Origin of the sequence: Desulfovibrio fairfieldensis, assembly GCF_001553605.1 — a bacterium.
Classification (GTDB): Bacteria; Desulfobacterota; Desulfovibrionia; order Desulfovibrionales; family Desulfovibrionaceae; genus Desulfovibrio; species Desulfovibrio fairfieldensis.
Genome location: NZ_CP014229.1, coordinates 622,672 through 680,342, shown reverse-complemented (window position 1 = coordinate 680,342; position 57,671 = coordinate 622,672). Strand labels below are relative to the sequence as shown.

The 57,671-nt window shown below is 62.0% G+C and carries 48 protein-coding genes and 1 other RNA gene (2 of these 49 only partly in view); 27 read left to right on the top strand and 22 right to left on the bottom strand.

Going from position 1 to position 57,671, the window contains the following annotated elements; all coding sequences use genetic code 11:
• Positions 1-999 carry the 3' portion of a GTPase HflX gene (gene hflX, locus AXF13_RS02920; protein WP_062251578.1) on the top strand. It extends 651 nt beyond the left edge of the window, so the window shows 999 of its 1,650 coding nt (coding positions 652-1,650); the start codon falls outside the window, past its left edge; the stop codon is at positions 997-999.
• A 626-nt stretch (positions 1,000-1,625) separates the two neighbouring features.
• Here the strand turns inward: hflX and AXF13_RS02915 are convergent.
• Positions 1,626-2,312 (bottom strand): hypothetical protein, encoded by a 687-nt coding sequence (locus AXF13_RS02915; RefSeq protein ID WP_008686112.1) that lies wholly within the window; start codon positions 2,310-2,312, stop codon positions 1,626-1,628.
• 522 nt (positions 2,313-2,834) lie between these two features.
• Here AXF13_RS02915 and rfbF point away from each other — a divergent pair.
• From rfbF to AXF13_RS02895, 4 genes are all read left to right on the top strand, one after another.
• Positions 2,835-3,599, top strand: coding sequence for a glucose-1-phosphate cytidylyltransferase (rfbF, locus tag AXF13_RS02910; protein ID WP_008686113.1), 765 nt, complete (start codon positions 2,835-2,837; stop codon positions 3,597-3,599).
• A gap of 234 nt (positions 3,600-3,833) precedes the next feature.
• Positions 3,834-4,946, top strand: coding sequence for a CDP-glucose 4,6-dehydratase (gene rfbG / locus AXF13_RS02905; RefSeq protein WP_062251577.1), 1,113 nt, complete (start codon positions 3,834-3,836; stop codon positions 4,944-4,946).
• A complete protein-coding gene (locus AXF13_RS02900; RefSeq protein WP_062251576.1) occupies positions 4,946-5,464 on the top strand; it encodes a dTDP-4-dehydrorhamnose 3,5-epimerase family protein in 519 nt (172 codons plus the stop codon). Before rfbG ends, AXF13_RS02900 begins: the two co-directional genes overlap by 1 nt.
• Positions 5,465-5,466: 2 nt before the next feature.
• Positions 5,467-6,441 carry a prenyltransferase gene (locus AXF13_RS02895; protein WP_062251575.1) on the top strand — a complete coding sequence of 325 codons (975 nt, stop codon included), beginning with the start codon at positions 5,467-5,469 and terminating at the stop codon, positions 6,439-6,441.
• 4 nt (positions 6,442-6,445) lie between these two features.
• Here the strand turns inward: AXF13_RS02895 and AXF13_RS02890 are convergent, their stop codons facing one another.
• The 18 genes from AXF13_RS02890 to AXF13_RS02805 form a co-directional block, all read right to left on the bottom strand.
• Positions 6,446-6,943 (bottom strand): methylated-DNA--[protein]-cysteine S-methyltransferase, encoded by a 498-nt coding sequence (locus AXF13_RS02890; protein ID WP_062254686.1) that lies wholly within the window; start codon positions 6,941-6,943, stop codon positions 6,446-6,448.
• Positions 6,944-6,998: 55 nt separating this feature from the next.
• Positions 6,999-7,298, bottom strand: coding sequence for an MGMT family protein (locus tag AXF13_RS02885; protein WP_062251574.1), 300 nt, complete (start codon positions 7,296-7,298; stop codon positions 6,999-7,001).
• Between the two features lie 13 nt (positions 7,299-7,311).
• Positions 7,312-8,016, bottom strand: coding sequence for a methylated-DNA--[protein]-cysteine S-methyltransferase (locus AXF13_RS02880; RefSeq protein WP_223299961.1), 705 nt, complete (start codon positions 8,014-8,016; stop codon positions 7,312-7,314).
• Between the two features lie 300 nt (positions 8,017-8,316).
• Positions 8,317-9,798: a DNA-3-methyladenine glycosylase 2 family protein gene (locus tag AXF13_RS02875; protein ID WP_062251572.1), complete on the bottom strand. Its 1,482-nt coding sequence runs from the start codon at positions 9,796-9,798 to the stop codon at positions 8,317-8,319.
• Between the two features lie 313 nt (positions 9,799-10,111).
• Positions 10,112-11,032: a DMT family transporter gene (locus tag AXF13_RS02870; RefSeq protein ID WP_008686121.1), complete on the bottom strand. Its 921-nt coding sequence runs from the start codon at positions 11,030-11,032 to the stop codon at positions 10,112-10,114.
• Between the two features lie 15 nt (positions 11,033-11,047).
• Positions 11,048-11,881, bottom strand: a complete 834-nt coding sequence (locus AXF13_RS02865; protein ID WP_062251571.1) for an AraC family transcriptional regulator — start codon at positions 11,879-11,881, stop codon at positions 11,048-11,050.
• A gap of 89 nt (positions 11,882-11,970) precedes the next feature.
• Entirely contained in the window at positions 11,971-12,711 is a 741-nt protein-coding gene (locus AXF13_RS02860) for a CatA-like O-acetyltransferase (protein WP_062251570.1), read from the bottom strand.
• A gap of 2 nt (positions 12,712-12,713) precedes the next feature.
• The gene (locus AXF13_RS02855; protein WP_062251569.1) at positions 12,714-13,625 is read right to left on the bottom strand and encodes a D-alanine--D-alanine ligase family protein; all 912 of its coding nucleotides are present in this window, start codon (positions 13,623-13,625) and stop codon (positions 12,714-12,716) included.
• The gene (locus tag AXF13_RS02850; protein ID WP_062251568.1) at positions 13,588-14,256 is read right to left on the bottom strand and encodes an HD domain-containing protein; all 669 of its coding nucleotides are present in this window, start codon (positions 14,254-14,256) and stop codon (positions 13,588-13,590) included. Before AXF13_RS02850 ends, AXF13_RS02855 begins: the two co-directional genes overlap by 38 nt.
• Before the next feature lie 779 nt (positions 14,257-15,035).
• Positions 15,036-16,661, bottom strand: coding sequence for a class I adenylate-forming enzyme family protein (locus AXF13_RS02845; protein WP_083521929.1), 1,626 nt, complete (start codon positions 16,659-16,661; stop codon positions 15,036-15,038).
• Positions 16,662-16,671: 10 nt separating this feature from the next.
• On the bottom strand, positions 16,672-17,922 hold the full coding sequence (locus tag AXF13_RS02840) for a beta-ketoacyl-[acyl-carrier-protein] synthase family protein (protein ID WP_062251567.1): 1,251 nt from the start codon (positions 17,920-17,922) through the stop codon (positions 16,672-16,674).
• Positions 17,923-17,926: 4 nt separating this feature from the next.
• Positions 17,927-19,123, bottom strand: a complete 1,197-nt coding sequence (locus AXF13_RS02835; protein ID WP_062251566.1) for a lytic murein transglycosylase — start codon at positions 19,121-19,123, stop codon at positions 17,927-17,929.
• Positions 19,124-19,125: 2 nt separating this feature from the next.
• Positions 19,126-19,818 (bottom strand): LexA family transcriptional regulator, encoded by a 693-nt coding sequence (locus tag AXF13_RS02830; RefSeq protein WP_062254682.1) that lies wholly within the window; start codon positions 19,816-19,818, stop codon positions 19,126-19,128.
• Between the two features lie 32 nt (positions 19,819-19,850).
• Positions 19,851-20,699 carry a protease modulator HflC gene (gene hflC / locus AXF13_RS02825; protein WP_062251565.1) on the bottom strand — a complete coding sequence of 283 codons (849 nt, stop codon included), beginning with the start codon at positions 20,697-20,699 and terminating at the stop codon, positions 19,851-19,853.
• A complete protein-coding gene (gene hflK, locus AXF13_RS02820; RefSeq protein WP_062251564.1) occupies positions 20,699-21,865 on the bottom strand; it encodes an FtsH protease activity modulator HflK in 1,167 nt (388 codons plus the stop codon). The genes hflC and hflK overlap by 1 nt, the downstream gene beginning before the upstream one ends.
• Positions 21,866-22,097: 232 nt before the next feature.
• On the bottom strand, positions 22,098-22,358 hold the full coding sequence (locus tag AXF13_RS02815; protein ID WP_062251563.1) for a hypothetical protein: 261 nt from the start codon (positions 22,356-22,358) through the stop codon (positions 22,098-22,100).
• Positions 22,359-22,681: 323 nt separating this feature from the next.
• Positions 22,682-24,340: a ribonuclease J gene (locus AXF13_RS02810; protein ID WP_009303875.1), complete on the bottom strand. Its 1,659-nt coding sequence runs from the start codon at positions 24,338-24,340 to the stop codon at positions 22,682-22,684.
• 183 nt (positions 24,341-24,523) lie between these two features.
• Positions 24,524-25,975 carry a TolC family protein gene (locus AXF13_RS02805; protein WP_062251562.1) on the bottom strand — a complete coding sequence of 484 codons (1,452 nt, stop codon included), beginning with the start codon at positions 25,973-25,975 and terminating at the stop codon, positions 24,524-24,526.
• Positions 25,976-26,340: 365 nt separating this feature from the next.
• Between AXF13_RS02805 and AXF13_RS02800 the strand changes: the two genes are divergently transcribed.
• Positions 26,341-30,987 (top strand): EAL domain-containing protein, encoded by a 4,647-nt coding sequence (locus AXF13_RS02800; RefSeq protein WP_062251561.1) that lies wholly within the window; start codon positions 26,341-26,343, stop codon positions 30,985-30,987.
• A 132-nt stretch (positions 30,988-31,119) separates the two neighbouring features.
• Here the strand turns inward: AXF13_RS02800 and AXF13_RS02795 are convergent, their stop codons facing one another.
• Positions 31,120-32,883 carry a DEAD/DEAH box helicase gene (locus tag AXF13_RS02795; protein WP_062251560.1) on the bottom strand — a complete coding sequence of 588 codons (1,764 nt, stop codon included), beginning with the start codon at positions 32,881-32,883 and terminating at the stop codon, positions 31,120-31,122.
• Positions 32,884-33,169: 286 nt separating this feature from the next.
• On the opposite strand from AXF13_RS02795, the gene AXF13_RS02790 reads away from it, so the two are divergent.
• The 14 genes from AXF13_RS02790 to ffs all read left to right on the top strand — a co-directional run bounded on the left by AXF13_RS02790 (position 33,170) and on the right by ffs (position 47,771).
• Positions 33,170-33,937 carry a sulfite exporter TauE/SafE family protein gene (locus AXF13_RS02790; RefSeq protein ID WP_062251559.1) on the top strand — a complete coding sequence of 256 codons (768 nt, stop codon included), beginning with the start codon at positions 33,170-33,172 and terminating at the stop codon, positions 33,935-33,937.
• Positions 33,938-34,117: 180 nt separating this feature from the next.
• Positions 34,118-35,272 (top strand): sulfotransferase family protein, encoded by a 1,155-nt coding sequence (locus AXF13_RS02785; protein WP_062251558.1) that lies wholly within the window; start codon positions 34,118-34,120, stop codon positions 35,270-35,272.
• 89 nt (positions 35,273-35,361) lie between these two features.
• Complete coding sequence (locus AXF13_RS02780; protein ID WP_062251557.1) at positions 35,362-36,843, top strand: SLC13 family permease; 1,482 nt, start codon at positions 35,362-35,364, stop codon at positions 36,841-36,843.
• A 162-nt stretch (positions 36,844-37,005) separates the two neighbouring features.
• The gene (locus AXF13_RS02775; protein ID WP_062251556.1) at positions 37,006-38,952 is read left to right on the top strand and encodes a sigma 54-interacting transcriptional regulator; all 1,947 of its coding nucleotides are present in this window, start codon (positions 37,006-37,008) and stop codon (positions 38,950-38,952) included.
• 217 nt (positions 38,953-39,169) lie between these two features.
• Positions 39,170-39,865 (top strand): MotA/TolQ/ExbB proton channel family protein, encoded by a 696-nt coding sequence (locus AXF13_RS02770; protein WP_008686141.1) that lies wholly within the window; start codon positions 39,170-39,172, stop codon positions 39,863-39,865.
• 2 nt (positions 39,866-39,867) lie between these two features.
• Positions 39,868-40,323, top strand: a complete 456-nt coding sequence (locus AXF13_RS02765; protein WP_062251555.1) for an ExbD/TolR family protein — start codon at positions 39,868-39,870, stop codon at positions 40,321-40,323.
• A 6-nt stretch (positions 40,324-40,329) separates the two neighbouring features.
• Positions 40,330-41,292 carry a cell envelope integrity protein TolA gene (gene tolA, locus AXF13_RS02760; RefSeq protein ID WP_062251554.1) on the top strand — a complete coding sequence of 321 codons (963 nt, stop codon included), beginning with the start codon at positions 40,330-40,332 and terminating at the stop codon, positions 41,290-41,292.
• A 26-nt stretch (positions 41,293-41,318) separates the two neighbouring features.
• A complete protein-coding gene (locus tag AXF13_RS02755; RefSeq protein ID WP_062251553.1) occupies positions 41,319-41,726 on the top strand; it encodes an energy transducer TonB in 408 nt (135 codons plus the stop codon).
• A 19-nt stretch (positions 41,727-41,745) separates the two neighbouring features.
• Entirely contained in the window at positions 41,746-42,927 is a 1,182-nt protein-coding gene (locus tag AXF13_RS02750) for a TonB family protein (RefSeq protein ID WP_062251552.1), read from the top strand.
• A 31-nt stretch (positions 42,928-42,958) separates the two neighbouring features.
• Positions 42,959-44,287 carry a PD40 domain-containing protein gene (locus AXF13_RS02745; protein ID WP_062251551.1) on the top strand — a complete coding sequence of 443 codons (1,329 nt, stop codon included), beginning with the start codon at positions 42,959-42,961 and terminating at the stop codon, positions 44,285-44,287.
• A 214-nt stretch (positions 44,288-44,501) separates the two neighbouring features.
• Positions 44,502-44,969, top strand: a complete 468-nt coding sequence (pal, locus tag AXF13_RS02740; protein ID WP_008686147.1) for a peptidoglycan-associated lipoprotein Pal — start codon at positions 44,502-44,504, stop codon at positions 44,967-44,969.
• Positions 44,970-45,639: 670 nt separating this feature from the next.
• Positions 45,640-46,611, top strand: coding sequence for a D-2-hydroxyacid dehydrogenase (locus AXF13_RS02735; protein WP_062251550.1), 972 nt, complete (start codon positions 45,640-45,642; stop codon positions 46,609-46,611).
• Positions 46,612-46,793: 182 nt separating this feature from the next.
• A complete protein-coding gene (locus AXF13_RS02730) occupies positions 46,794-47,609 on the top strand; it encodes an amidohydrolase family protein (protein WP_062251549.1) in 816 nt (271 codons plus the stop codon).
• A gap of 76 nt (positions 47,610-47,685) precedes the next feature.
• An RNA gene (gene ffs, locus AXF13_RS02725) (signal recognition particle sRNA small type) lies at positions 47,686-47,771 on the top strand.
• Positions 47,772-47,891: 120 nt separating this feature from the next.
• Here ffs and AXF13_RS02720 read toward each other — a convergent pair.
• Positions 47,892-48,680: an FCD domain-containing protein gene (locus tag AXF13_RS02720; protein WP_269465403.1), complete on the bottom strand. Its 789-nt coding sequence runs from the start codon at positions 48,678-48,680 to the stop codon at positions 47,892-47,894.
• Positions 48,681-49,143: 463 nt separating this feature from the next.
• Here AXF13_RS02720 and AXF13_RS02715 point away from each other — a divergent pair, with 463 nt between their 5' ends.
• From AXF13_RS02715 to citF, 7 genes are all read left to right on the top strand, one after another.
• Entirely contained in the window at positions 49,144-50,037 is an 894-nt protein-coding gene (locus tag AXF13_RS02715; protein WP_062251548.1) for an HpcH/HpaI aldolase/citrate lyase family protein, read from the top strand.
• Positions 50,038-50,164: 127 nt separating this feature from the next.
• On the top strand, positions 50,165-51,424 hold the full coding sequence (locus AXF13_RS02710; protein WP_020990721.1) for an NAD(P)-dependent malic enzyme: 1,260 nt from the start codon (positions 50,165-50,167) through the stop codon (positions 51,422-51,424).
• Between the two features lie 43 nt (positions 51,425-51,467).
• A complete protein-coding gene (locus AXF13_RS02705; protein WP_009303898.1) occupies positions 51,468-52,859 on the top strand; it encodes an FAD-binding oxidoreductase in 1,392 nt (463 codons plus the stop codon).
• Positions 52,860-52,956: 97 nt separating this feature from the next.
• Entirely contained in the window at positions 52,957-54,249 is a 1,293-nt protein-coding gene (locus AXF13_RS02700) for a (Fe-S)-binding protein (protein WP_008686156.1), read from the top strand.
• Positions 54,250-54,745: 496 nt separating this feature from the next.
• On the top strand, positions 54,746-55,015 hold the full coding sequence (gene citD, locus AXF13_RS02695; RefSeq protein WP_008686157.1) for a citrate lyase acyl carrier protein: 270 nt from the start codon (positions 54,746-54,748) through the stop codon (positions 55,013-55,015).
• Positions 55,016-55,028: 13 nt separating this feature from the next.
• Positions 55,029-55,721 (top strand): HpcH/HpaI aldolase/citrate lyase family protein, encoded by a 693-nt coding sequence (locus tag AXF13_RS02690; RefSeq protein WP_062251547.1) that lies wholly within the window; start codon positions 55,029-55,031, stop codon positions 55,719-55,721.
• 97 nt (positions 55,722-55,818) lie between these two features.
• Entirely contained in the window at positions 55,819-57,378 is a 1,560-nt protein-coding gene (citF, locus tag AXF13_RS02685; protein ID WP_008686159.1) for a citrate lyase subunit alpha, read from the top strand.
• Between the two features lie 161 nt (positions 57,379-57,539).
• On the opposite strand, the gene AXF13_RS02680 is transcribed toward citF, so the two are convergent.
• On the bottom strand, positions 57,540-57,671 hold the 3' portion of the coding sequence (locus AXF13_RS02680) for a cytochrome c3 family protein (protein ID WP_062251546.1). 294 nt of this gene lie beyond the right edge of the window; 132 of the gene's 426 nt are visible here — the last part of the coding sequence; its start codon lies off the right edge, out of view; it ends in the stop codon at positions 57,540-57,542.

Genomic DNA, 57,671 nt, shown 5'->3' with positions numbered 1-57,671 from the left:
ATGGCCCAGCGCGTGGCCCAAGTCAATCCCCGACTGATTCTGGGCAAGGGCAAGGTGGCGGAACTGGAAGTGCTGGCCCTGCAAGGCCGCGCGGGCATGCTGGTTTTTGACGGCGAACTTTCGCCCGCCCAGTTGCACAACCTGGCCGACATCACCGAGCGCAAGGTTATTGACCGTACCCAGCTTATTCTGGATATTTTCGCCCAGCACGCCGTGACCAGGGCGGGCAAACTCCAGGTGGAGCTGGCGCAGCTGCGCTACACCCAACCGCGCCTGGTGGGCAAAAACCGGGCCATGGACCGGCTCATGGGCGGTATCGGCGGACGCGGCCCCGGCGAAACCAAGCTGGAGACGGACCGGCGCAAAAGCCGCGAGCGCATGGCCCGCATCCGCAAGGAACTGGACCAGTTGCGGCGGCAGCGCGCCTTTACCCGCGCCCGGCGCTCGCGCCAGGGCATCCCCCTGGCCGCCCTGGTGGGCTATACCAACGCGGGCAAGTCCACGCTGCTGAACCGGCTGACCCGCTCGGACGTGCTGGTGGAAAACAAGCTCTTCGCCACCCTGGACCCCACCACGCGGCGGCTGCGCTTCCCGGCGGAACGGGAAATCATTCTGGCCGACACCGTGGGCTTTATCCGCAATCTGCCCAAGGAACTCATGGACGCCTTCCGCGCCACCCTGGAAGAGCTGGAGGCCGCCGATCTGCTGGTGCATGTGGCCGACGCCTCCCACCCGGACCTGCTGCAACAGATTTCGGCGGTGGAGACCATTCTGGCCGAAATGGAGCTGGACCGCGTGCCGCGCCTGCTGGTGCTCAACAAATGGGACCAGCTTGCGGCTCCGGCCCGGGCCGAGTTGGCCGACGCCTTTCCCCTGGCCCTGCCTGTTTCGGCCAAAAGCGGCGACGGCCTCAACTCTCTGCTGGAACAGTTGGAAACAGACCTGCTGACCCGGAACAGGCCGCCGGTCATTCCAGATATGCCCTTCTCGCTGAACTAGGGGCTGTTTCTAAATTAGGATTTTCATTCTCTGCCAAGGGCGCTAGCCGTTGGCGCGTCGGCGGCTTGCTTGAGCCGTTCACGGCGAAGCCGTGTTACGGATCAAGCTCCTTCGTCGCAACGGCTAAAGCAAAGCGAGTTCTGGGCGGAGGGAGTATATTCAACATATTCGACCTTCGCGCGGGGCGAGCCTGACACAGGCAGAGGACGAAAGGACAATTTAGAAACAGCCCCTAGAGCAGATTCCCTCTGAAACGCTACACGTTTCAAAGGATTCATTCCGGCAAAAACGCGGTTATCGCTGCTGTCGATCCCCGTATGGTTCCGTTGTCGCCAACGGGGACAGCCCTTCGGGCTGACTTCGGTCGCTTCGCCGGAATCCACGCCGTCTCGCGGTGCGCCTCACCGTGTTCGGCTCACAGCTTTTCAAGTGTGAAATGCTGTAGAGTTCGCAAATGGACGCGCAAAAAAACGGGGAAAAGAGTCTCCCCTTCTCCCCGCTTCTCTAGAGTATTTCGCGGTGCGGATTTCCACGGAAAATCCGCACAGAGCGTTGAGATATTTTCAATATCAAAAGGCTCTAAAGCAGATTAACTTTCAAATGCTCTAACATTCATCGAACCGGAATTAAATATTCATCGCGCCGCCATCCGCAGGCTTGTCCGCACCGCCGCCGGGATTGGCGTTCTTGTCTCCCTTATTTCCCGCATCCGGTCTGGCTGCGGGCGCGCCGCTCACCGGCGGCGCGGAAACGTCCGTCGCGTAGGCTTTGGCCGTACTTTCCAGAATGGCCTGGCCCACCACCAGCCAACGGTCGCCCTTCTTGCGCAGGGCCAGCCAGCTGGTCATTTTGGCGGGCGTGGTCACCTTGGCCACCGCCGCCGTATCGCTCAATTCGGTCACCTGCGCCTGTTTCAGGGATTCAGGCACCCAGGGGCAGTCCGGAGTCTGGGCCTCGCGGCACTGGGCCATCATTTCGCCTGTGCTCACGCCACGGGTGTACTGGCTCTGCAAACGATTTTCCATATTCAGCACGCTGCCCAGCAGATCGTCCATGCCGCCCAGGCCCAGCATGCGGCCCAGGGAGTCCAGCGAACTCAAAGCCTGATCCTCGCGGGTCAGGTTTTTGATCTGGTTGGCCGCGAAGGTTTTCAGATCCAACTGGGCCAGAAAGGCCGCACTGTCGTTTTTATTCAGGGCTTCCGCCAGCGAGTTCAGAGCTTTCTGAGGGCCGGAGGCAAAACAGGCCGTGAGCAGGGCCGCAAGCAACGCCGCCACCAGAAGAAAAGGGGACGGCCGACGTAGTATATTCATAACAACCTCTTTTACGCGCCGAAACGCAATAGTATCGTTCCAACGGAAATACTATAGCGCGCGAGCCGGAATAATGCAAAGCCCCGCCCCGGTCGGGCCGACAAGGCAATCGCATGAATGTTTCAGCCGTTGGATATTTGTAAAGTAGGTCTTCCTTCCTCATTCCCGCGAACGCAGCCGACACCGTCGGCAAGTGAGCGGGGGACTGGTTTTGCGGGAATTTTGCAAAATTGGCGATTTTTTCGTGCGGGCAAGGCAGCGACGCGTTTTTGCGCGGAACATACTCAAGTATGTGAGCAGCGAAAACGCGCCGATAACGCCGCCCGCGCGGAAAAGGCGGATTTTGTAAAATAACCGTAAAGTTACAGCAAGCCCGACGCAAGAGTATCTTACTTTTTCGCCCTATTCATGCGATTGCCCCGGCCGGGCAGACGGCGGGGCTTTTTTTCCGCGCGGGCTTCTGCTACAGGTAGCCGAGTCCTGCGGGGCTGCATACCCGCCGGCGACTCAGGAGGCCTTTATATGAAAGTGATCATCATGTGCGGCGGCAAGGGCACGCGCCTGCGCGAGGAAACCTCGGTCAAACCCAAGCCCATGGTGGAAATCGGCGGGCGGCCCGTGCTCTGGCACATCATGTCCATTTACGCCCGTTTCGGCTTCAAGGATTTCGTCCTGCCGCTGGGCTACAAGGGCGAAGTCATCAAACAGTATTTTCACGATTACAACATCCGCAACACGGATTTCACCGTGGAACTCAAAAGCGGCACTATCATCTCCCACCCCGGCCATGTCGAGGACTGGCGGGTGACCCTCTGCGACACCGGCCAGGAAACCCTCAAGGGCGGCCGCATCAAACGCGTTGCCAAGTATATCGACAGCGACCGCTTCATGGTCACCTACGGCGACGGCGTGGCGGATATCGACCTGCACAAGCTGTTGGAGTTCCACAAGCAGTCCGGCACCATCGGCACATTCACCGGCGTGCGCATGCCCTCGCGTTTCGGCGCGGTACGCACGGACGCGGCGGGCAAGATTCTCTCCTGGGAGGAAAAGCCCGTGCTCAACGAGCATATCAACTGCGGCTTTTTCGTGTTCGAACGCCGTTTCCTGGACTACTTGAGCGAGGACGAAAACTGCGACCTGGAAAAAGAACCCCTGCAGCAACTGGCCGCCGAAGGGCAGCTTTCCATGTATCCGCATCCCGGCCAGTGGCAGTGCATGGACACCCTGCGCGATTCCATCAAGCTCAATGAACTCTGGGACAGCGGCCGGGCCTTTTGGGTGTAGCAGTCCGGTTCTTTTGCCCTCCGGCGGCGTCAAACTTCGCTTCGGCCTCCAGTCATGTACCATAAGAGTACACTCCTGTCGGCCTCAGCTCGTTTTCCTTGTCGGAGAACAAAACTCCCGACCTGCCGCAGAGTACGCGCCGGGCCGCTTGTCCACCTTACCGGCGCGCAAAAATTACCGCGCCGCAATGAATAAAAAGACAATCCAGCTTTCTCCCACGAGTAAGGAATAGTTATGTTTGCCAATGCCTATCAAGGACGTCGGGTCTTCGTTACCGGGCACACGGGTTTCAAGGGCTCCTGGCTGGCCGCCTGGCTCACGCGGCTGGGCGCGACCGTGGCCGGTTTTTCCGACGGCATCCCCACCGAACCCTCACATTTCGCGGCCATGCATCTGGACGCGCACCTGGAAGATCTGCGCGGCGACATCCGCGACCGGCAGGGCATGGTCGACGCCGTGCGGCGTTTCAAGCCCGAGGTGGTCTTCCACCTGGCGGCCCAGGCCCTGGTGCGCAAATCCTACGAGGACCCCGCAGGCACCTTTGAGGCCAATATGCTCGGCACCATGAACGTGCTGGAAGCCGTGCGGGCCTGCCCTTCGGTGCGGGCCGTGGTCATGATCACCTCGGACAAGTGCTACCGCAACGACGAATGGGTCTGGGGCTACCGTGAAACCGACCATCTGGGCGGCGCCGATCCCTACTCCGCTTCCAAGGGCTGCGCGGAAATCATCGCCCATTCCTATTTTCAGAGCTTTTTCAAGGAAGGTCCGGCCTGTGCCACGGTGCGCGCGGGCAATGTGATCGGCGGCGGGGACTGGGCCCTGGACCGCATTGTGCCCGACTGCGCGCGGGCCTGGGCCGAGGGCCGGGCCGTGCAGATCCGCAGCCCCTGGGCCACGCGGCCCTGGCAGCTCGTGCTGGAGCCGCTTTCCGGCTATCTCTGGCTGGGCGCGCGCCTGCTGGACAACGGGAACGCGCCCTTTGACCCGCGCGGTCAGGCCTACAACTTCGGCCCGGCGGCGGACGTCAACAATACCGTGGCCGAGGTGGTGGAAGCCCTGGCCCGGCACTGGCCCGGCTTTGAAAGCCAAATGGACGCGGCGGGCCAGGCGGGCATGAAGGAATGCACCCTGCTCAAGCTCTGCTGCGACAAGGCCTTGGCCCACCTGGGCTGGAAGGCCACTCTCAGCTTTGACGAAACCATCCGTTATACCGCCGAATGGTATCACCGTTTCTACCGGGGCCGGGACGGCGCAACCCCACCCGACATGCTGGACTTCAGCCTGGGCCAGATCGCGGCCTACGTCAACGCGGCCGAACAGCGCGGCCAGGTCTGGGTGAGCTGATGGGCGCGCATACCGTCGACGGACCCGTTGCACAGGAGGTGGGCATCGCAGGCGCACTGTTCCAGCCCCTGAAAATGATCCCCACGCCCGGGGGGCCGGTGTTGCACATGCTGCGCCCCGATTCGCCCCTGTTGCCCGATTTCGCGGCGGGTTTCGGCGAAATCTATTTCTCGGAAGTGCTGCCCGGCGCTGTCAAAGCCTGGAAACGCCACAGCCGCCAGACCCAGCTGTTTGCCGTGCCCCACGGCCTGCTCAGAATCGTGCTTTATGACGACCGCCCCGGCTCTTCCACCCAAGGCGTACTCTGCGAGCTGGCCTTGGGCAGACCGGAACACTACGGCTTGCTGCGCATTCCGACAGGCGTCTGGTACGGATTCGCGGCCATGGGCGGGGAAGCGGCCCTGATCTGCAACTGCGCGGACATTCCCCACGATCCCGCCGAAGGGGAACGCCGCCCGGCGGACGATCCGGCCATTCCCTATAGCTGGAAGGGCGCGGTTCAGGCCGGAGGACGCTGAGCATGGCCCGCCACCTGCTGCGCGCGGCCTGGGCTCCCCGTCCGTCCGACGCCCCGCCGCTCTCCGCCGGGCAAAAATGCCGCGCATGGTGGCAGGCCTGCCGCCCGCCCTTTTTCATTACCGCCGCCATCCCCGTGACCTTGGCGCTGGCCCTGGCCTTCCGCGTGCAGGGACATGTGACGCCCGGCCAGTGGGGTGTCTGGCTGCTTCTGCTGCTGGGCTGTTTTCTGGGCCTGACCATCGCCAACTTCGCCAATGACCTTTTCGACCATATTCTCGGCGTGGACGAAGGCGAAAACATCGGCGGCTCAAGGGTAATCCAGGCCGGACTGATCAGCCCGCGCCAACTTTCCGCGGCCCTTCTGCTGCTGATCCCGGCCACCCTGGTTGTGGGCGCGGCCCTGATTTTCAGCCTGCCGCCCGCGTTGCGGCCCTGCCTGTGGGCGGCCACCCTCTTTGCCGTGGCTTCGGCCGTCTTTTACGTGGCCCCGCCCATCCGTTACGGGCACCGCGCCCTGGGCGAGCTTTTCGTCTGCCTGAACATGGGCCTGATCATGGTAACGGCCGGCGCCACCCTGCTTCTCGGGCGCTTCGACCTGCGTTCTCTGGCCCTAGCCCTGCCCGTGGGCCTGATGGTGGCGGGCGTGCTCTACTACCAGAGCCTGCCGGAAATCGAAACAGATCTGGCCGCGGGCAAGCACACCCTGGCCAACAAACTGGGCAAGGACAAGGCCGCCTTGGTCTTCAAGCTCTGGTGGCCCGCCGTCTGGCTGCTGCTGATCAACCTCTGGGCCTGCGGCCTGGCCGGATGGCCGGTATTTCTAGGGCTGTCGGGCCTGCCCTTCTATCTCACGGCCTGCCGCCGGATCAACGCCGCCGGGCGCGGCGACTGGCTGCCCCTGGACGCCCACGGCCATCTGGTGCGCAAAACCTACCTGATCTGCGGCGCGGCCCTGATTCTGGGCGTGGCCTTTTGAATGGTTACGGCGCGGTGCTCTTTTTCGGCACAAAAAAACGTTTTGAATATGCCCCTTCATGGGCCAACAGCATAATCTTCTTGTCAATGCCGCCGGCATAGCCTGTCAGGCTTCCACCGGCTCCGACCACACGATGACAAGGAATAATGATAGAAATCGCATTATGCCCCACTGCCCCGCCGACTGCTTGTGAAGACATTCGTTCCTTGTCGCGGGCTACAGCAATTTTTTTAGCTATTTCTCCATAGGTTGTTACCTCCCCATAGGGAATCTGACAGAGGATTTTCCATACCGCCTTTCTAAATTCACTTCCTGCCGGATCAAGTTTCAGCTCCGACACATGCGGTTTTTCGCCGGCGAAATAGCGATCAAGCCATTCCCTGCCCCGAACCAACACCGGAAAATCGTTCCGTTCCCGGAACTCCCCTTTCAGGCTGCCCGCGAAATACTTCTGCCCCTCCATCCAAAGCCCGACAAGAGCGTCGCCTTCCGCCGCAAGCATGATCCGTCCCAGGGGCGTTGTATGGTATGCTATACAGCCCACCGCATCCTCCCTTTCAGCAATCCCATTGGTATTTCTTCAAGTCCACATGCCTGTCGTCCTTCATGACAACCTGCTCCGCTTCCAGAAAAAAACGCTGTTCCGGCCATCCGGGCGCAAGCCGCCCCGCGTGGTTGACAACTCTGTGACACGGATATTCTCCATACAAATTCGCCATGCCAAGGACTTTTCCCACCAGCCTGGAATTCCTGTCCCTGCCGATCAGCCGCGCGATCTGGCCATATGTGGCGACGCGCCCTTCCGGTATTTCTCCAACAGCGGAAAGTATCTCGTATATCAAGTCTTCGCGCGGCATGCTGGAATCCGCGTTACAGTGCCGTGCCCCTGGCGGGAACAAAGAATTTTTCCATATCAACACCTTCAAGCTCCAGCAATCTGCGTTTTTTATCCACGCCGCCCGCGTATCCGGTAAGGCTCCCGTTGGTTCCCACAACGCGGTGGCAGGGAACAATGATCGATATTTCATTGTGCCCGACTGCGCCGCCCACGGCCTGCGCCGACATCCGGCGCAGGCCGCGTCGTCTGGCCACCTGCCTTGCGAGGTCTCCATATGTGACGGTCGTTCCGTAAGGAATCTGCAACAGCAGCTCCCAGACACAGCGGCGAAATTCAGAACCGATCATATGCACCGGCGGCATAAAATCCGGCTCGTGCCCGGAAAAGTAGATGTCCAGCCAGCGTCTGGTTATCGCGAAAATCGGCGTTTCCCTTTCCTCATGCTCAGGATCAAGACTGAGGGCATAGAATTTTTCGCCTTCAAACCACAAGCCGGTCAGGCCGGTCTCATCGGCGGCCAGCAGTACATCGCCGACGGAAGATTGATAGGCAGCGGTATATTGCATCGTCACGCCTCCAGGAACTGATTGGAATCTTCGGGCGCATTCCGGCGATCCGTCATGGTATAGCCGCGCATTGGCGCGAGCACCGCAATGCTGTAGTTTGCAAAAGGGGTTGCCCTGCTCTTTTGCCGGCAGATGCGGTTCATTGCCGGATTCCGCCATTGTGTCACGCATTCTTCAGCTTTCCCATATGGGCAGGCTGAGTCGTTTGCCCTCTTCCACCAGGGAAAAGAAACGCTTGGAGCGGGTACAGCCCTCTCCGCCTTTGCCAGCTCTTCCTTCAGGGAAATAGCCAGCTACAACTATACATTCACTTTATCTTTTTAATGGTGATCTCAAACAGTACAAACACATTTTTTATTTCAATTTACTCTTTTTAAGATTATATTTAGCGTTAAACAAACTTGAATATAAATATTATGAAATATAGTATCGTTCAAAATTCCCAACCATAATTTTTATATCAGCATGCAGTTATCCGTTGTCATCAGTGGCATGCAGGCTGTTCCAGAGATTGACCGCAGCGTAACTTCTCCACGGTCTCCATTGTTCGGCCATGATACGCAGCTCTCTGGGGGAATATCGGGGCAATGCATGCCGTATTCCCGCGTCTGTTTCCAGAAACGCGTCTGGCCAGGCCATGGCCCGCATAGCGATATAGTTTGCCGTCCATGTGCCGATTCCCCTGATGCCCATAAGTTTCCGCGTTTCCTGTTCCGGGTCGCTGCACCCGTCCAAACAGATCTCCCGCCTTGCAAGAGCCTTGGCGAGCGCCTCTATGGCTCCTGCTCTGGAAGCGGTGATGCCGAGCGGCCCCAGGCGCTGTTCCAGTGGCCCATCAAGACCGGCAAAATATTCCGGGGGCGGAAATATACGCGACAGACCTTCAACAACTGTCGCCACCGGAATCCCGAACCGGCTGACAAGCCGTTCCGCAAGAGTGCCCGCCGCCTTTACCGTGACCTGCTGCCCCAAGATTGCCCTGACGGATACCTCGAAGGAATCAAAGCAGCCGGGGAGCCTTGCGCCTTTCATGCAAAGGTTTTCCCGGATGGCATTCATGGAGGATAGCGATTCAAACACCGCCTCCGGGTCACAATATAGATCAAACATATTCCGGACTTTCCCAAGCAGCTGTGGAAGAACGGATAAAAGCGACTCGCTTAGAGACACCTCCAGAATATGCTCAGCTTCGTTATTTGAAACGGCAATCCATCCCGTCACCGGCATTCGCCTTGTGTTTGCGAGGCAAACCGTCCGGTAATAAGCATCTCCCCTGACCAGATCAATTCCAGCTATTGCGCGCCCTTTCAAAAATCGCAGCATCTCTTTCCAGCGGTACGGCGGCCGGTAACCAAGGGAGACTTTCAGCTCCGCGTCTTCTCGTTTCGTGGTGGACATCCTTTTGCGGATGTCGCCAGGCGTCAGGTGGTATTTTTCTTTGAAGGCATCGTTAAATCGGCGCAAGCTGCCGAAACCGGCAGCCATGGCGATATCCACGACCCGCAATTTTGTGTCCGTCAAAAGATTTTTTGCCAGAAGCAGACGACAGGTCTGCAAATATTGTACTGGTGAAACATGAAATTCTTCTTCAAATACCCGACGAAGATGACGGCCCGTGCAATGTAAGCGGTGCGCAAATTGCTCCAGTCTTTCACCGCTTCCGCAGTTTTCCTCTATCATTCTTGCAGCGCGTTTCGCCAAGGATGCGGAAGCGTCGGCAATCGACATCCCCGGAGCAAGTTCCGGCCGGCAAAGCAGGCATGGCCTGTAGCCCGCCTGTTCAGCCTCCGCCGCTGAGGAAAAAAAAGCGCAGTTCTCCTCTTTGGGCGTCCTGGCCCGGCACACGGGACGGCAATATATCCTGGTGGAAGACACGCCAACAAAAAATCTGCCGTCAAAACGGGGATCTTTCGCGCAAAAGGCGGAATAGAGTCCTGGATAGTTGCCGTGCATCCTTGCGCCTGCCTCCATGTGAAAAGACTATACCGGGATATGCCCAAAGAGCTAGCCGTTTTCGGACATGGCAATGACTCCGCTACATCCATTGCTGACCGGCGCGGTCCGCGCGCTGCCCACATTTTACTGGGGGAGTTCACTGAACTATGCCGCCATCGGCAATTAACACATCGGCATTATCGATATAACAAATGGAAAAAAATCAAAGCGGCGGCGCGATGTCCTTCCGGAGATCGCGCCGCCGCTTTTACGCCGTTTTTTTCAGTTCGGGCCGTGCCGCGCGGGAAAGGGCGGCTTAATGAGGACGGCCCTAATTCTTCGCAATCCGCCCGTGCGTCTTCCACAGCCGCAACCGCCGCACTTCCGAAATACCCAGGCCCAGCAGGGTCAGGGCCGTGCCCGTGGCGGACATCCAGGTGATGCGCTCATGCAGCACCAGCACTGAGGTGAGCACCGTGACCACCGGCACCAGATAAATGTAGACCACGGTTTTAATGGCGCCCAAGCGCTTGAGCGAGAATGTCCAGGTCACGAAACAGAGGGCCGAGGCCCAGAGGCCCAGAAAAAGGAGGTTCAGAAAATTCACCGGCTTGAGCAGGCGCGCGGCGTCCCAGGAAAAGCCGAAAACAGGCAGGCAGGGCAGCATGAACAGCAGGCCGTAGAAAAAAATCCTGCGGGTGGCCTGCAAGCTGCCGTAGCCGTGGGCCCCTATCTTGCGGGTCAGGATGGAGTAGACGGCCCAGACCAGGGCCGCCAGCACGGCCAGCAGGTCGCCCAAAGGATTGAGCTGGAGCACCGTGCTGCCGTTGAAGCTGATCAGGCCGATGCCCGTAATGGCCACGGCGAAACCCAGAAAAAAGTTGGCCCTGGGCCGCTCGCCGTCCAGAAAACGGAAGGCCAGCAAGGCCGTGAAAAAAGGCGCCACGGCCACGATCACCCCTACATTGGAGGCAAAGGAATAGGTCAGGGCGATATTTTCCAGCAGGAAGTACAGGGTCACGCCGGTCAGCCCGGCCATGGCGAAAAGCCATTCCTGCCGCCTGTCCGTCAGCTTGAGGCGGCGCGGGCAGACCAGCCAGAGGGCCAACCAGCCCAGCGTGAAGCGGATAAATAAAATTTCCAGGGGCGTGAAATCGCGCAGCAGCACCTTGGTGGAAATAAAGGTAACGCCCCAGACGATAATGGTCATCAGGGCAGCGAGGTGTCCGATCAGCTGTTTCCGGTCCGTCATGATGTTCCTTCCCGCTCACCGTTTGGCCGGGATGAAGATGCGCTGGTACTGTTTGGGCGTCAAGCCGATAAAACATTTGAAAAATTTCGTGAAGTGGCTCTGGTCCGCAAAGCCCGCGCTCAAGGCAGCCTCCACCGGCGTCACGCCTGTTTCCAGCAGGGCCTTGGCCCGGGCGATGCGCACATTTTCCAGATAGCGGTAGGGCGTGATGCCTTTGGCGCGGGTAAAGGTCCGCAACAGATAATATTTGTCCAGCCCGGCCAGGCGGCCCAGATCATCCAGACTGATCCGCTCCGCATAATGCTCTTCCAGAAAAATGCAGACCGCACGGATTGCGCGGGCGGCCGCATCTCCGACCTGGGGCGCGGGCGGCGTAAAGGGCGCGGCAAATTCTTCCAGCAATTGTTCCAGCAGGGCGAAGAGCAGCTCTTCCTTGCAAAAGTCCACGGACTCTTCCAGGACCATGGCGTGCAGATCCCGCAGCAAAGGAACCAGCTCGCTTTGCGGCACGATATTGGGCGCGAACACGGGCAAGGCCTCCGCGCCGGTGATCTGCCGGATCAAGCGGCGCATGGTTTCCTCGCCCACATGCAGACAACGCCAGTTCAGAAGCTCGTCGCCCACCTGGCTGCAGGCATGGTTGTCGCGTGGGTTGAAAAGAATCAGATCCCCGGCCTCGGCCAGATATTCCCTGTTGTTGCAGAGAACCCGGCGGCGGCCGCCGTCTATGCAGCCGATGACATAATGCTCATGAAAATGATTGGGAAAGTTTTGCAGCAACCCGTGAAACAAACAGGCCTCAATCTGCAGATCCGCGTCAAAACGGATCACGCGCGTCCCGCCCGGCATGGCCAACTCCTTGTATGAACGAAAAGTAGCGCGTCAGGCGAAAATTTTCTGGTACGATATTGACGCCGGAACAGTCGGATGAGCGCTGATCAGCATAGCCACCGCTCCGCCGTGTCGGCCACGGCCTGCATGTCATGGAAGAGCCCGGCGGTGTGAAAGCCGTCGGCCACGGCGTGATGTACGGAGACAGCCACGGGAATCAGCCTGTTGCGGCCCTGGACAAAGTGTTTGCCCACCCGGATCAGCGGGAAAAGCAGGCGTGATTCCGCATAGGTGTCCTGCGCGAAAGACGTGAAGGAAAGCCAGGGCAGGGACGACACGGAGCAGAAATTTTCCGGCGTGTGGTGTCGCCCCTTGATGCCCCGCACGTTGCCGTAACGGGCCATGTCCGCCAGCACGGTTTCGTAAAACACGCTGAAATCCGGCGACCATTGGCTCCAGAGGTCGGAGAAGGTCGCGTCGTCCTCATGAAAGACGGTATAGACCGGATTGCAGTAACTCCAGCGGCCCAGGCGGCCCTGAACGTCAAAAGCCATGCGGAAAGCGCTGTTGCCCGCATTCTCTTCATCGCCCTGCCTGTTCACGGCGCGCATGATCACATAGAGCAGGATGGGAAAAAAACGGCGCTGCAATTGCCGACGCCGACGCATCAGGCGGGTGATGTCCAGCGTTGCGGTGATGGAATAGCGGCACTTGAGCCTGTCGAAATAATAGGCGAAGTATTCCCGGCGCGGCCAGTTCTCCAGGTCCACGGGCGTGAAGACGGCAGGCGCAATGTCCCTGCCCGTGCCGCCCGCTTCCTCCACTCCGTGCGCGCCCGAAGCCGCCATGCTCAGCTCTTGCGCCGCGCCATGCCCAGTTCCATGAGCCGTTCCAGCAACTGGCCGAAATCAAGGCCGATGACCTTGGCCTCCTGGGGCACAAGGCTGGTGGAGGTCATGCCCGGCAGGGTATTGACTTCCAGCAGGGTCAGGTTCTGGTCCGCATCCAGAATGAAGTCGGCCCGGCTGTAGCCCCGGAGTCCCAGGGCCCTGTGGGCGGCCAGAGCCAGTTCCCGTACCCGGTCGGTCAGCTCCGGCGCGATGGGCGCGGGGCAGATCTCGCGCGCGCCGCCCGTGGCGTACTTGCTTTCGTAATCGAAAAAATCCCCGGCTACGGGCTCAATGAGAATGGGCGGCAGGGCCTCCTCGCCCAGGATGCCGCAGGTCACCTCGCGGCCCTTGAGTTCCGGCTCGATGAGAGCCTCGTCCCCGGCGGCGAAGATTTCGGCCAGCACCTTGTCCAATTCCGCGCGGTCACGCGCCCGGCCCAGGCGCAGAGAGGACCCGCCGGTATTGCTTTTGACGAAAAGCGGATAGGGCAGACGCGGCTGCCAGTCCGCGGGCGGAGGACAGGGCAAAAATTCCCAGTCCGCCGTGGGCAGGCCCGCATGCCGGAAAAGCTGTTTGGCCGCGGCCTTGTTCAGGGCCAGAAAAGACCCCGCCGGGCCCGCGCCCTGGTAAGGACAGCCCACCCGGTCCAGCATGGCCTGCACCAAGCCGTCCTCGCCCGGCGCGCCGTGCAGGTTGATAAGGGCGAAGTCATGCTCCCTGGCCTGGGGCAGAAGCTGGTCGAACTCCGTCAGCAGATCGAAAAAGGTCACGCTGTGACCCAGCGCCCGCAGGGCTTCCGCCATGCCGCGCGCGCCGTTCAGCGAGACTTCGCGTTCACTGGACCAGCCGCCCGCAATCAAAAGAATCTTCATGCAACGTCCATCCTAACTGCGCCGACAAGGCGCGCTCAATGGTTTTTCCCTGTTCATAGGAACCCCGGATGCCCTCGCGCGCGGCCTCGGTACGGCCGTAGCGCGTCAGCAGATCCTCATAGCGTTCCTCAAGCGGCACGCAGGCGTCGTGCCTGACCCGCTTGTCGGCATAAATCACAAAAAACGGCAGCGCGCAGATGCCCGCCCCTTCCGGCAGAGGCCAGGGCCAGTGCACATGCAGCATGACGCCTTGAGCCAGCGTGTAGTTACGGGTTTCGGCCACCGCCCACGCGCCGCCCAGCAGGGCGTGGCTGCCGCCGTGACGCAGGCAGTAGGTTTTGGCGATGTCGTGCAGCAGGGCGCTGGCGCGCACCTCCGGCACATTGACCGCAAAGCCCTTTTCCACCGCGCGCCGGGCCAAAGCCGTGGCAATATGGGCCACCAGACGAGAATGGCGCTGCACATTGGGCAGCATGGCATACTTGCGCCAGAGGGCGAAACAAGCCTCGTCATCCGGAGAAGGCGGCGAAGGCGCGGAGGCGGCCGTCCTCAAACCCGGAAGTTCCGGCAGGCCGGACAGAGGGTGGCGGAATGGTTTCGCCGCGCCGGGCGCGGGGTCAAAACTGCTCATCCTGCAAGTATGCCACCGGCGGAGTGGGATGGCAAGACGCCCGCAATGCCGCCAGGGTCATTCCATTCTCCGTCCGTAGGCAGAATTATTCTGATCTCTACTAAGTTATCTTTCAAAGGGAATTGTTCTATGGGCTTATCATATCGATGAGGTATTTCGAACCCTGCGGGCGCAGTGCCTTTGCGCCTCCTGGCGTTTTGGCCGCCTATCGTTGCTGTCTTCATCCGTAAGGCGGCCTTGCCGCCAACGGCTGAAGCCCGGCGCGGACAGGGACCGGGGGGCAGAATAAAACAACTGACGGAGAACAGAATGCCCCTGCACCCTGGTCTGCCCCCATCAGGGTTCCAAAGTTTGAGCCTAGAGGGGCTTTTTTACTTTGTCTACCTTGATGGGGGCAGACCACCCCCGCTGTTGCCGTTTCAAGGAATCGCGCAAAAACAAAACAGCGGACCGGCCTTCAAAGGCTGATCCGCTGTTGATGACTGTTTTACGCCCACTCCCCTGGCCGCCCCGGACGCCGGATGGCGCCGGAGTCCGGAGCGGCGGCAACGGGAAGTGAACCGGGCGCCGGCTACGACACGAACCGGCGCGCGTCGCCGCTGCATCCCCACAGGCGGTCGGAATCAGGCATAATTCCGCAAGGGATGGCCCTGTTGACGGAAAGGGCCGCGACGAGCAGAACGCGTGCTGCGCTCTAAGCACTCTTATCGGCCCGCCGCGCGAAGACTTGAGAGGAAACTCCGGCCCGTGGGGACATTCCCGCAAAAAAACCCGCTCGTTCAGCCGCGTGCGGCCTGCTCCCGCAGCTTGTAGTGCAGCAGCTTGCCGGTGGCGGTATGCGGCAGCTCCTTCACCAGGGTATAGAACCTGGGCCGTTTGTACGGAGGCAGCATGGGATGGCGCGCGCAGTGGGCTTTCAGCTCCTCCACGCTCAGGCTTTCATCCGCCGGGAGCACATAGGCGGCCACGCACTGGCCGTGCAGACGGTCCGCCACGCCGATGACCGCGCTTTCCGCCACCTTCGGATGCTCGTTGAGCACGGCCTCGATCTGGGTGGGATAGATGTTTTCACCGGCGCAGATGATCATGTCGTCCTTGCGGCTCACTATGGTGACGCATTCATTTTCATCCCAGGTGCCCAGATCGCCGGTGTAATGGTAGCCCTTGTAAAACTTCCGCGCGCTCATTTCCGGATTGTTCACATAGCAGCAGGCGGACTTGGCCGGGGATTTGATGATGATTTCGCCCACCTCGGCATTGTCCTTGGCCGCCAGTTCCGTGGGCTCGGCGTGGCCGTCCTCCTTGAGCCGGATCACGCGCACATCGTCGTCCGTGCAGGCCTGCCCGGCACTACCCGCCATTTCCGGCAGATTGTAGGGGCGCAGAAAAGTATTCCAGAAGGTTTCCGTGGTGCCGTAGCCGTTAAAGATATTGGGCGTGAACAGCTCCCGGTATTTTTCGCAGGCGCTTTTCTCAAAGGGACTGCCCATGGTCACGATGCCGCGCAGGGCACTGAGGTCCGCCGGGGCGCGCTCCTGGGCCCGCGCCAGCAGGGCGATAATGGAGGGCACGCCGATCAGGAAGGTGACCTGATGTTCCTGGGCAAAGGCCAGGCAGCGACGGGGATTGAATTCACGCAGGATGACGACTTCGCCCCCGGCGTAAAGCGTGGGCGTGAGGCCGCCGGAATGCAGGCCGCCGCGGTGGAACCAGGGCGTCATGTTCATGGTCCGGTCCGTGGCGTTGAGCGGAAAGTGCATCATCACGTCGTGGGCGGAAAGCACTTCATTGATGTTGTTGATGGGCACGGCCTTGGCCCGGTTGGTGGTGCCGGAAGTATAGAGGCGCGCCGTTTCGTCGTAGATGTGCGGCCTATCAGGGCGGACAGGGTCGCTCCCCGGCCTGCCCGCCACGTATTCCCCGTACGGCGTATCGCCGGGCCGGGCGGGAGCCCCCTCCCCTACCGCCACCACGCGGCGCGGCTTGTGACGGGCAAAGTCCAGGGCTTGGCGCGCCGTTTCCGAGAATTCCAGGTCATAAACAAAAATTTCGGGCGTGCTGTCGTCGATGATCAGGGCCAGTTCGCCCGGCGCCAGGCGGTAGTTGACCGGGCAGCTGACGGCCCCGGTCTTGTGCCCGGCCAGATAGCAGAAGGCGAATTCCGGGCTGTTCAGCAGCATATACATGATCACGCTGTTTCCGCCCACGCCGTCGGCCGTCAGGGCATGGGCCAGACGGTTGGCGTCGGCATTGAGAGCCCGGTAGGTCCAGCGCCGTCCGCTGGCCGGGCAGTGCAGGGCCGGACGCTCCGCAAAGCGGCCCACATTGCGCAGAAAACCGTTCAGCCAAGTGAATTCATGCTCGAAGGTGTCCCTGAACATGGCGACATCGTAGGTAAAAGCCACAATATGTCTCCTATGACGGATAGCGGGATACGATAATGCTGGAATTCTGGCCGCCGAAGCCCAGCGAGTTGGACATGGCCGCGCGCACCACAGCGGGACGCGCCGTATTGGGCACATAGTCCAGATCACAGAGCGGGTCCGGAGTGGAATAGTTCAACGTGGGCGGCAAAACGCCCTCGCGGATGACCTGAATGCAGGCAATGACCTCGGTGAGGCCGCCCGCGCCCATCAGATGTCCGGTGGCCCCTTTGGTGGAGCTGGCAGGCGGCGCGACGGCCGCGCCGCCGAACACGTTTTTGATGGCTAGGGTTTCGGCCCGGTCGCCCAGCAGGGTGGACGTGCCGTGGGCGTTGATATAGCCGATGTCCGCCGGACGGAGTCCGGCCCGGCGCAACGCGGCGCGCATACAGGCAGCCGCGCCCGTTCCCCGTGGTTCCGGCGCGGTGATGTGATGGCCGTCGATGGTATTGCCCCAACCCGCCAGCACGGCTTTGACCTCCGCCCCGCGCGCCAGGGCATGGGCTTCGGTTTCGAGCAGCAGAGCGCCGCCGCCTTCGCCGATGACAAAGCCGTCCCGGCTCAGATCAAAAGGGCGGCAGGCCGTGCGCGGCTCGTCGTTGCGGCGCGAAAGGGCCTTGGCCTGCGTCAGGCTGGAAACCACGATGGGGCATAAAATACTTTCGCCGCCCATGGCGAGAACAGCGTCGGCCTCGCCGGAGAGCAGCAGCATGGCCGCGGTCATCAGGGCGTCGCCTCCGGCTGAGCAGGCGGTGTTCAGGGTCAGGCTGGGCCCGCGCAGACCGTGGGCAATGGCAACCTGGGCCGCGGCCACGTTGCCGATGACCATGGGCACGAAATGGGGGCTGACCTTGCCCGTGCGGCTGGCCTGAAAAGCGTCCTGGGTGCGCGCCACCGTGGTGACGCCGTCCATGGCCGTGCCCATGACCACGCCCACGCGTTCCGGCTCGGCGGCCACAGCCGCCATATCCAGGCCGCTGTCGCGCAGGGCCTCTTCCGCGGCCGCAAAAGCGTACTGCATGAAGGCCGAAGTGGTCCGGGCCACAGCATGGGGCAGCATTGCCGCCGGGTCGAAATCCCGGACTTCGGCGGCAATGCGCACGGCCATGTCCGAGGCGTCGAAGCGCGTAATGGGGCCGACGCCGCACGCGCCGTTGACAAGATTTTTCCAGTAGGCGGGTACGCCGATGCCGATGGGAGTGACCGCGCCCATGCCGGTGATCACCAGCGCCGTGTCTTTCATACGACTACCTTTTGGCCGCCGCGCCCTGGGATGCCGGAGGTTGCGCCACCAGATCGCTCAAGGCCAGGATAGTATTGGCATAGGTCCGCGAGTGATTGTAGGCCATCAGCAATGTATGCTGACGGGCGCGTGAGATCCCCGGCTTCCAACCATGCTTGGCCAGATAATTGGACAGGCTGGCCACCGCGTCCGGCACGCTGAACAGATCCACCTTGCCGTCGCCGTCGCCGTCCGCGCCGTAGACCGCGATATTGGACGGCATGAATTGGCAGAGCCCCACGGCCCCGTAAATGGAGCTGGGCAGGGCGCGCGGGTCGGCATTGTCGTGCAGCAGATGGGCCACCAGCGCGCGTACTTCCTTGTAGGCCCAGTCCGCGCGCTTGGGCATGGTTTCGGCGAACCAGTCCAGATGCCGCTCATAGCCGGGCAGGCGCGGCAACCAGTCGCTGATATCCTGCGGCTGGCGGCTCACGGCCATGCTGGCCAAGGTATAGAAGGCGTTTTCCGGCACGTCGGCCAGCACTTTGCCCAGGCGCGTCTCCACAAACAGCAGGGACACGGCAATGGCGGGCGGCACGCCGTAGCGGGCTTCCGCCAGGGCGAAGGCCTGGGGGTTGGCTGCGATGAACTCGCGGCAGAGCCGGGCGTTTTTCTCCGTGACCACGCCCTTGTAATAGAGCGGCGCGGGTTTGCCCGAGGGCGGTTTGGGGAAAAAGCGCCGCATATACAGCTCGCGCATTTTCCGGCCCATGGGCGACTGGCTGGGCGTGGCCGCCAGGGTGGACAGCAACGCGTCCACCCTGGGCCCGGCCAGGCCGTCAGCGGCCAGACGTTCGGCCAAGGGCCGCCATGCCGGGGCCACGGCCCCGTTTCCGGCGACATTCCCGGCCAAATTTCCGGCCTGGCCGGCGGGCGCGGCGACCGCAGGGGCCACCGGCGGAACCGGTTCCGGAGCAACGGGCGCGGAGCCCGCGGAAGGTTGAGAGGGTGAGGAAGAAAGAGTGGCGGGATTGTCCGCCGTCGGGGACGGCAGATCCCGTTCCGTCAGAGTGTCGCTCGTCGCGCCTGCGGCGGGCGGCGTGGAAGCCGTGTGTATGCCGCCGCAGGCGGCGAGCAGAAAGCAAAGGATCAGCAGAAAACAGCGCGGGCCAGCCGCCCGGCGAAAACGCGCGCGCTGACGCCGCAGCTGCCGTGGAGACATGGCTACAACTCCTGCAGAATCCAGACCACCTTCCCCAGCAGGCGCTTGACCAGCAGATCGGGCGTCAGCGATATTTCGGGGAAATCCGGCGACTCCGAGCGCAGCAGGTAGCCGTCCTGCTCTCCGTTGAGGAAGACGCGGCGCAGCATCAGCCCTTCATTGGGGGCGAACAGGGCGTATATCTGGCCGGACACCACATTGTTGTCCAGCGTGTCCACCCCCAGATGCGCGCCGGGCAGGATGAGCGGGCTCATGTTGGCCCCGCGCATGCGCAGTACCAGCAGGCCCTCGCGGCTCAGCGAAAGGGGCAGCGAAATTTTACCCGCCGGCGTCAGTTCGGGCCGGGGCTTTTTATCGCTGTAGGCACAGTGCATGTCATATTCCGTGCACACGGAATTTTTGGCCAGGGCATCGCCGTAATGGGCCGCGTTTTCGGCCAGAGAGGCCGGCGCGTCCTGCGGCATGTAGCCCTGCTCGGTACGCAGGTACATGGGCCCGACCCCTTGCTTGAGCCAGTCGGGGTTGAGTCCGTATTTCTCAAAGAGCTTCATATACCAGTCGCCCGGCACGGAATTGCGCCGTTTGGCGTCTGAGATGCTCGACTGGCGGATATCCAGCACTTCAGCCAACTCCACCTGGGTGCGGCTGCTGGTCGCCAGTTTGATGCGTTCATATATTTCCGCAAAGACAGGCATGGGATACTCCATAACGCGCAGAAAACGCGTCATCAGTGTTGCAGATTGAGCAGCGGCGCTTCGTTGGTCAGCACCATCTTGCTGTTGTCCTTAAAGGACTTGCGCATAGCCTCCAGCCAACGCTGGTAGGCATAAAATTCCGGAGACTTGCTGTAGGCCTCGGCATAGGCGGCCGCAGCCTGGGCATCGCCCTTGCCGCGTTCCATCTGGGCCTCGCGGGCGGCTTCAGCCAGAATCAGGGCGCGCTGGCGGTCGGCGTCGGAACGGATGCGCGTGGATTCCTCCTCGCCCTCCGACCGGTATTGCTTGGCCTGGCGTTCGCGCTCGGCGCGCATGCGGCCGAAAATGGCCCGCTGGTTTTCGGCCGGAAGGTCCGTGCGCTTGATGCGCACGTCCAGCACTTCCACGCCGAAGGGTTTCATCAGTTCCGAGACCTTGTCGGTCACTTCCTTCATAATGGCCGCGCGGTGCGAGGAGACGACCTCGGTAAGGGTGTACGCGCCCACCAGAGCCCGTAACTGGGAGTAAACCACGTCGTCCAGACGGGCCTGCGCTCCCGGGATACTGCGCATGGTGCGGTAGAACTGGAGAGGGTCAATAATCTTCCAGCGGGCGTAGTTGTCCAGCACAATGGCCTTCTTGTCCACGGTGAAGGCCTCGCGCGAGCGTGCTTCATAATCCAGCACGCGGGAGTCGAAATAGACCACGTTCTGAATGAAAGGCAGTTTGAAATGCAGGCCCGGCCCGTACACTTCCGGAAGCGGCTCGCCCAGTTGAAGAACCAGGGCTTTCTGGGTCTGATGCACGGTGAAGAAGCACTGACTCGCCAGAGCCAGGACCGCAAGGGCCACGATAACCAGAAGCAGCGGATTCTTGCGCATTACTTTTTCTCCACGGCCTGCGGGGCCTTGGGGGTCTGGGGGGCGCTCAGGCTGGGCAGGGGCAGATAGGGCAGCGCGCGGGCCGCGGCAGCGCCGTCCATAAGCACCTTTTCTCCGGCGCCGGCCAGAATGTCTTCCATGGTTTCGTAATACAGCCGCTGCTTGGTGACCTTGGGAGCTTTTTCGTATTCCACGCGCAAGGCGTCGAAACGCGAGGCGTCGCCCTCGGCGTTACGCACGCGGGTGGCGCTGTAGGCCTCGGCCTGATTGCGCATGGCCGCGGCCTGGCCGCGCGCCTTGGGCAGAAGTTCGTTGCGGTAGGCTTCGGCCTCATTGATGATCCGGCTCTTGTCCTCACGGGCGCTGGCCACATCCTTGAAGGCTTCGATGACATCCTGCGGCGGATGCACATCCTGCAACTGCACCGCGATGACATGGATGCCCGCGCCGTAGCGGTTGAGAATCTGCTGCAGAAGCTGGGTGGCCTCGCTCTGGATCTTCAACTTGCCGTCGGTGATGGCCGAGTCGATCTGGCTGTTGCCGATGACCTCGCGCATGGCCGCCTCGGCCGCGTTGCGCACCAGCGCAGCGGGCGCGCTGACGTTGAAGAGGTACTGCACGGGATCGCTGATCTTGTACTGCACGCTGAACTGCACATTGACGATATTTTCATCGCCCGTGAGCATGGAGGCTTCCTCGGGGATGGTCCGCACCTGTCCCTGCTGGAAGGTAGCGGACTGGCCCACGGAGCGGAAGCCCACTTCGCTGCGCAGCACCTGGGTGACCTGCGGCTTGTAGACCGTTTCAATGGGCACGGGCCAGGCATAATGCGGGCCGGGACCTTCCGTGCGTTCGTACTTGCCGAAACGCAGCACCACGCCCTGCTCGTCGGGGTTGATGATATAAATGCCCGACAACAGCCAGAGCCCCACCACGGCCAGCAGCACCAGCAGCACCGCGCGTCCGTTGGGCACGCGCATCTGGGAAAGGCGCTTGAGCGGATTCGCATCCGGCCCGCTGCCCCTCTTGTTGAAGGGGGTACGCCGGGCGCGAGGCTCGTCGCGCTCGGTTTCGTCGTGATCCTGGTCCTGAGGAGGCCTAGGGGGAGAATTCTGCCCCTGCTGTCGCTGCCGCTTTTCTTGTAGTTTATCCCAATCCCAATTCATGGTAGAGGCAATACCTTCGCTTCAGAGGTGCGGGGCGCCCATAACAGTCCGCAGCGCCCACAACGTGAGGAGTAGTGTTTATAAATAGGACACGAATCCGCCTTGGTCAAGGCGAAGAGAGGCATGTCAATAAGAAGAGCCGCATGAAAAAGGGCTGCATGGAGCGCCTTTTTTGCGGCCAAGAGAGAAATGGAGCCCCACAAGCGGCCTGGGACGTCGCAACAGAGGCGGCCTACCGCGCCGCCTCCGCAGCCTGCGCGTCGGTGTCGGCACAAGGGCTGCGCAGGGACCTGCCGGCCAGGGGCACCACCCGCACCACCCGTACCACATCGGCCTGCACCGCAAAATTGGGTACGTAATCAGCCAGATTCTGGCGCGGCGTCAGCGAGTTTCCGTCCTGCCAGAGCATGGCGGCGAAAAAACACGCGCAGCCCAGCAGGGCGGCGCTCAACAGGGCGTACGGCGCATTGTTTCTTCCGTTGCTTCTGATCATTGCTTGCTCCTCAATATTTCGCGGCAGATTTTTCCCTGCCGCCCTTCCATGGAGAAACAAGCAATATTGATGCCAGACGGGATTTTCCGGGCAAAAAAATTCTTCGCTCTATCGTTCTCTATAGTTAATGTTACGGCCCCAGGTTTAAAATCGGCGCCGCCTCCACAGGGCACGGGAGACAGCTGAAAAAAACGCCGGAACGCATCAAGCCCGCCGGAAGGCCGCACATTGTCGGCGTTCCCGGCGGGCTTGATGCGCTCGCGGTTGAAGGCCCGGCTGAAAACCGGCCGACGCCCGCTGGAGCAGATCGACTTTGAAATGCTCTAAACTTCGCTGATAATGGGCACCACCACCGGGTCGCGTTCCAGCACGCGGCGGAAGAAACGCCGCAGGGAGGAGCGGATGCCCTCCTGCATGCGGGTGAGCTGGCCGGGCCGGGCCGCCTCGATCTCATCCAGCACCAGGCATTTGGCGTCTTCCAGCAAATGGCTGTATTGCTGCTCGAAGACAAAGCCCTTGGAAATCATTTCCGGCCCGTGCAGCACGCTGCCCGTCTCCGAATCCACAACCAGCACCACGATGACCATGCCCTCATCGCCCAGAATGCGCCGCTCCTTGAGCACGGCGGAACCCACGTCGCCCACGCCCTTGCCGTCCACCAGGGTGCACTCCACGGGCACGCGGTCCTCCAGGCGGAAGGAATCCGGCAGAATGCTTAGGGGCTGGCCGTCCTCCAGCAGGATGATCTTTTCCGGGTCCACGCCGCAGCTTTCGGCCAGACGGCCGTGCTTGACCAGATGCTGGTATTCGCCGTGCACCGGCACAAAAAGCTCGGGCCGCACGGCCAGCAACATTTCGCGCAATTCCTCGCTGTGGGCATGGCCCGAGGCGTGGATGGCATGCACGCTCTCATAGAGCACTTCCGCGCCCAGGCGATACATTTCATTGATCAGGCGGGAAATGGCCTTGGCATTGCCCGGAATCATGCGCGAACTCATGACCACGGTGTCGCCCTCGCGGATGCAGAGCTGGCGGTGGCCGCCCAGCACCATGCGCGACAGGGCCGACAACGGCTCGCCCTGCGCGCCGGTGACCACCAGCACCAGTTGCTCGTCCGGCAGATCCGGCACGCCGTTGTGGGCGTTGAAAAAGGAGGGCGGCAGCTTGGCGAAGCCCAGATCCCGCGCCATTTCAATATTGTTCGCCAGGGACTTGCCGCTGATGACCACCGTGCGCCCGCGCTCCCTGGCAAGGTCGAAGACTTCCTGGATGCGCTGGATATGGCTGGAAAAAAGCGTGATGACAATGCGGCCCTTGGCCGAATCAAAGACCTTGCCCAGAGAGTCCTTGACCTCCCGCTCGGTGAGAGAACGCCCCTCGCGCATGACGTTGGTGGAGTCCGAAAGCAGCAGGCGCGCGCCTTCCGGACCGGCGAACTCCCGGAAAAGACGCAAGTCCGTGCCCGAGCCGCCCAGGGGGTGGGGGTCGAGCTTGAAGTCGCCGCTGTGCACCACCCGGCCCACGGGGGTTTCCACGCCCAGGCCGAAACCTTCGGGGATGGAGTGACAGACCGGAAAGAAATGAAAGGTCAGGTCGCCTAGGGGTAGCGTGGTACCGGCGTCCACCGGGCAGAGCTCCACCCAGTCCAGGATTTCATGTTCGCGCAGCTTGTGCTCCACCAGGGCCAGGGTGAAGCGCGAGCCGTAAATGCGCGTGCCTTTGAGTTCCCGCACCAGCCAGGGCAGCGCGCCGATGTGGTCCTCATGCCCGTGGGTCAGCACGATGCCCAGCAGCTTGTCCTTGACGGCGCTCACCGCGCCGAAATGCGGAATGACCACGTCCACGCCCAGATGGGCGTCGTCCGGAAACATCAGCCCGCAGTCCACCATGACCACGCCGCCCTCTGTTTCCCAGAGCTGGCAGTTGAGGCCGATTTCGCCGAGTCCCCCCAGGGGGGTAATGGAAAGGTAAGGTTCGTTCATGCCTGCCGTCGTATGTTGATTTTCGTCATAACAATATCGTGCACTTACAGACGGAATGGCTTCCAGGAAGCCGTCCGCGTTCATTAAATATGCCGGAAAACGCTTCCGGCGCAAACAAGGACCGAGCTTTGCCGTCGGCGATGCGTTCCGGAGCCCGCCGCAACAGGGCGCGCTCCACAGGAATCAGCGCTGCATCAGATCGGGATGAAATTCACCCATGGCCACGTAAATCTGGGCCAGGGCCGTGAGATAATCGGCCTTGGCGCTGGTCAGCGAAGCCTGGGCCGTGGTCAGTTTGGAAGAGGCGTCCAGCACGTCGAAGTTGGTGCCCACCTGCTCCTGGTAGCGGGCCAGGGCCACATTATAGGCTTCCGTGGCCTGCTCCACGCCCTTTTCCGCCACGGAAATACGCTTTTCCGCCTCATGCACGGCCAGCAGCTTGGATTTGATGTCGTAGCCCACCTGGAGCTTCAGGTCTTCCTCTTCGTAACGCATCTTGGTCACCAGCCAGCCCGCCTGCTTGTCGGCATAATAGGTGGTGCCCCACTGAAAGACATTCCAAGTGGCGCGGGCTCCCACCTCCCAGGTGGTGCCGCGCGAGCTCCGGTCGCCCGAGCGTTGCAGATCCGGGGTATTGCCGGTCTGATTGATGTTGTAATAGGCCTCTACCTGCGGGTAGTAATCGCTCTGGGCCACGCGCTGGTCCTTGCCCGCGATTTCCACGGACTTGGCCGCCATATACAGATCCGGCCGCTGGCGGTAGGCGGCCTCCAGACATTGTTCCAGCGAACGCCGGAAAGGCACATGGACCAGCTTGCCCGTATACGCGGCCCTGGCGGTGGCGGGCAGGCCCAGCAGGGTATTGAGCTTGGCGAGATAGGTGTCGCGGTTGTTTTCCACCTGGATCAGCTGGTTTTCCGCCTGGCTCACATTGACCTCGGCCTGGAGCACATCCAAGCGCGGGCGCAGGCCCACGTCATAGAAAGCCTTGGTAATGCGCAACTGGTCGCGCAGCCGGGCCAGGGAATCCCGCTCGCTGCGCACGTTTTCCTCGGCGCGCAGATAATCGAGAAAATAGGTCTGGACCTGTTCGGTCATGTCCAGCTCGGCCTTGCGCAGGGAGGCCTTGTCGCTGTCGGACTGGAGGGCGGCTTTCTGATAGGTGGCCAACAGCCTGAACCCCTGAAAGACCGGCTGGGAAACTTCCACGGCCCAGGAATAGGTGCCCAGTTCCGGCGGGCGCGAGCTGGCGGGCGAACTTTTCCTTTCCTGTTTGACCGCCGTGTAGCTCATGCCGAGTTTGGGACCAAAGGCCCCGCGCGCCGACTTGCGCCCCTCTTCCGAAGAGCGGCTCTGGGATTCCTGCGACCCCAGGCTGGGATTGAACTTCAAGGCCCGCTGCACGGCCTCGGGCATGCTGACGGCATCCGGCAGGCCCAGATGCGCGTCCTTGCCGTCCGGGGAACGCTGCCCCGTGTAGAGCGGCGCGGGTGGGGACTTCATGGCTCCGGCCCTGGACGCGGGCTGAGCCTCGGCCACGGGCGGATCGGCAAAAAAGAGGGCAACGCAGCCCAGCCACAGCCCGGCCAGCAGGCAGAGCGCGGGAGCGCGGCGGAAAAAGACGATTATGCGCATGGCCCCTAGCATACACGTACAGACGCGGCATTGGCAACACAGACTTTATCCCGGGCCAGGGCAATCGAATGAATAGGATGAACGTTGTATCCAAAGCGAAAGAGAAAAATACTCTTACGGCAGCCCTCCTGTAACTTTGCGGTTATTTTGCGAAATCCGCCTTTTCCGCGCGGGTGGCGTTATCGGCGCGTTTTTGATGCTCACATATCCGGAGATGAGGCATGCATTCAATTGCCCGGCAGACTGAACCCGCCCGGCGGTGACGTCCGCGCTCGGAACGGGCGGTGCGGCGCTTTCCGCCTTGACGGGGCCGTGAATTCGTTTTTATTATCTAAAGATACACCAGCAACAGGACAATAGCCGTTATGGATGCAACCGCCGCGCGGTCCATTGATGCCGTCCGCCGTTTTTTCAGGGCCTACCTGCAGGAAAGAGACCCTGAAGAGGCGGCGCACTGTCTTTGTGAGGATGTGCGTTGGATCGGCATCGGCGCATCGGGAACCATTGGGCAGGGCCCGGAGACATTCCGCGCCTCGTTGCGCGAGGAATTCCTGGCGGCCCCCGGCCCCCGGAAATATGAACTGTGCGATCCGCGCGCGTTTGCCTGCGGCGAAAACTGCGCCTGCGTGGACGGCGTCCTGCGACTGCCCGCAACCCTGCCCGGCGGCGAAGCCGCGCGCCTGGAAATGCGCTTTTCCGCCGTCTGCCGCTGCCGGGGAGAGGACTGCCTGATCCGGGCCATCCACGTTTCCGCGCCCGTCGAACACCGGAACGAGGGCGGATTTTTTCCGGCCAGTCTCGGCGAAACCACCACCGCCGGGATGTCCTTCCGCTCCAAGGAACAAGCCTTTGAACTGCTCAAGAACAGCATCCCCGGCGGCCTTATCGGCGGCTTCATGGAGCCGGGCTTTCCTCTCTATTTCGTCAACGACAACCTGATCCGCCACCTGGATTACGACTCTTACGAGGAATTCGCCGCTGATATCCAGGGGATGGTCGGCAACGGCATCCACCCCGAGGACCGCGAGCACGTCAACCGGGTGGTGTCGGAATCCCTGGCGGTTTCCGACCACTACGAAGTCGTCTACCGCATGCTCGCCAAGGGCGGCTCATTCATCTGGGTGCTGGACCGGGGCTGCCTGACCACGGACCGGGGGCGCAAGGTTATTGTCAGCATCGTCATCGACATCACCCAGCAACGCCGGCTTCAGGAGCGGCTCCAACGGGGCATGGCCTCGCTGGAGCGCAAAAACGCCGAGCTCGGAGCTTTTTACCAGGTGGTGGTCAGCGGCATCGCCAAAATCCTGGACGACCCCGGCTATACCCTGCTCTATGCCAACGATCAATTTTTCGACAATCTCGGCTACACGCGGGAGGAAATCCTCTCCCTCTTCAACAACGAATCATTGCGCATCATGCACCCCGCCGACGCGGCGGCCACGGATAAAAGCATCCGTGAACTCAAGGAGCAAGGGCGCTTTTCCGTCAAATGCCGCTTCGTCAAAAAAAACGGCGAGAGCGTGCGCATCCGTCTGGACGGCTGCCAGACCAGCGAAAGCCACGACGGCTACAACGTCATTTACTGCTTCTATACGGATATTGAGGAGCAGGAGCGCCGCGACGCCGTCTACCAGCGCCAGCAGCACTTCATGTCCCTGATCAGTTCGAGCATCGCGGGCGGCTCCTTCATCACCCGCGCCGAGGCCGGGCGGCCGCTGGCCTATGTCAGCGACAGCCTGCTCTCCCTGCTCGGCTACACCCGCAAGGAGTTTGAAAGTGCCTGCGGCGGCAGGCTGGCCGGCATCATCCACCCCGAGGACCGAGGGCGCGTCACGGCGGCTTGCGCGGACCCGCAGCGCGACTATTACGAAGAGGAATACCGGATCAGAAAAGCCGACGGCAATCTGATCTGGGCTCTGGAAAAAGGCCGCCTGGCCACGGACGAGGACGGCGAACGGATCTATATCTGCATCCTGCTGGACATCACCGACAGGAAACTCCGCCACGACGAGCTGGTGCAGCGCACCCGCCAGGACCCGCTCACCGGTCTGTACAATCACGACTACGCCCGGCAATACATCCAGACCTATCTCGACATCCACCAGCACGGGCACGCCTCGGCCCTGCTGCTCTTCGACCTGGACAATTTCAAACGCGTCAATGACCGGCACGGACACCTGGAAGGCGACGCCGCGCTGGCCCGCTTCGCGGAAATACTAAAAAAACAGTTTCGCAGCCGGGATTTTCTGGCCCGCACCGGCGGCGACGAATTCATCGCCTTTCTGCAGGACATTCCCTCCGAGCAGGAAGCCGGGGCCATGGCGGACGGCGTGGCACGGAGCATGCGCGACTCGCTCGGCAGGGAATACGCGGACTGTGGTCTTGCCCTCAGCGTCGGCATGGCCTTCGCCACCGAGCGGACCTCCTACAATCTGCTCTTTCACGCCGCCGACGAAGCCATGTACCGGATGAAAGGCAAGGGACGCGACGAACGGGCATTTGTTCTGGACCGGGCGGAACGGGAGTTCGAGCGTCATCTGCTCTTCAAGCACGCCTTCGGCATCATTCTGCGCATTGATCTCGACAGCGGGCAATACCACATCCGCTATGGCGCGCATGCGGTCAGCTCCCGGCTTCCCTCGGCAGGCCCCTATGAGCAAGTGCTGAGCGACGCCCTGCTCCATCCGGTTCTGCCCGAAGACAAAACCATGCTGCGGGAAAAGCTGGGGCTGGCGCAGCTCCGCGCGGCCTGCGCGCGCGGCGAGGAGGTCCTGTCCCGCGAATACCGCGTTCGCCGAACGTCCGGCGAAATCCTGTGGATAGAATCCCGCTTCCATTTCCTGCGCAACGAGGGCCTGAACCTGGCCTACAACGTCATTTCCGACATCACCGAAAGCAGAAGGCAGCGCGAGCAGATCCGCATCGCGGAAATCTACACCTTCACCCTTCAGGATACCTCGGACGAAATTTACGAACTGGACATGGAGCGCGGGCGTTATCGGACCATCCGCGGTTCGGGCGACGAGTTTCTGCCCCTGCCTCCGGAAGGAACAGTGGACGAGCTCCAGCACGCCGTCCGCGACGGCATGATCCACCCCGACGACCGGGAACGCTTCGACCGCTTCCATTACCGGGCGCGCGAGGCCGGAAACGGCAAGCCCAGCCGTGATGAATTCCGCTGTCTCTGGCAGGACGGCGCATATCACTGGGTTTCCATCAGCGTTCTGCCCGTCAGCGCCACCGGCAAGGCCTTCCTTGTCTGCGTCATGGGCATTGACGAGCGTAAACGGCTGGAAACTTTTTCCAGCGAAAACGAGCAACTGCGGCAAAACAAATTGGAGGACGAACGCTACCGCATTATTGTGGAACAGAGTCGCGGCATTGTGCTGGATCTCGATCTGGAGCGGGGCGTCTACTATGCGCCCGGCCTTGAAAAGCGGTTCGTCTGCGATCCCATTGCGCAGGAAGGCCCCATGGGCATGCTGCGCTCACTGGAGATCCATCCGGACGACCGCCCCCTGCTGGATACCTTCCACCAAACTCTGCGCAGCAGATCATCGGAAGCGGAAACAACGCTGCGCCTCAAGCGGCGGGACGGAGCCTTCCTCTGGTGCCGCATTGCCGTCACCGTCCGCCGCGACGATGAAGACCGTCCGGTCCGCATTGTGGGCCTTATCACCGATGTGGACAGCGACGTGCGCACCATGCGCCAGTTCCGCTACCGGGCCGAACATGACCCGGTCACGGGCTACAGCAACCTGCCCGGATTCAAGCTGGACGCCACGCGCCTGCTCGCCGCGCGCACCGGGCGCAAATACGCCCTGTGGCACTGCGATTTCCGCAATTTCAAATATATCAATGACATGTACGGCTATGACGTGGGCAACCGGCTGCTCAAATACTGGGCCGACCTGCTGGCCGCCAGCTTCAGCCCGGAGGAGACCTTCGCGCGCTCCTCGGCGGACAATTTCGTGCTGCTCTGCACCTACCGGGATATTGCGGAAATAGAGACACGTTTCCACAACTCTGTGGAGCTGCTCGGGCATTTTGAAGAATTGGCCAGCAAACGCTTCCGCGTGGAACTGGTGGGCGGCTGTTACATGGTGGAAGACGACGACGCCCTCAGCCTCAACGATATGCTGGGCCGGGCCACCATGGCGCAAAAAAGCGTGAAACACCTTGGCGGCAGCCGTTATGCATTTTATTCCAAGGCCATGCGCGAAAAGGTCATTTATGAACAGGAAGTCGAAGCATCCATGGAAAAGGCCCTGCGCAACGGGGAATTCCACGCATGGCTGCAACCGCAGATCGACATCCACAACGGCAACCGTCTGATCGGCGCGGAGGTGCTGGCGCGCTGGCAGCGGCCGGGGCGGGGTTTCGTGCCGCCCTGCGACTTCATTCCTCTGTTCGAGCGCAACGGCTTCATTGTGGATCTGGACGCCTTCATGTTTGAACAGGCCTGCGCCTACCTTGCCTCGCGCCGTTCGCGCGGCCTGCCGCCGCTACGCCTGTCCGTGAACGTCTCACGCATGAGCCTGGGGCAAAAAAACTTTCTTGAGCGCTACACCGCCGTGCGGGAGCGCTACGCCATCTCCCCGGGCATGCTGGAACTGGAGTGCACCGAAAGCCTTGCGGTCAAGGATTTTCCCCTGTTCCGCGAAGTCATGACCCGGCTGCCCGGTTGCGGCTTCCGCCGGGCCATGGACGACTTCGGTACGGGCTATTCCTCCCTGAATCTGCTGAAAAACATCGACCTCGACGTGCTCAAGCTGGACATGGAGTTCTTCCGCAACACCGAGGGAACGTCCCGTGAGCGCGCCGTGGTCGAAAGCGTGGTCCGCATGGCCCACGCCTTGGACTTGACCACTGTGGCCGAGGGCATCGAGCTGCCCGAGCAGGTGGACTTTCTGCGGGCCATCGGTTGCGACGCCGTGCAGGGCTATGTTTTCTCCCGCCCCGTTCCTCTGGACGACTTTGAGGAACAAGAAAGCCGTTTCGCCGCGCCGTAAACGAGCATTTCAATCAACGTTGGGATGCTCGTTTACGGCGGGCAAAACCCGCCGACCCGCATTTCGCAGTTGAGGATTCGCAGAGGGGTTGACGCATGAAATGCGTCAACCCCTCTGACTTACTCACCCCGCTCACGCGCCGCGCGGCTTTTTACCGTATTTTACGGGCCGCTGGCGGCGCGGGCCGAAGTTCGGGGGCTTGCGCGGATGCGCGGCGCCCGTGCCGCTGTCGTCCACGACGGCGCTCACCCGCGTCCCGCAGATAAACACGCCGCGATTGAGCACCGCCAGCACATGCTCGGCCACTTCCTCGGCCACTTCCACCACGCTGTATTGCTGCCGGATGCCGATGGCGCCGATGTCGCGGCTTGATATGCCGGATTCTCCGGCAATGGCGCCCACCAGCTCGCGTGGGGAAACCTTGTGCGTATGCCCCACACTGACCCGCAGCTTGGTCATGGGCGCGCTGTTTTTCCGTCCGTGGGGATTCGGGCTGTCCCCGCCCCGGGCGTCCCGCGAAGGCGCGCCGTCCGGGGCGGAACGCCGGGGCGGTTCGGCAAAAACATCGGGCTCGCGGGACGCGTCCTGATTGCCGAAATCCCGCTGCATCAGGAGCTTGAGCAAAGCGGCGGCCATCTCGCGGCCGGTGACCCCGCCTTCCGGAAAACGCTCGGCCAGAAAATCTTCCACCAGCGCCAGCCAGCGTTCCGGCGTTCCGGCTTCAACAGTCTGGCGCACTTCCTCCAGCAGCCGGGAAGTGCGGATATTGTCCACGTCCCGCAGGGTCGGCAGGCGGCCCTGTTTGATGCGGGCCTTGGTGCAGCGGATGATGTCGCGCAGCTTATACTGTTCGCGCATGGTGACAAAAGTAAAGGCGCTGCCCACGCGGCCCGCCCGGCCGGTGCGCCCGACGCGGTGCACATATTTTTCCACGTCATGCGGCATATCGTAATTGATCACCGCATCCACATCATCCACGTCAATGCCGCGCGCCGCCACATCCGTGGCGACCAGAATCTCGAGGCCTTCCGTACGGAAGCGCTGCATCACCCGGTCCCGCTGGGCCTGGGCCAGATCACCGTGCAGACCGTCGGACTGGTAGCCCCGCTGCTGCAGGTGCGTGGTCACTTCATCAACGCCGCGCTTGGTGGAGCAGAACACCAGGGCCTTGCGGAATCCCTGCGAATCCAGGACCCGGCAGAGAGCGTCCATCTTCTGGTACGGCCGCACCTCGTAATAGGTCTGCTCAATGGCCGGAATGGTGAGCATTTTATGGGCAATGGTCAGCATTTCCGGCTCGCGCAGAAAGCGCTTGCTCAACTCCCGGATGGACGGCGGCATGGTGGCTGAAAACAAAATCCGCTGGCAGCCGTCCGGAGTTCGCTCCAGGATGGCTTCAATATCCTCGCGAAAGCCCATGTCCAGCATCTCATCGGCCTCGTCCAAAACCACGACGTCCACTTCGTCCAGGCGCAGCGTGCCGCGCTGCAAATGGTCGATGATCCGGCCCGGCGTTCCCACCACGACCTGCGCGCCTTTGGCCAAAGCCCGGAACTGCCGTTCAATGAGCTGGCCGCCGTACACGGGAAGAATCGTGACTCCTTTCTTCCGCGCGGCCAGCTTGCTCAGTTCCTCGGCCACCTGAATAGCCAGCTCGCGCGTGGGGCAAAGCACCAGGGCCTGAACGCCCTTTCCGGAAATGACTTTTTCCAGAATGGGCAGACCGAAAGCCGCTGTCTTGCCGGTGCCCGTCTGCGCCTGCCCGACCGCATCCCGCCCGGCCAGCAATGCCGGAACTGCCAATACCTGGATGGGAGAAGGCTCCTCAAAGCCCATATCCTTAACGGCGTCCAAAAGGTCTTGGGACAAACCCAGTTCTTCAAAAGATGCGGTCATACTTTTCCTGTGGATAAAAAATTCGTGTAATGAATAATCATAGCCCCATCCCGCCCGATGCACAATGAGCGCGAAAGCCCTGGTGCCTTTTGCACTTGCGGGCGATTCCGGAAACGGCGCCGCCCCCTACTCCACACTTGGAATATTTCCTTCCGGATTTGCAAATTTCTCATCTCAAACCGACCTCGTTCTAAAAATAATAATTAATAATTACAGTATATTGATATAAATAATCAGCATGGCATGCGGATTGCTGTTCCAGGGCATCACAACCGTGGAGCAGGCTATGTTTCTTCTGTTATTCCTTGTGGCGGTCCTTGTCGGAGGACTCATCGGCACCGTGGGCGTGGGCGGCATTCTGCTGATTCCGGCCCTCAACGTCCTGGCCGGACTTTCAACGCACACGGCCATGGGCACGGCCCTGTTCAGCTTCATCTTCACCGGCCTGCTGGGCACCTGGCTGTTCTGGCGGCACGGCAGCATCGACTGGCGCATCACCATTCCCGTCTGTCTGGGCGGCCTGCTCTGCGGCTATCCCGGCTCCCTTGCCAATGCGGCGGCTCCGGCCCGTCTGCTGGACCTGCTGCTCGGGGCCGTGATCATCTTCGCGGGCGTCTACGCCCTCTTCCCGGCCAGGGGCGGCCGTCTGGAATACCGGAGCGTGAACGGCGGGGGCGATCTCAAACAAAAGCTGTTCCTGCTGGCCATAGGCGGCGCGGTGGGCTTCGGTTCCGGCTTGACCGGCGTGGGCGGCCCGGTGCTTTCCGTGCCGCTCATGGTCATCATCGGCTTCTCACCCCTCACGGCCATCGCCACCAGCCAGGTCATCCAGATCACCGCCGCCCTGTCCGGCAGTGCGGGCAATCTGGCCCACGGCTTCATCGACACGGGCACAGCCCTCTGGGTCACGGCCGCCGAGCTGGTCGGCGTGATGGTCGGCGCGCGTCTGGCCCACAGCATTTCCCAGGCATCCCTCAAAAAAGTGGTTTCCGTGGTCTGTATTGTGGTGGGCGCGTTCATCGTCCTGCGCGCCCTTCAGCTCATTCCCGCATAACAACCGCATGAATGTGGTTGTTATGCGGCGGCAGCGGCGTGGACACGTCCGCCCGCTGCCGCCGAAATGCTTCGCATTCCAACGCGACATCCCTGTCGCGGATTCCGGTTCAGGAAAAAATTTCAGGCACTTTTCTCTGAAACCGGAAAAACACCCGCAAACGGCACAGGAGGAACTTCCATGCCCATTCGTCTCAAGGAACGCCCCATTTTCATGATCGGCGCCGAACGTTCCGGCACCACCCTGGTTATGGCCCTGCTGGGTTGCCATTCGCGCATCGCCGTGCCCGAAGTGGTCTGGTACTACCCGCGCTTCTATCCCTATCTGCACACCTACGGCGATCTCTCGCAGGAAAAAAATTTCCGCGTCCTGGCCGAGGAAATGGTCTTCGGCCTGAAAACCCCCTTCTGGGGCATGCGCGTCAATCCCCGCACCATCGTGGACGAAGTGCTGGAACTGGCCCCGGAACGCAGCTTCGCCGGACTCTACGCGGGCATGCACATGCGCTTCGCCCAGTATGTGAGCAAGCCGCGCTGGGGTGAAAAGACCCCGCACAATCTCTATTTTGTGGGCCCCATGCACCATGACTTTCCGGACGCGCAGTTTATTTATATTACGCGCGACGGCCGCGACGCCTGCGTGGACTACATGGAATCCTCCTTCGGGCCCACCAACATCTACTGCGCGGCCCAATCCTGGAAACGCTGCTGGAATGCGGTCAGGGAATGGCGCGAGCCGCTGCGGGACAAGGGCCTCTGGCTGGACGTGAAGTACGAGGAACTGGTGCGCGAACCGCAACGGGTCATGCGCGACGTCTGCGAATTCCTGGGCGAGGATTTCGAAGACGGCATGTTCGATTTCTACAAGACCGATCTTTGCAGGGCGCGCGGCGCTTCGCGCGACCACGCCCCGCTGGGCAAGCCCATCAGCGACAAGTACGTGGGCATCCACAAAGACCTGCTCTCCCCGCGTGACCGGCGCATTTTCGCCGCCGTGGCCGGCAAGGAGCTGGAGGAAGCCGGCTACAAAAACGACGTGGAGCCGGAAATGCCTTCCGAGCGGATGATCGAGAAATACCTCGAATTTGACGGCCGCATCCGCGCCGCCACCCTGGACGGCTTTGAAGGCCATATCGTTTTTGAAAGCTACAACGACTGGCTTATCGACCAACGCGAAGAACGCCGCAAAAAAGGCGTCTGGAATCCGGCTGACGCGCCCGTGGTATTTCCCGACGGAGATCCCGACGAGGAATACATCACGGGCCTGCGCGCCTCCACCCGCTGGAAAAAACACTTTTCCATCAAGCGGCGCTATGTGGGCGACGTGGTGCTGTAGCGGCCACGCCATATCCGTGCGGACCGCACGGGAAAACTCTCCCCGGCGGGCCGGACCCCGGCCCGCCGGAAAAGCCCCGGAGAAAGCTCATGTCCGACTCCCCTTCCGCGGCGCGCCGCGTTCTGCTTATCCTGAGCGGCCCGGCCCTTCTGCTGCTGGCCCTCTGTCTGCCCTGCTTCGGCCCGCTCAACGCCCGTTTCGGCTTCGGCATCCTGTTCTGGATGGTCTGGTGGTGGATCACCACGGCGGTGGATATCAAACTGACCTGTCTCGTGCCCATTTTCGTGGTCTGCGTCTACAGCTACATGCCGTTGGGCAAGGTACTGGAAGCCTATGTGCACAAAGAGGCCGTGCTCATTTTCGGAGCCACGGCCATCACTTCCGCCTGGGTGCGCTGGGGCTTCGCCAAACGGCTGGCCCTGAACTTCCTGATGCGCGTCAGCGGCAACGTGCGCGCCCAGACCGCCGGTTGGTTCATCCTCTGCGGCGTCACCTCCTTTGTGGTGGGCAACACCACAGTGGCGGCCATGTTCGCGCCCGTGGCCGTGGCCTCGCTGATGTACGCGGGTTTCAGCACGAATGAAGAGCGCTGGAACTCCAAGGCCGCGTCCAACATCCTCATCGCCGTGGCCTGGGGCGCCAGCGTGGGCGGCATGGCCACGCCCCTGGGCGGCGGCCAGTCCGTGGTGACCTACGGCCTGCTCAACAAGTATCTGGGCTACAACATCTATTTCATCGACTGGACCCTGCGCATGCTGCCCGTTTCCATGCTGGTGGTGCTCGGCGTGGGCGTCATGATGTACTTCATGAAGACGGACCGGGAGACCTTCGGCGGCAGCAAGGAATTTTACCGCCAGGAGCTGGCGAAGCTCGGCCCCATGAGCTATGAGGAAAAAGTCTCCTTCTACGGTTTCGCCCTGGCCATCGCGCTGGCCGTGCTCCAGCCGCTCTACGCCCCGTATGCCAAAGGGCCGCAGTGGGCCTGGCTCCAGCCCACCCAGCTGTTCTGCATCATTCCCCTGCTCCTGCTGTTCTGGCCCTCCCGCGCGGCCAAAGGCGAAAACATTCTTTCCCCCAGGACCTTGCGGGAGCATTTTCCGGTGACTATTCTCTTCATGTGGCCCGCGGCCGTGGCTCTGAGCAAAATTCTGGGCGCCACCGGGGCGTCCGCCGTGTTCGGCCAATGGATCACGGCCTTTGTGGGCGTCAGCGACACCTTTTCCATCGTGGCCTGGAGCGTGGCGGCCAACGCTCTTTCCCAGGTCACCAGCGACACGGCGGCAGCCGGGGTCATGGTGCCGCTGGCCATAGAAGCCATGGACCACTGGCGCGGCCTGCAATTCGGCGCTGTGCCCTGGGTCTGGATCACCGGCGCGGCCATCAGCTGGAGCTATGCCGTGGCTTCGGCCACCGGCGCGCAGGGCATTGTGGCCGGTTATGGAGCCAACCTGCGGACCATGTTCCTCTGGGGTCTTGTGGCGGCGGTGGTCTCCGTGGGCATCACCATCCTCTACTTCTGGCTGACCGTGGTGGTGATGGGCCTGGACTTCTACATTCTGCCGCCCGCGTAAGCCGTCCCTTTTCCCGCATGCCGGGCCTCTCACAGGGGGAGGCCCGCCCCTCCGTTACCGTGCCCGCCCGCAAGGCGGGCGCGGTTGACCTTTTCCGAGGGCGGCGGCCACCGCCGGAACACCATCCGGCATTCCCGGCAACCTCCTCCACGGAATACAGCCATGCGCAACGATTCCTTTCACTTCGCCTTTGTCTCCAACTCCCTGCCCGTGGCCCAAACCGTGCGCGACTACGCCGCTGCGCGCCATCTGCACATGGAAATCCGCCTGGCGACCATGGAGGAAGCCCTGCCCGTGGCCCGCGCCCTGCTGGACGACGGCACGGACGTGATCCTGGGCGGCGGAGGCACCGGCAAACTGCTGCGCCGCCATTTGCGCCGTCCGGTGGTGACCATCGCCCGCAGCCATCTGGACATCCTCGAGGCCTTGATCTGTGCACGCGAACAGACGCAGCATATCGCCTGCACCTGCTATGGCGCGATACCCCGCTGGCCCGCGCTGTTCGCCGAACTGCTGCACGTCCGCCTGCTGCCTGTGCCCTTCACCACCACTCAGGAATTGGTGGCCGGAATCAGCCAGGCCGTGGCTCAGGGCGTGGGTTGCGTGGTGGGCGGGGGCATCTGCGCTGAAATCGCCCAGGCCCAGGGCTGCCGGGGCGTGGTGGTCAAGCCGGGCGAGGAGGCTCTGGAACGGGCTCTGGACGAGGCCCTGAATATCGCCCGCTCCCAACAACAGGACCGGGAACAGACGGCCTGGCTGCGCGGCGTGCTGGAATCCCTGCACGAAGGCATTGTGGGGGTGGACACCGAGGGCCGTACAGCCACCAGCAACCGTGCCGCTGAAGCTCTGCTGGAAGGGATGTCCGCTCCGGTTGTCGACGGCACCGGCCTGCCGGAGAGCCTGGGCATCGCCAAAGCCCTGAAAACCGGCCGGGGCGAAGAGGGCATCATCCGCCGCGTCAACGGCCGGGAGCTGGTCATCAATACCCGCCCGGTACTGGTGGACGGCAAACTGCGCGGCGCGCTGGCGGCCTTTGCTCCGGCCGCGCGTCTGCGCGACCTGACCCGTAAACTCAAAAACCGCGGTCAGCGAGGTTTCACGGCCCGCCATAGTCTGGACAGCCTGTTGGGGGCAAGTCCGAGCATGCACGCCTTGCGGCTTCAGGCCGCGCGTTTCGCCGATGCGGACGCGGCCCTGCACATCCATGGCGAAAGCGGCACCGGCAAGGAGCTGTTGGCGCATGCCCTGCACCAGGCCGGACCACGCAAAAACGGCCCCTTTGTGGCCCTGAACTGCGGCGCGCTGCCCGAAACCCTGCTGGAAAGCGAACTCTTCGGCTATGACGAGGGCGCGTTCACCGGCGCGCGGCGCGGCGGCAAGGAAGGCTTGTTTGAAATGGCCCAGGACGGCACCATCTTTCTGGACGAGATCGCGGACATCAGCCCGGCCGTGCAGATCCGTCTGTTGCGCGTGCTGGAAACCGGCGAAATCTTCCGCCTGGGCGGCGACAGGCCCATTGCCGTCAATGCCCGCGTCATCAGCTCGTCCTGGAAAGACCTGGTGGAGGAGGTGCGGGCCGGACGCTTCCGGGCGGATCTCTACTACCGTCTCTCCCTGCTGCGCCTGCAAACGCCGCCCCTGCGCGAGCGGCCGGAAGACATCCCCGCGCTGGCCCGGCATATGCTGGACAGACTGGCCATGGCGCGCAAAAAACTTTCGCAACGCGCCCTGCGCCTGCTGGAGGGTTACTCCTGGCCCGGCAACGTGCGCGAGCTGGACGCCCTGCTGCGCCGCTACTGCCTGCTTTCAGACGCCGACGCCTGCGACGAAGCCCTGTTGGAAAAGCTGCTCGACGACCTGCGCGTCACCCAAGGGCGCCTGGCCCCCTCCGTCACGCCTTCCGGATCTGCCGGGGCAACAGCAGGCCTCCCGGCCCCGACGGGCGGCACGCACGGACAGGGGGGCCTCAAAGAACGCCTGGAAAACCTGGAGCAGGAAATCATCCGCGCCGAACTGGAAAAATGCGCGCACAATCGCGGCCGCGCCGCCAAAAATCTGGGCATCAGCGCCAATACCCTCTGGCGCAAAATGAAAGGCGGCCCGCGCTAGTGCCACTTGGCGCCCCTCCGTGCGTGTTTCCGTTCGGGAATGAAAACGCGCCCGGGTTCTAAAAAAAATCTTGAAAAAAGAGCTCTCTCGTTGCATTGTTCGCCTCGAAGCCCAGTCGCGGGCTCCGGCGCTTCCGCCCCTTTGCGGTGGACGTTTTTTTGCGTCCGCCGCTCCGTCCCGCGTGCGGCTTTGATCGTGCATTGTTACGGAGAACCACATGGAATTCAGCTTTTTTTCGATGATCGCCCAGGCAAGCCTGATAGCCAAGGCCGTGCTGGCGCTTCTGGTGCTCATGTCCATCGGCAGTTGGGGGATGATGATCCAGAAGTTCATCGCGCTCAACGCCGCCAGCCGTAAGGCCCTGAGCGGCGCCGAGCGCTTCGACAAGGCGGCCAGCCTGCGCGAGGCGGTGCAGTCTCTGGGTTCCGACCCGGCCTCGCCGCTCTATTACATCGCCCATCAGGGCGTGCTGGAGTTCAACCGCTCCAAGGAGCTGGGCAATTCCAGCGAAGTGGTGGTGGACAATGTGCGCCGCGCCCTGCGCCAGGGCGTGGCCAGCGAACTGGCCCGCCTGCAGCGTTCACTCTCACTTCTGGCGACCACGGCCAACACCGCGCCCTTTATCGGCCTGTTCGGCACAGTCTGGGGCATCATGAATTCGTTCCATTCCATCGGCATGCTCAAATCCGCCTCCCTGGCCACGGTGGCGCCGGGCATTTCCGAGGCCCTGGTGGCCACGGCCATCGGCCTGGGCGTGGCCGTGCCCGCCACAGTGGGCTTCAACATCTTCATGGGCAAACTCTCCCAGGTGGACACCCTGCTGGTCAATTTCGCGGGCTTCTTCCTGAACCGCGTCCAGCGCGAGCTCAACGCCCACCGCCCCGTGCAGCGCGCGGGCGCCACGGAGCTGTAGTCATGGGCGCGAGCCTCGGCAACAGCAAATTCGTCTCGGAGATCAACGTCACGCCCTTTGTGGACGTGATGCTGGTGCTCCTGATCATCTTCATGGTCGCCACGCCCATGATGAGCCAGGGCCTGGACGTGGATCTGCCCCAGACCAAACAGGTGGAAGTCCTTCCCACCGAGGCGGACCACATGGTCCTCACCGTGCGGCGTGACGGCAAGATTTTTCTGGACGAATACGGCGTGGACAACATGGAAGACCTGGAGGGCTACCTCCAGCGCCTGGTCAAGGAAAAGAACAAGAGCCTCTTTTTGCAGGCCGACAAGGAAGTGCCCTACGGCATCGTGGTGGAAGTCATGGGGCATATCAAGGCCGTGGGCATTGAAAAGCTGGGCGTGATGGCCGAACAGCCCGAGGGCGCGGCCCCCGGCGGCGCGAAACCCGCTGCCGCCGGAACCCGGAAGTAGGTTCGCATGCGCCTGGCCTCCTACGTTCTTTCCTTCTGCCTGCATCTGGCGGCCTTTCTGCTGATCTGGTTCTGGCCCAGCCATCCGCCGGTGCGGCTGGACACGCCGCCGGTGATGATCAGCCTGGTGGAAGGCGCGCCCGGCGGCAACCGGACGCCCTCGCCCATTCTGGGACATATGGGCGAACCGGGGGACGGCCCCCAGGCCCCCACCCCGCCCGCGCCCAAGAATGAAATCGCCGCGCCCGCGCGGGAAGAGGTCAAGGAACCCGCGCCCGTGCCCGCGCCGCCCAAGGAGGCCGCGCCGGTCAAACGGCCCGAGCCCGTGAAGGAGCCTCCCAAGCCGATACCGGCCAAGGAAGAGGCCACCCCGGTAGCCCAGAAAAAGAAAGACCTGCCCAAGAAGGAAGAAGCGCCCAGGGAAGAACCCAAGAAGCAGGAAAAAAGGGAAGAGCCCAAGAAGGCCGACAAGCCTAAAAAAGACGAAAAGTCCAAGAAAGACGGCAAAGCCAGGGAAGATCCCATTGCCGCCGCATTGCAGAAGGCCCGCAAGGCCAGTTCCCGCGCCGACTCGGGCGACCGGGGCAACGCCATTGAGCAGGCCCTGGCCCAGGCCCAGCGCAAGGCCGGGGGCAATCGCGGTGGCGGCGGCGGCGAAGGCGACGGCCCCGGCGGGGGCGGTCTGGGCGATGTCTATATGGGCCAGGTCATGTTGGCCGTGCGTCCCAACTGGGGTTTCGCCTCGGCCGGGCGGGTCAATCTGAGCTGCGTGGTCCGGGTCAAGGTGGACATGCAGGGCAAAGTGCTCCAGGCTGAAATCAGCCAGAGTTCCGGCAACTCGCAGTACGACGCCTCGGCGGTCAACGCGGTGGTGCGCACCGGCCAGGCCGGGGAATTCCCGCCGCCGCCCTCGGCTGAATACTCGGACCTGGACCTGGTATTCACCTTCGATGAGCTCATGGGGCGCTGAGCAGGGTCTACCCGGGAGAAGAACGGATGCTATTCCTTCCGCGCGCGAGTCTTTTGGTTCTGCTCATGACCCTGCTGGTCACAGTGGTTCCGGTTCAGGCCCGGCAGCAGGATAACAGCGGCAGCGACGGGCCGGACGAGAATCTTTTGTTTAACGCATATGCGGAACAGGTCATGCTGGCCGTGCGTCCCAACTGGGGCTTTGCCTCGGCCGGGAGGGTCAATCTGAGTTGCGTGGTCCGGGTCAAGGTGGACATGCAGGGCAAAGTGCTCCAGGCTGAAATCAGCCAGAGTTCAGGTAATTCGCAGTTTGACGCCTCGGCGCGCAACGCCGTAAAACGCACGGACAGCGACGGGCCGTTCCCGCCGCCCCCTTCGGCCGAATACACGGACCTGGACCTGGTATTCACCTCTGACGAACTCATGGGGCGCTAACCTGAGGAGAACGACGCTTATGCCATCCATCTTGCGCACGGGCCTTGCGGTCCTGCTCACACCCCTGCTTTTCACGGCGGTTCCGGCTGCCGGGGCAAGTCTGGCGGCGGCGGATCAGAACGGCGGCTACTCCGGCAAGGTGCTGGACAAGGTCATCACGGTCTGGGCGCCGCCTCCGGCGCTCAAGGGCGAGTTTGAAGTCAGGCTGAAAGTTTCTCTGGACGGCCAGGGCAAGGTACTGAACTGCGCGCCCACCAAGGCCTCGGGCATGGAAGCTCTGGACAGCTCCGCCTGCGGCGCTGTGCGCCAGGCGGCTCCGTTCGGCACGCCGCCCTACGGCATGCCCCTTGACGTGCACCTGGCCTTCTGGACCGGCATGCCCAAGGGCAAGGCCAAAACCGAAACCCTTTCCAATGAAGAGGCTATGCGGGCCGAAGTTCTCGCCCGCGACAAGGCCGAGCGGCTCATGGGCCAGCAACGGGCCAGCTCCGTCGAGGAGCGCGCCCGTGAACGTGCCGAGGCCATTGCCAAAAGCGCGGGCCGGCCCCTGCCCGAGGTCGCGCCCGCGCCCGTGGCCCCACCGGCGCGCGCCAAGACGGCAGCCGACGCCGGAAGACAGAAAAAAGCCGCCAAAGGACCGCGGGCCGGTCTGAGCCCGGACAGTCCGGCCACCGAGGCCATCAAACCCGCCAAGGAAAAGACCGCCGCCCCCAAAACGGCCAAAGCCGAAGCCGCGCCGCCCGCGCCATCGGGCACGGGCCTCTCCGAAGAGGAAATGCGCCTGGATCTCTCCGGCGCGTCCGCCGGGCATGCGGCAGTTACGGCGCCAGCCCCGATGACGGCCCCGGCCGCTGCGGACACGGTTACGACCGCGCCGCGGAGCGGACAGGACGAGCCCCGGAGCATGGCGCAGGACCAGTACGACCCGCGCTACCGTAAGTATTTTTCCACCATTACCTGGAATCTGCGCAACGCCATGTTCATTCCCGCGGAAACAGCGCCGGGCACCTATTATGCCACGGTGCGTCTGCAGGTGGACGCCGCGGGCGCCATCAAGAAATCCACCCTGTTGCAGAGCAGCGGGGACCAGCGACTTGACAAATTCGTGCTCCAGGGCATACGCCGGGCGGGCAGCGTGGAACCGCCGCCCGCGGGCCTCGGCAACACGTTGGATCTCACCTTTACACTGGTGCGCCGCTGACGCGCGCCGACCGAATGAGGAATACCGAGCCATGAAAAAAACCCTTCTTCTCCTGGCCCTGGCTCTCTCCGTGGCGCTGGGGCCGTTGCCCGGCACCCGGGCCGAGGCGGCCATGCGCGTGGATATCATGAATCCCGGCCAGAATATCGTCAATCTGGCTTTGGCCGCCCCGCTCAAGGGCCCCCAGGCTCAGGCCACGGGCATGGGCGCGGAATTGCAGACCCTGGTGGAGCAGAACCTCAGCTTCCTGCCTTTCATGCGCCTCACTGACCCCAAGGCCGTGCTGGGCGGCGTGGTGCTGGCGGGCTACGAACCGCCCGCTCTGGACTTCAAGCGTTTCCAACTGGCCGGTTCGGACATCGTGGTCACCACCTTCTGGCCCGACGGCGACAGCGGCACCAAACCCGTCCAGATCCGCGCTTTTGAAACCAATACCGGCGGCCGCCTGTTCGGCAAGGAATATCCCAAAGTCAACAAGCGCGATCTGCCCGAAGTGGCCGACCGCTTCTGCGCCGACCTGCTGGAAGCCCTGACCGGCAACGGCGCCTTTTTCCGCTCCACCCTCGCTTTTGTGAAAAAGACCGGCAAAATGAGCGCCAACGTCTGGCTGGTCAAGCCCACGGGCCGCGACCTGCGCCAGATCACCAACATTCCGGGCGAGGCCCTTTCCCCGGCCTGGTCCCCGGACGGCCGCTTTGTGGTCTTCAGCCACATCGACCCCAAATCCCACGCCCTGGGCGTGTGGGACCGCTCCACCGGCAAGGTGCAGCGCATCCGCTTCCCCGGCAACGTGGTCATCGGCCCGGCTTTCATGCCCGACAACAAGGTGGCCGTGGCCCTCTCCAACGGCAAGTATCCGGTCATCTTCCTGCTCAACCACGTTTTCCAGAAGGAACGCGTGCTGGAACAGAGCAACGCCATCAACGTTTCGCCCACCTTTGACAGCACGGGCACCAAGATGGCCTTCACCTCCTCCCGCTTGGGCGGCCCGCAGATCTTTCTCAAGGACTTGAGCAGCGGCAGCATCACCCGGGTGAGCAAGAACGGCACCTACAACACCGAGGCCAACCTCTCCCCGGACGGCACCCTGGTGGTCTACAGCCGGATGACCGATTTCGGCCACCGCATTTTCGTGCAGGACATGCTCACGGGCATGGAGCGCCAGATCACTTTCGGGCCCGGCAGCGACGAGCAGCCCTCCTTCTGCGCGGACAGCTACTTCATCGCCTTTGCCTCCACTCGCAACGGCGGACGCGGCATCTACCTGACCACCCGCCACGGCGGCGACGCCAAGCAGGTGCCCACCGGCGGCGGCGCGGCCTCTTTCCCGCGCTGGGGCATGCCGGTGACGCAGAAGTAACTTTTCGCTCAATGCGGCGGAAAACGTATTTTTACCCGGTCGGCTGAAATTTTTTCAGAGGCCGGGTAAAAAAAATTTTACGAATCAGCCTTCCATGCCTTGACAAAAATAGAAGGGCAGATACCATCTCTCTCGCGTGGTCAAGGGATCACGTGTTGTGCAGAAAGGAAAGGTACTTTTTTTTGGAGTATGAGCTGTTCAGGAGGACACACACATGAAACGCTACGCTCTTATTCTCGCTCTGGTTATGGCCCTGGCCGCCGGTTTCGGCTGCGCGAAGAAAACCACCGGTGAACCCGGCTACGATGACGGCCTGACCCCTGAAATGCGCGCCGCCATTCAGCAGATCACTGATGCCCGCGTGTACTTCGCTTTCGACAAATTCAACATTCAGCCCGAATACAAAGACATGCTGAAGACCAAGGCTGAGCTGATGAAGAAATACCCCAGCATTCGCGTGCGCATTGAAGGCAACTGCGACGACCGCGGTACCCAGGAATACAACCTGGCCCTCGGCGAACGCCGCGCCCGCGCTGCCTATGAATACCTGGTCACCCTGGGCGTGAACCCCAGCCAGCTTGAAATGATCAGCTACGGCAAGGAAAATCCGGCCGTTCAGGGCACCGGCGAAGCCGTGTGGGCCAAGAACCGCCGCGACGACTTCCGCGTGATTGCCCACTAGGCATCCGCTGATTCCGTCTCTTCAAGGCCGCCCTCACGGGCGGCCTTTTTTGTTCCGGGCCAACCGTAGACGGTCGGCAGCGCAGACGCATCTAAAAAGTCTTTATTCCCCGATAGATTGGGGAACGAACAAAAAAGAGGCGAAGCCACCTTTGCTCCGCCGGAGCGAAGCGCAGGAGGATGGTTGGCGCCGGGAGAATCCTAAAAAATGCGCTGGCCGTTGCCGCGTCAGCGGCTTGCTTGAGCCGTTCACGGCGAAGCCGTGTGACGGATCAAGACAGTACCGCTACGGATAGCGACAGCGATTTTCCTAGTATAATTTTGCGTAACCAATTGCTGTCTTCATCCGTAGCTGGCGTTGCTGTCTTTATCCGTACGGCTCACAAGTTCGCCTACGGCTAAAGCTCCAGCATCGCAACGGCTGAAGCAAGACTTTTGCGTGCCGGCAAGGAAAATGACACTTTTTGCGCGGAAACCGACCGGAAGGCGGCCCAAAGGGCCGTGCCCGTTGGGCGAGCCGGGCGAGCCTTACGGGCATCGAGAGCAGCGCTGTACTCAAGTACATGAGCGGACGGTCGGCCCGGGCGCTTGCGGCTCGTACCGGCTCGGGCTACACTATTTGCCCGGCGCGTCCCGAGCGCCGCGAACAGCCGCAACCCAAGGACATTCCCATGAAGATAGTCATTCTCGACGGCGCCATACTCAATCCCGGCGATGTGGACTGGGGCCCCATTGAAGCCCTGGGCGAAGTGACCGTGTACGATGAAACCGCCAAAGAGCAATTGGCGGAACGGGCCAAAGGCGCCGACGTCCTGCTGGCGAACAAAACCTGCCTGCGCCGCGACGATCTCCCCATTCTGGACAGCGTGCGCATGGTGGGCGTGCTGGCCACGGGCTATAATACAGTGGATGTGGAGGCTTTTGCCGAGCGCAATATCCCGGTCTGCAACGTGGTGGCCTATGGCGTGGACGACGTGGCCCAGCACGCCATGGCCCTTTTGCTGGAACTCTGCCGCCACACCAGCCAGCATACCGAAAGCGTCAAGGCCGGAGACTGGGAACGGGCCGAGCAATGGTGCTACTGGAAATACACACCCCTCTGTCTGGAAGGACTGACCATGGGCATTGTCGGTTTCGGCTCCATCGGCCGCCGGGTGGGCGAGCTGGCCCATGCCTTCGGCATGAGCGTGCTGGCCCACTGCCGCACGCCCAAGAATCCGCCGTCCTACAGCCCCTTCGCTTTTGCCTCTCTGGACCAGCTTCTGGCGGGATCGGACGTCATTTCCCTGCACTGCCCGCTCACGCCCCAGACCCGCAACCTGATCAACGCCAAGAGCCTGGCCAAAATGCGCAAGGGGGCTATCCTGCTGAATACCGCGCGCGGCCCGCTGGTGGACGAGGCGGCCGCCGCCGAAGCCCTGAAAAGCGGACAATTGCGCGGCCTGGGCACGGACGTGCTCTCCAAGGAACCGCCCAGCCGGGACAATCCCCTGCTCAGCGCGCCCAATACCCTGATCACCCCGCATATCGCCTGGGCCACGGTTAAGGCCCGCCAGAACATCATTGACCTCACGGCGGAAAATATTCGCCGCTGGCAGGAGGGCAACCAAGTCAATGTGGTCAACGGCGTGGGCAAGGCCTAAACGCGGTCCGCATTCGCTGACGCTGCCAATCCGACCGGAAGCGCCCCAACAGGACATGAATCTCTTTGTCGCAACGGCGAGAGCGGTTCAAGTGTCACATGCTCTCATGGCAAACACGCACGCCGTCGGCGACAGGCGGAGCAGAGCCAAGTTCGGGCGCGCCGCCCTGTGAGTTGCAACGTATGTTCATTGATATCCATACCCACGCCTTCCATCCCAAAATCGCATACAAGGCCGTGGACCACCTCAACAATTTCTACAACGTGGCCTGCGCCGGCGACGGCACCATCGACCATCTGCTGGCCCGCGAAAAGCACGCCGGAGTGGACAAATGCGTGGTGCTCTGCGCCGCCACGGCCCCGGCCCAGGTCATTCCGGCCAACAATTACGCCATGAGCCTGCAAAAGGCCCATGCCGAAGTCATCGGCTTCGGCACCCTGCATCCCGGCTACGCCAACTGGGAGGCGGAGCTCCAGCGCATCAAGGCGGCCGGGCTGCGCGGCCTGAAACTCCATCCGGACTTTCAGGGGTTCTGGCTCAACGACCCGCGCCTGCTGCCCATTTTTGAAGCGGCTCAAAAGGATTTTATTTTTGAAATCCATATCGGCGACAATATCAGCCCGGAGAAAAATCCTTCCTGCCCTTACAAGCTGGCGGCCATTCTGGATGCTTTTCCGGGCCTGACCATTATTGCGGCTCATCTGGGCGGCTACCGCATGTGGGAACACGCAATGAAGGTCCTGGGCGGACGGCGGCGCGAAAATCTCTGGTTCGACACCTCCAGCGTCACCCCCTTTGTGACGCCGGAGGAATTGCGCGCCCTGCTGGCCGCCTTTCCCCAGGAGCGCCTGCTCTTCGGCACGGACTGGCCGTTGTACGATCCCGAGGAAGAGCTGGAGCGCCTGCAACGCATGGCCGGGCTGGACGATGCCCGGTTGGAGGCGGTCATGAGCAATGCCGAACGGCTTTTCGCGGCCCAGGGCCCGGCCCTGGCGTGAACGGCGAATGCCCGGAACTGAAAGACGGGCAAAGCACGCATTGACAGGCCGCCCCCTTTGCGGGTAAAGCATAGTTCAAGCCGGGCGGCGGCAACACTGCCAACTCCGTCAGGTCCGAAAGGAAGCAGCGGCAACAGCCGTTGCCGGGTGTCCGGCCCACAAAAAACGCGACAACCAAAGTTGTCGCGTTTTTTGCGTTTGCGCAACGGGCTTCGCACGCAACAGCGGGGCAATCTCAAATCCCCCCCAGAGCCTGTTGGCTCATTTCATGCGTGAACCACTCTAACCCGGCGCACGCTCGGGCATGCCGAACGGCATGGGCGGAAACTCCTGCTCGCCCGGCTGGGCCGGAACCGCCTGATCCATGGCGGCAAAAGCCTCTTCGCCTTCCCGGGCTTCCCGCGCGGCCATCAGGTCAACCTGATAGATGCTGCGCATTTCTTCCAGATGTGAACGCATGGCCTGTTCGGCCAGGTCCGAATTACGCTTTTTCAGGGCCTCAAAGACGGCCACGTGCGCGGTATACGAGCGCTCGCTCTGCCGCCGCACCTGCATGGAGGCATACAGGGGCGTGATCAGCCAGCCGCCGAAGCCCTCGGCCAGCAGGCCCAGAAAAGGATTGTCCAGAAATTCCACCAGAGCGCGGTGAAAGGCGATATCCGCCTCGGCAAAAGAGCGGATTTCCGATCTGTCCAGAAAGTTCCGCTGATCGGCGAGAATATCCTTCAAGGCCTTCAACTGCTCGTCCGTCACCTGATGCGCCAGTTGCCGGGCCACGGAGGTTTCAAAAAAGAGGCGCAGGTCGTGCAGCTGCCGCCAGCCGTCCGGGGAACTGGAATAAATCTGCAAGGTGGCCCGCATCTCCCCCAGCAGGGGTTTGAGCGTCAGCTTGCAGACCCTGGCGCGCATGCCGGGCGATATTTCGATCAACCCCATGCGGCCCAGCGCGGACAAGGCCTCGCGCACCGCAGGCCGCCCCACGCCGAACTCCTCCATGAGTTCCCGCTCGGAAGGCAGCTTTTGCCCTTCTTGGTAGATACCCGCCCGGATATCCTCCAGAAGACAGGTCAAGACCTCGGTATGCACCCGTGGGCGCTGAATATTACGCCGCCTGTTCCCAAGTATTTCTGTATAGTTGTTTTTCATGCGTATCGTTGGTAAGGTGTGAACAATCGGTGAAAAAAACTATGCCAGCGAGTTCAGTGTGCCCCGCTGCCACATTTTTGTAAACCCGGCTCAACAAATTCGGAAAAAGCTTTTGAGGCCGAAGTTTCTTTGTACTTTTTTTGGTATGACATGTTGACTTGTTAATAGCAATAGCCTATTCAGAATGAAACGGCAAAAAGCCGCGCCACCCGGCGATCTGCCGGGCAGGCGGGCGGGCGCAAACGGGTTTATGCGGCCGGATGTCCCCTGCGTGGGCCGGTCCGCCCCGAAGCACTTCCGCGAGGAGAGATGCGCGCCGGAACAATGTCGCCTTGGTTGACGTGGTTGAGGTAATTTTCAGACGATTTTTATCCACAGGAGTCCTCACATGGCTGTTATGCGTTCCATCTTCTATGTGCCCGGTAACAATCCCAAATTCATTGAAAAAGCGCCCACCATCCCCGCCGACATCATCACGCTGGACCTGGAAGACGCCGTTCCCCCGTCCGAGAAGGAAAACGCGCGCAAGATGATCGTCGAGAATATGCACAAGATCGCCAAGGAAAGCGTGAGCGGCGCTGAAATCTATGTGCGCATCAACAACTGGGAAACCGAAATGACCAACGATGACCTGGAAGCCGTGGTGCAGCCCGGCCTCAACGGCGTCACCCTGGCCAAGACCGGTCATCCCGACGACGTGAAGCGCCTGGCTTGGAAGCTGGAAGAGCTGGAACGCCGCCGCGGCATGGAAATCGGCTCCGTGAAAATCTCCATGCTGCTGGAAACGGCCAAGGGCATCATGAACGCCTATGAATGCTGCATGGCCAGCCCGCGCAACGTCAACGCCATCTTCGGCGCCGTGGACTATTGCCGCGACATGCACGTCAAAATCACCAACGAAGCCGTGGAGCAGCTCTGGGGCCGCGCCAAGGTCGCCATCGCCTGCCGCGCCGCCGGCCTTGTGGCCATCGACGCCCCCTTCGTCTCCTTCAAGGACACCGAAGCTTTCGAGCAGAACGTGCGCGACGGCCTGCAGATGGGCTACGGCGGCCGCATGATCATTCATCCCAGCCAGGTGGAGCCCTCCAACCGCCTGTACGCCCCCGACCCGGCCGACGTGGAATGGGCCCAGGGCGTGGTGAAAGTGTTCGAGGAAGAAGGCCTCGCCAAGGGCAAGGCCGCCGTGTCCTACCTGGGCAAGATGGTTGATACGCCCGTGTATGACAACGCCAGAGACATCCTGGCCGCCCAGGCTGAAATCGACGCCAAGAACAAGAAATAAACGCGGCGCTGCCGCTGCGGGTTCCGGGCAGCGTGCCCGGAACCCGTTCAACCGGGGCCGTCTGACGCGCGAGTGCACTGCGGCATTTCCGGCTCCGCCACCCGGATTGCTTCCAAGGAGAGAACCTATGTCCCGAATCAAAAATCTGCGTGAAGAAGCCCTGGCCATGCACAAGGACTATCAGGGGAAAATCGAAGTCCGGGTCAAGGTGCCGGTGCGGGAAACTGACGATCTGACTCTGGCCTATTCGCCCGGCGTTGCCGAACCCTGCATGGAAATCCACAAGAACCCGGCGGATGTGGATGTCTACACCAACCATTCCAATTTCGTTTGCGTGGTGTCCAACGGCACGGCCGTTCTGGGCCTCGGCGACATCGGCCCCGCCGCCGCCATGCCGGTCATGGAAGGCAAATCCCTGCTCTTCAAGACCTTCGGCGATGTGGACGCCTTCCCTCTGTGCGTCAACACCAAGGACACCGCCAAAATCGTCGAAATGGTCGAGCTGCTCGCTCCCACCTTCGGCGGCGTGAACCTTGAGGACATCAAGGCTCCCGAATGCTTTGTGATCGAGGACAGCCTGAAGAAAAACGGCGTCTTCAAGGGCCCCATTTTCCATGACGACCAGCACGGCACCGCCGTGGTCACCCTGGCCGGTCTGATCAACGCCCTGAAAGTGGTGGGCAAGAAGCTGGAAGACGTCAAGGTGGTCACCAGCGGCGCTGGCGCGGCGGGCATCGCCATCATCAAGCTGCTCATGGCCGTGGGCCTCAAGAACGTGATCATGTGCGACTCCAAGGGCGCCATCTGGGAAGGCCGCCCCGAGGGCATGAATCCCTACAAGGACGAGATCGCCAAGCGCACCAATCCTGAAAAGGTCAAGGGCGGCCTGGCCGAAGCCATCAAGGGCGCCGACGTCTTCATCGGCGTGTCCGCCCCCAATTCCCTTAACGAGGACATGATCCGCAGCATGGCCAAGGACCCCATCGTCTTTGCCCAGGCCAACCCCATTCCGGAAATCTGGCCCCTGCAGCGCGCCTATGACGCCGGCGCCAAGGTGGTTTCCACCGGTCGTTCCGACTGCCCGAACCAGATCAACAATGTTCTGGCCTTCCCCGGCATCTTCCGCGGCGCCATCGACGTGCGCGCCACGGACATCAACGACGCCATGAAGATCGCGGCCGCCTACGCTCTGGCCGATATGGTCAAGCCCGAGGAACTGGGCCCGCAGATGATCATCCCCTCCACTCTCAACCCCGATGTGGCCCCGATGGTAGCCGCGGCTACCGCCAAGGCCGCCATGGACAGCGGCATCGCCCGTGTGAAGATCGACCCCGCCGTCGTGGCGGAAAATTTGCGGAAGCGCCTGGCCAAGCAAGTGCGCGCCTGAGCATGTCGCTCGCACAATCCTCTAACCCTGTTGGGGAAAATGTATGTTGAGTGATTCCCTTGCCAAGGAATTCGAGGCCATCGTCGGTAAGGAAAATGTCTTTACCAGTGAAGCTGACCGCCAGAACTACGCCTACGACTCGTGCGTGTGGGCTCCGTGCATTCCCGGCGGCGTGGTGCGTCCTACCAGAACCGAGCAGCTTGGCCCGATCATTGAGCTCTGCTACAAGGAAGGTCTGCCCATGACCGTGCGCGGCGCGGGCACCAACCTTTCCGGCGGCACCATCCCGGACACCACCGACACCATCGTCATTCTGACCACCGCGCTGAACCGCATTCTTGAGATCAATACGGAAGACCTCTACGCCATTGTGGAGCCCGGCGTCATCACCGCTCCCATGGCCGCCAAAATCGCTTCCATGGGCCTCTTCTATCCCCCGGATCCGGGCTCCATGTCCGTGTCCACCATCGGCGGCAACGTGGCTGAGAACTCGGGCGGCCTGCGCGGCCTGAAATACGGCACCACCAAAGACTACGTCATGGGCATGGAAGTCTATGCCAATACCGGCGACCTGGTGCGTTGCGGCTCGCGTTGCGTGAAATGCGCCACGGGCTACGCCATTTCGCCCCTTATGGTGGGCAGCGAAGGCACTCTGGCCGTCACCAGCCAGGTGACCCTGAAACTCGTGCCCCCGCCGAAGGCCTCCAAAGCCATGATGGCCCTGTTCACGGACATGCAGTCCGCCTCCAAGGCCGTGGCCGCCATCATCTCCGCGCACGTGGTGCCGTGTACCTTGGAATTCCTGGACCACGCCACCATCAACTACGTGGAAGACTATGTGAAAATCGGCCTGCCCCGCGACGCCGGCGCCATGCTGCTGGTGGAAGTGGACGGCCATCCCGCCCAGGTCGAGGACGACGCCGCCGTTGTGGAAAAGGTGCTCAAGGAATGCGGTTCCACCGAAGTGGTCGTGGCCAAGGACGCCGAGCAGAAGAAGAACATCTGGGAAGCCCGCCGCGTGGCCATTCCGGCCCTTGCCCGCGCCAAACCCACCTTCATGATGGAAGACGTCACCGTGCCGCGCTCCAAGATTCCGGCCATGATCGCAGGCCTGGAAAAGATCGCCAAGGACCGTAACGTGACCATCGCCACCTTCGGCCATGCCGGCGACGGCAACCTCCATCCCGGCATCCTCTGCGACAAGCGCGACAAGCAGGAATGGGCCCGCGTGGAACTGGCCGTGGACGACCTCTTCAACCTCGGCCTCGAACTCAAGGGCACGCTTTCCGGCGAGCACGGCATCGGCCTGGCCAAGAAGCAGTGGCTTGAGCAGGAGACCTCGCGCGGTTCCATCATGTTCTCGCGCCGGTTGCGCAACGCCTTTGACCCCAAGGGCCTGTTCAATCCGGAAAAAATTGTCGGGGCCCGTGGGTAGAAAATCCGCCGGGGCGGCCTCTGGCCGCCCCGAACCATAAATCTCAAGCAAGCCGGACGGACGGCAGACATTTTCCGTCCGGCACAGGGGCTGGAGCATGAACGATCTTACCAGGCTTGCCAATTCGTTGATGGCTCTGGACGACAAGCTGGTCTCCTGCATGAAATGCGGCTTCTGCCAGGCCTTCTGCCCGGTTTTTGACGAAACCGGCGAAGAGGGCGACGTAACCCGAGGCAAAATCGCCCTTGTGGAAAACCTGGCCCACCTTGTCATTCAGAACCCTGAGGCCGTTTACGAGCGGCTCTCCCGCTGCCTTCTCTGCGGCGGCTGCAACTTCAGCTGCCCGGCAGGCGCGCCCACGATGGAGATCTTCCTTGAAGCGCGTGCCATTGTGGTCAGCTATCTGGGGCTTTCGCCCCTCAAAAAAGCTATTTTCCGTACCCTGCTGCCCAATCCGAAACTGCTCAACACCTTGATGAAAGTCAGCTCGCCCTTCCAGGGTCTGTTCATCAAGAAGGACAATTCGCCGCAGAATACGGCCTGTGTGCCCATGTTCAAGGCTTTCATCGGTGAGCGGCATATCCCCATGCTGGCCAAAAAGACGCTGTCGGCCAAGCTGGGCGCCCGCGACACCCCGGCCGGAAAAAGCGGCCTGCGGGTCGCCTTCTTCCCCGGCTGCATGGGCGACAAGATCTACACCGACATGGCCGAAGCCTGCCTGAAGGTCTTCGAATATCACGGCGTGGGCGTCTACATGCCCGACAATCAGGCCTGCTGCGGCATTCCGGCGCTGACTTCCGGCGACCTGAAGAGCTTCGGCAAACTGGCCCGCTACAATCTGGACGTGTTCAGCAAGAGCAAGTTCGACTATATCGTCACGCCCTGCTCATCCTGCACCGCCACCATCAAGGAACACTGGCGCAACGCCGAGGATCTCACCCCGGCCCAGCGCGACTTCGCCCGCTCACTGGGCGAAAAGGCCATGGACATCAACGCCTTTGTGGTGGACGTGCTCAAGGTCACGCCGCCTGAGGGCGCGGGCCAGGGCAAGACCAAGGTCGCCTACCATGAATCCTGCCATCTGATGAAATCCCTGCGCGTCAGCAAACAGCCCAAGGATCTCATCAATATGAACCGGGATTACCAGCTCGTGCCCATGAAGGAAGCCGACCACTGCTGCGGCTGCGGCGGCACCTTCACCCTGACCCAGCCCGAGCTTTCCGCCAAGATCGGCCAGCGCAAACGCGACAACATCGTGGCCAGCGGCGCCGAAGTGGTGGCCATGGGCTGTCCGGCCTGCATGATGCAGATCTCGGACATGCTCGCCCGTAACCGCGACTCGGTCAAAGTCAAACACACTATTGAAATCTACGCGGACTCCCTGCGCTGAAAACCAAGGCCGCTCCCCCCGCTGACGGAGGGGGCGGCCTTACCGGGGCTGTTTCCAAATCGGTTCTTTTACCATGCGGCTTCGTTCGAGGCTGGCTTTATCTAAGGCGGCATAGCCGCCAACGGCTGAAGCGAACCGCGCTTTTTACTCCACACAAGCCCCCCGCTCCACAGGCTTTGCGCCGCATCGGCGGAGGAGCCGCAGAGCGGAAAAGCACAAAAATTAGCCGCCCATCGGCGCGGCACAGCCCCAGACGGCTCCTGATTTCCGTCGCGCCGACAAAAGCAATGCCCGCGCCGCTTTCCACGTTGCCGGAGAGGAGCGGCAGCCCCCTGATTCCAATCTCCGGCCCAGAGACCGATAAGCGCGAACTGTCCGGGAGGCCTTTTCCGGCGGCAATGTTGCGGCTCAACGCCCGACGTTCCCTGCAATACCCGGCCATAACGCGCTTTGACGCAACCTCTTCCCTCGACAGGCAACCTTCAGGAGACAGTCAATGAAACTGAATAAAACAGGCGAAGCCGGAGCCGCTGAAAGCGGCGACATTCTCGTGACCGTCGCCCCCGCCGAGGAACCGGGCCTTCAGATCGAACTGAGCGGCAAATCGGTCATCCTCAAGCAGTTCGGCAGACAGATCAGGGAACTGATCCGGAAAACCGCCGAGGAAAACGGCGTGGAAAACGCCCGGATCAGCGCCAAGGACAACGGCGCTCTTGACTGCACCATCAAAGCCAGAGTCCGCGCCGCCATCCAGCGGGCCGTGTAAAGGAGTCGGCAGCATGAAAAGCATTTTGCTCATCAACGGCAACGACCCCAAAGCCCTGCTCAATTCCACGCTCTACGGGGCCGACGCCGTGGCCTATGACCTGCATGAAGCCGTGGGAACGGCCGACAAGGACGCCGCGCGCCTGCTGTTGCAGGAAGCCCTGGCCTTTTTCGATTTCGGGGACAGCGGCGTCTTTGTGCGCGTGAATCCCCTGTCCGAAGGCGGCACGGAAGACATTGCCGTGGCGGGTAAGGGCAAGCCCCAGGCCTTCATCCTGCCGCGGGCCGATGCGGAAAGCCTGCCCAAGGCGGATGCCGCCGTTGCCGCGCTGGAAGCCGAAAACGGCTTCGCGCCCGGCTCCGCCAAGCTGATTCCCACTGTGGAATCCGTGGCCGCCGTGGAGAACATCAACGCCCTGCTGGCTTCCTGCCCCAGGATCGCCGCCGTGGTGTTCAATGCCGCGAATTTCCTGAAAGATCTGGGCGTGGCCGACACCGGCGACGCCATGCAGATTCTCCACGCCCGCAGCAAGGTGGCCCTGGCCTGCCGGGCGGCCGGAGTTCCGGCCATTGACCGGCCCTGGTACGACGCCAAGGATCGCGCCGGTTTTGAAGCCGACGCCCGCAATGCCCGAGCCCTGGGCTTTACCGGCAAGCTGGCGGTCAACGGCGGACAGGTTCCGCTGATCAACGAAATTTTCGCCTGACGTCCCGACCTCTCCGGCGGCCCGTCCGCCCGCAGCGCGAAGCCATACTGACGCGCCCGGGCAGCAAGCATCCAGATAACGGAAAAGGGAAAAGAGCATGAAAAATATCCTCGGCCGTGAAATCCCCGAATTCATCGAGGGCTATGGTCAGGTAAAGCCGTTCAAAGGCGCCTACGCCAGCATTGATTCCAGAACCAGGACCACCATCACCCGCCGTTCGGTCAAGCCCGGCGACAAACTGGAATCCGGCGACGCCAAGCTGCTGGCCTCCATTGAGGAGGCCGTGGAAAAAACCGGCCTCAAGGACGGCATGACCGTGTCCTTTCACCACCATCTGCGCAATGGCGACTATGTGACAAACATGGTCATGAAGGTCATTGCCGACAAGGGCATCAAGGACATCCATGTGGCGGCCACCGGCATTTTCGCCTGCCACGAGCCGCTGGTGGAATATATCAAATCCGGCGTCATCACCGCCATTTCGGTCAACTACATTTCGCCCGGCCCGGTAGCCAAGGCCATCACCAAGGGCCTGCTGCCCAAACCGGCAGTCTTCCGCAGCCACGGCGGCCGCCCGCGCGCCGTGGAAGCGGGCGACCTGCATGTGGACGTGGCCTTCATCGCCGCGCCCTGCTGCGACGATTACGGCAACATCAACGGCACCCAGGGCAAATCCGCCTGCGGCGTGCTGTCTTACATCTATCCCGACGCCCAGTACGCCGACCAGGTGGTGGCCGTGACCGACAACCTGGTGCCCTACCCGGCCTGCCCCATTGAAATCTCCCAGGATTTCGTGGACTACGTGGTTGTGGTGGATTCCATCGGCGACCCCAACGGCATCGTCTCCGGCACCACCAAGGTCACGTCCGATCCCATAGGTCTGAAAATCGCGGCGGCCGCCGCCGAACTTATTGACGCGACCGGCTACATCAAGGAAGGCATGTCCTGCCAGACCGGCGCGGGCGGCACGTCCCTGGCCGTGGCCGCGGAAATCAAGAAACGCATGCAGGCCAAGGGCGTGGTGGGTTCTTTCGGCGCGGGCGGCATTACCGCCTACTTTGTGGAAATGCTCAATGAGGGCCTGTTCCGCGCGCTCTTCGACGTGCAGGACTTCGATCTGGTTTCCGTGGCCTCGGCGGGCAGCAATCCCAAACATATGGCCATGAGCGGCTCGCTGTACGGCAACCCGCACAACTGCGGTCCGGTGGTCAACAATCTGGACATCATGATCCTGGGCGCCACGGAAATCGACACGGACTTCAACGTCAACGTGGTCACCGGCTCGGACGGCACCATCATGGGCGCTTCCGGCGGGCACAACGACACGGCGGCGGGCAGCAAGATCTCCATTGTGGTCACCAATCTGCTCAAGGGCCGCCTCTGCGTGCTGCGCGATCACGTCACCACCGTGACCAGCCCCGGCGAAACCATCGACGCCCTGGTCACGGACCGGGGCATCGCCATCAACCCCCGGCGGACCGATTTGCTGGAAAAGCTGAAAGATTCCAAGCTGCCGATCATGGACATCCAGAAACTCAAGGAAATCGGCGACAAACTGGCAGGCAAGCCCGATCCCATCGAGTTTACCGACAGGATCGTGGGCGTGGTGGAATACCGCGACGGCACGGTCATTGACGTGGTCAGGCAGCCCAAGTAAGAACAAGCCTCCCGGCATGCCGGGAGCAATACCATTGCATTCCCTCCGGCCGGGCGCTGACACCCCGCCCGGTTTTCGGCACACAGAAGGCGCGCGGAAATTCCGCGCGCCTTCTGTGTTAACGCAGATCAACCTTGAAAGTTGCCTACTCTCTGAAGAACTTACTTTTTCGCGGCAGCCGCCTCGCGGGCCTGCGGGCTCATATGGCAGGGGCGACAGCCTTTGAAATTGGGGTATTTGCCCGCCAGCTTACGGTGGCAGCCATAGCAGGAGCGGTCCGTATCCGGGGAATG

Bases quoted from the DNA above. Each gene is read 5' to 3' on its own strand.
- AXF13_RS02915 (WP_008686112.1), bottom strand. From the start codon at position 2,312: ATGAATATACTACGTCGGCCGTCCCCTTTTCTTCTGGTGGCGGCGTTG.
- rfbF (WP_008686113.1), top strand. From the start codon at position 2,835: ATGAAAGTGATCATCATGTGCGGCGGCAAGGGCACGCGCCTGCGCGAG.
- rfbG (WP_062251577.1), top strand. From the start codon at position 3,834: ATGTTTGCCAATGCCTATCAAGGACGTCGGGTCTTCGTTACCGGGCAC.
- AXF13_RS02900 (WP_062251576.1), top strand. From the start codon at position 4,946: ATGGGCGCGCATACCGTCGACGGACCCGTTGCACAGGAGGTGGGCATC.
- AXF13_RS02895 (WP_062251575.1), top strand. From the start codon at position 5,467: ATGGCCCGCCACCTGCTGCGCGCGGCCTGGGCTCCCCGTCCGTCCGAC.
- AXF13_RS02890 (WP_062254686.1), bottom strand. From the start codon at position 6,943: ATGCTTGCGGCGGAAGGCGACGCTCTTGTCGGGCTTTGGATGGAGGGG.
- AXF13_RS02885 (WP_062251574.1), bottom strand. From the start codon at position 7,298: ATGCCGCGCGAAGACTTGATATACGAGATACTTTCCGCTGTTGGAGAA.
- AXF13_RS02880 (WP_223299961.1), bottom strand. From the start codon at position 8,016: ATGCGTGACACAATGGCGGAATCCGGCAATGAACCGCATCTGCCGGCA.
- AXF13_RS02875 (WP_062251572.1), bottom strand. From the start codon at position 9,798: ATGCACGGCAACTATCCAGGACTCTATTCCGCCTTTTGCGCGAAAGAT.
- AXF13_RS02870 (WP_008686121.1), bottom strand. From the start codon at position 11,032: ATGACGGACCGGAAACAGCTGATCGGACACCTCGCTGCCCTGATGACC.
- AXF13_RS02865 (WP_062251571.1), bottom strand. From the start codon at position 11,881: ATGCCGGGCGGGACGCGCGTGATCCGTTTTGACGCGGATCTGCAGATT.
- AXF13_RS02860 (WP_062251570.1), bottom strand. From the start codon at position 12,711: ATGGCGGCTTCGGGCGCGCACGGAGTGGAGGAAGCGGGCGGCACGGGC.
- AXF13_RS02855 (WP_062251569.1), bottom strand. From the start codon at position 13,625: ATGAAGATTCTTTTGATTGCGGGCGGCTGGTCCAGTGAACGCGAAGTC.
- AXF13_RS02850 (WP_062251568.1), bottom strand. From the start codon at position 14,256: ATGAGCAGTTTTGACCCCGCGCCCGGCGCGGCGAAACCATTCCGCCAC.
- AXF13_RS02840 (WP_062251567.1), bottom strand. From the start codon at position 17,922: ATGAAAGACACGGCGCTGGTGATCACCGGCATGGGCGCGGTCACTCCC.
- AXF13_RS02835 (WP_062251566.1), bottom strand. From the start codon at position 19,123: ATGTCTCCACGGCAGCTGCGGCGTCAGCGCGCGCGTTTTCGCCGGGCG.
- AXF13_RS02830 (WP_062254682.1), bottom strand. From the start codon at position 19,818: ATGCCTGTCTTTGCGGAAATATATGAACGCATCAAACTGGCGACCAGC.
- hflC (WP_062251565.1), bottom strand. From the start codon at position 20,699: ATGCGCAAGAATCCGCTGCTTCTGGTTATCGTGGCCCTTGCGGTCCTG.
- hflK (WP_062251564.1), bottom strand. From the start codon at position 21,865: ATGAATTGGGATTGGGATAAACTACAAGAAAAGCGGCAGCGACAGCAG.
- AXF13_RS02815 (WP_062251563.1), bottom strand. From the start codon at position 22,358: ATGATCAGAAGCAACGGAAGAAACAATGCGCCGTACGCCCTGTTGAGC.
- AXF13_RS02810 (WP_009303875.1), bottom strand. From the start codon at position 24,340: ATGAACGAACCTTACCTTTCCATTACCCCCCTGGGGGGACTCGGCGAA.
- AXF13_RS02805 (WP_062251562.1), bottom strand. From the start codon at position 25,975: ATGCGCATAATCGTCTTTTTCCGCCGCGCTCCCGCGCTCTGCCTGCTG.
- AXF13_RS02800 (WP_062251561.1), top strand. From the start codon at position 26,341: ATGGATGCAACCGCCGCGCGGTCCATTGATGCCGTCCGCCGTTTTTTC.
- AXF13_RS02795 (WP_062251560.1), bottom strand. From the start codon at position 32,883: ATGACCGCATCTTTTGAAGAACTGGGTTTGTCCCAAGACCTTTTGGAC.
- AXF13_RS02790 (WP_062251559.1), top strand. From the start codon at position 33,170: ATGTTTCTTCTGTTATTCCTTGTGGCGGTCCTTGTCGGAGGACTCATC.
- AXF13_RS02785 (WP_062251558.1), top strand. From the start codon at position 34,118: ATGCCCATTCGTCTCAAGGAACGCCCCATTTTCATGATCGGCGCCGAA.
- AXF13_RS02780 (WP_062251557.1), top strand. From the start codon at position 35,362: ATGTCCGACTCCCCTTCCGCGGCGCGCCGCGTTCTGCTTATCCTGAGC.
- AXF13_RS02775 (WP_062251556.1), top strand. From the start codon at position 37,006: ATGCGCAACGATTCCTTTCACTTCGCCTTTGTCTCCAACTCCCTGCCC.
- AXF13_RS02770 (WP_008686141.1), top strand. From the start codon at position 39,170: ATGGAATTCAGCTTTTTTTCGATGATCGCCCAGGCAAGCCTGATAGCC.
- AXF13_RS02765 (WP_062251555.1), top strand. From the start codon at position 39,868: ATGGGCGCGAGCCTCGGCAACAGCAAATTCGTCTCGGAGATCAACGTC.
- tolA (WP_062251554.1), top strand. From the start codon at position 40,330: ATGCGCCTGGCCTCCTACGTTCTTTCCTTCTGCCTGCATCTGGCGGCC.
- AXF13_RS02755 (WP_062251553.1), top strand. From the start codon at position 41,319: ATGCTATTCCTTCCGCGCGCGAGTCTTTTGGTTCTGCTCATGACCCTG.
- AXF13_RS02750 (WP_062251552.1), top strand. From the start codon at position 41,746: ATGCCATCCATCTTGCGCACGGGCCTTGCGGTCCTGCTCACACCCCTG.
- AXF13_RS02745 (WP_062251551.1), top strand. From the start codon at position 42,959: ATGAAAAAAACCCTTCTTCTCCTGGCCCTGGCTCTCTCCGTGGCGCTG.
- pal (WP_008686147.1), top strand. From the start codon at position 44,502: ATGAAACGCTACGCTCTTATTCTCGCTCTGGTTATGGCCCTGGCCGCC.
- AXF13_RS02735 (WP_062251550.1), top strand. From the start codon at position 45,640: ATGAAGATAGTCATTCTCGACGGCGCCATACTCAATCCCGGCGATGTG.
- AXF13_RS02730 (WP_062251549.1), top strand. From the start codon at position 46,794: ATGTTCATTGATATCCATACCCACGCCTTCCATCCCAAAATCGCATAC.
- AXF13_RS02715 (WP_062251548.1), top strand. From the start codon at position 49,144: ATGGCTGTTATGCGTTCCATCTTCTATGTGCCCGGTAACAATCCCAAA.
- AXF13_RS02710 (WP_020990721.1), top strand. From the start codon at position 50,165: ATGTCCCGAATCAAAAATCTGCGTGAAGAAGCCCTGGCCATGCACAAG.
- AXF13_RS02705 (WP_009303898.1), top strand. From the start codon at position 51,468: ATGTTGAGTGATTCCCTTGCCAAGGAATTCGAGGCCATCGTCGGTAAG.
- AXF13_RS02700 (WP_008686156.1), top strand. From the start codon at position 52,957: ATGAACGATCTTACCAGGCTTGCCAATTCGTTGATGGCTCTGGACGAC.
- citD (WP_008686157.1), top strand. From the start codon at position 54,746: ATGAAACTGAATAAAACAGGCGAAGCCGGAGCCGCTGAAAGCGGCGAC.
- AXF13_RS02690 (WP_062251547.1), top strand. From the start codon at position 55,029: ATGAAAAGCATTTTGCTCATCAACGGCAACGACCCCAAAGCCCTGCTC.
- citF (WP_008686159.1), top strand. From the start codon at position 55,819: ATGAAAAATATCCTCGGCCGTGAAATCCCCGAATTCATCGAGGGCTAT.